The organism is Sphingopyxis sp. (genome assembly GCF_034380315.1).
In the GTDB taxonomy this organism is placed as follows: Bacteria; Pseudomonadota; Alphaproteobacteria; order Sphingomonadales; family Sphingomonadaceae; genus Sphingopyxis.
In genome coordinates, this window is the sequence record NZ_JAXMPB010000001.1 from 276,940 (window position 1) to 333,633 (window position 56,694).

Sequence of the window (56,694 nt, forward strand, 5' to 3'; positions counted from 1 at the left end):
TGGCGACGCCCACATAATATTCAACCCTATGGTTGAACTTGATTCGCAAACACTCGACTGCATCTTTCACGCTCTGGGCGACACGACGCGGCGCGCAATGCTCCGCGATCTGGCGCAAGGCGAACGCACGGTAAGCGAACTTGCCGAACCCTTCGCCATGTCGCTGGCTGCCGCTTCGAAACATATCCGGGTTCTGGAAGCCGCGGGCCTGGTGCGCCGCGACATACGGGGTCGCACCCATCATTGCAGCCTCGACCCGACCCCTCTGGCGACCGCCGACCAATGGCTTGGCATCTATCGCCGCTTCTGGACCGGCCGCCTCGATGCGCTGGAGGCTGCGCTGCGCGCAGAAGCTCCACCCCCGCCCCCCAAGAAGCCCCTCCCTGGGAAAGAAGGAGAATGACAATGACCGACATGATGACCGATGCCGAATATGGCGTCGTTGCCGAACCCGCGACACTGACGATCAGCCGGCTGCTCCCCGGACCGATCGATCGCCTCTGGACCTATTTGATTGACAGCGACTTGCGCCGCAAATGGCTGGCGGCAGGCGCGATGGAACAGCAAGCCGGCGCTCCGGTCGAACTCGTCTGGCGCAACGATGAGCTAATGAACGATGCAGGCACGCGCCCCGACGGCTTCGCCGAGGAGGACCGCATGACCTGCTGCGTGACCGAAATCGACGCGCCTCGGCAACTGGGCATCAGCTGGGGCAGCACCGGCGGTGTGACCTTTACGCTGGAGGAGCGCGGTGCGGAGGTCCTATTGACCGTCACGCACCACCGCGTCGCGGATCGATCAACGCTGCTCGACGTCAGCGCCGGGTGGCATGCACATCTCGACCTGCTCGTATCGCACCTACGCGGAACACGCCCGGCGCCCTATTGGGACGAATGGTCGAGACTGCGGGGCATTTACGACAAACGGCTGCCGGCCTGACCGTCAAACCGGCGGACAAGGAAAGGGTCGCGACAGCGGCTCTTTTCAAGCCGCCCATTCGGCAACGTCGGGCTCCTCGCCGATCAGGGCGAGACCGTGCGCGATCGAGGTGAGTTCGCCGCCCACGGCTATGCGGTCCGAGCCAAAGCGGGTTTCGAAAAGGGCGCGGATCGCAGGAATCAGCGACGATCCACCGGTCAGGAAAACGCGATCGATGTCGCGCGCCGCGATACCCGTCTTCGCCAGCGCGCCATCCATCGCCTTTTCGATGCGGGCGAGATCGTCGGCAATCCATCCTTCGAAATCGCGGCGGTGCACCGTTGCCGCGATCTCAACCCCGCCACCTTCGAAACGGAACTCGGCTTCGTCATCCGCAGACAGGGCCCGCTTGGCCCTTCCGACCGCGTCATAGAGCGGAAAGCCTTGTTCATGTTCGATCAGCGCGATCATCCGGCCGATCGATTCCGGTTCGACCGCATCGCGCTGAAGACGGCGCAGTTCGTCGATCGTACGGCGGTTGCGCATCATAGCGAGGCGCGACCAGTCACCGAAATCGGAGAAATAGCCGCCTGGGATCTCCAATATCTTGTCGAACGATCGATAGTGCCCGCCCTTGCCGAGCAGCGGCAGCACAAGCTTGTCCATGATCCTTTGGTCGAAACGATCGCCGGCGATCGCTACACCCGACGATGCCAGCGGGACACAGCGACGCGGCGTCCCAGGCGCCATGATCCGGACGATCGAAAAGTCGGTTGTACCGCCGCCGAAATCGGCGACCAAAATGGTCGCAGGTTCTGTCAAACGCGATGCATAGCTGTGCGCCGCACCTAGCGGTTCATGGACATAATAGATTTCGACCCCGAAGCGGTCGAACATCATGTCATAGCGTTGCCGCGCCAGCTCCGGATCGGCCCGAGCACCCGCATATTCGACGGGACGACCAATGACGACGCGGCGCGGCGGCGCATCGAGGCGCCCGCCCGCGTGCGCGACCAGACGCTGCAGGAACAGGCGTCCCATATCCTCGAAACGAAAGGGCTTGCCCCAGATCATCGCGCGTTCGAACAGCGGGCTCGCCGCTACGCTCTTGAACGACTGGACGAAACGGCTGTCGAGCGGCGACTGGAGATATTCGGCAATGGCCCAAGGACCAGCCTCATGCGCTATGCCCTGCCAAGCGCGCTCCTCTTCCCAGAAGCATAGCGCCGACCGGAACACGGGGCCGGTGGCCTCTTTGCCAACGAAAGACACCAGGTCGGACCCGCCACGCCCATCAGCAAGCGCCGCAACCGTATTGGTCGTCCCGAAATCGAGGCCGAGCGCAGGGGCGGCCGAAAGGCTGGTCATCATCTGATCCTGTACAAAATGGGAAAAGGGGCGCGAAAGGGCGGCGCCTATTGCATGGCGGCCACGCAAGGGCAAGTCGGCGAGGTCGGGCGTCCTCCAATCGCGCGATTGGAAAACATCGCGACTGCCGCTAGCAATGAGCAATGAGCGATACGCCCGATGCCCCGCCCGCCGTTAACACCGCGATTCCCACCCGGCTGCTCCGTTATCTTCCCTTCCTTACCGCCGCGCATTTTCTGATCGGTCTGCCGGCGCTGATCGCATCGCTAGCGCTCGCATATTTCGCTTTCGTCCAGGCCGACGCGACCCGCAAGATGCAGACCGGCGGAGTGATGCCCTTCGTCACCTTTGGTACCAGCAATGTCGGCGACAAGGGCGAAGCGCATATTTCGCTGTCGCTGACCAATAATGGCGTCGGTCCGGCCATATTGGGACCAGTGGAAATCTGGTACGAGGGACAGAATATCGCGGGACCCGGCGAATTGCTCAACACCTGTTGCGACGCCGGGGATGCCAACCGCCTCGCCTTTTCCACCTCTCCCTCGACCGGGATCGCAGTGCGGCCAGGCGAAGAAGTGCGTTTCCTGGGCCTACCCCGTACCCCGGAAAATGAGGCGGTTTGGCAAGCCTTCAACCGCGAGCGCTGGAAGCTGAAGCTACGCGCCTGCTATTGCTCCATCTATCAGGATTGCTGGATTACCGAGGGGATGCAGGCCATCCCCAAGCCAGTCGCCGCCTGCCCTGCCAACTGGAAACGCTACAGCGAAGACGCCGCACGCCGACTGGGCGGATGAAGGCCCGTCCCCACGAAAAAAGGGGCCGCAAACGCGGCCCCCTTCCCTATTCAAACCCGAAGGTTTTAGTCCTTCAGAAAGTCGGGCACATGGCCCTGGTCTTCCGGTCCTTCGTTGCGTTCGCGGCGCGGGCCACGGCCTTCGCCATCGCGGCGCGGACCGCGATCGCGGCCGCCACGGCCACGGTCGCCGCCGTCACGGCGCGGACCGCGATCCCCACGGTCACCACGCTCGCGCGGTTCGCGCGGCGGGCGGGTGTCTTCGAGTTCCTCGCCAGTTTCCTGATCGACGACGCGCATCGACAGGCGAACCTTGCCGCGCGGATCGATCTCGAGAACCTTGACCTTCACTTCCTGGCCTTCGGCGAGGACGTCGGCGACCTTTTCGACGCGCTCATTCTTGATTTCGCTGACGTGGACGAGACCGTCCTTGCCGCCCATGAAATTCACGAACGCCCCGAAATCGACGAGGTTGACGACCTTGCCGTCATAGATCTTGCCGACTTCGGCTTCCTCGACGATGCCCGCGATCCATTTGCGCGCGGCCTCGATCTGCTCGAGATCGCTCGACGAGATCTTGATCAGGCCTTCGTCGTCGATGTCGACCTTGGCGCCGGTGGTTGCGACGATCTCGCGGATCACCTTGCCGCCGGTACCGATGACGTCGCGAATCTTCGCCTTGTCGATCTGCATCGTTTCGATGCGCGGCGCGTGCGCCGACAGCTCGGTGCGGGCTTCGCCCAGCGCCTTCGCCATTTCGCCGAGGATATGCGCGCGGCCTTCCTTGGCCTGGTTCAGAGCGGCTTCGAAGATTTCGCGCGTGATGCCCGCAATCTTGATGTCCATCTGCATCGTGGTGATGCCTTCGGACGTGCCCGCAACCTTGAAGTCCATGTCGCCGAGATGATCTTCGTCACCCAGGATATCCGACAGAATCGCATAATCCTGACCTTCAAGGATCAGGCCCATGGCGATACCCGAAACCGGGCGCTTGATCGGCACACCGGCATCCATCATCGACAGCGAACCGCCACACACCGACGCCATCGACGACGAACCGTTCGATTCGGTGATGTCGCTGGTCAGACGGATCGTATAGGGGAATTCATCCTTGGTCGGCAGCACAGGATGCAGCGCACGCCACGCCAGCTTGCCATGGCCAACCTCGCGGCGGCCCGGCGCGCCGAAGCGGCCGACTTCACCGACCGAATAGGGCGGGAAGTTATAGTGCAGCATGAAATGCTGGTACGACAGGCCGTTGAGGCCGTCGATCATCTGCTCCGCATCCTTGGTGCCAAGGGTACAGGTCGCGATCGTCTGCGTCTCGCCGCGGGTGAACAGCGCCGAACCATGCGCGCGCGGCAGGAAATGGGTTTCGGCAACGATCGGACGGATCTGCGTCGTCGTACGGCCGTCGATGCGCTTGCCGTCCTTCAGGATAGCGCCGCGAACGATTTCGGCTTCCAGCTTCTTGGTGAGCTTGATGCCCGCCATCACGGCCTGCGGATCAAGGCCTTCCCCGACGAACATTTCCTTCGCCTTTGCGCGCGCTTCGTTCAAAGCGTTCGAGCGAGCCGACTTGTCGGTCAGCTTGTAGGCGGCGGCGATGTCCTTGCCGACCAGCTTCTTGATCTTGTCCTTGAGCGCGGCATTGTCGTCCGACCCGGCCATCTCCCACGGGTCCTTGGCAGCCTGTTCGGCCAGGGCGATGATCGCCTTGATCACTTCCTTGCACGCATCGTGCGCGAACAGGACGGCGCCGAGCATAACCTCTTCCGACAGCTCATTGGCTTCGGATTCGACCATCATCACCGCATCATAAGTGGCGGCGACGACCAGATCGAGGTCGCCTTCGGCAACCTGTTCGTCGGTCGGGTTGAGGATATATTCGCCGTTCACATAACCGACGCGCGCGGCGCCGATCGGACCCATGAAGGGCACGCCCGAAATGGTGAGCGCGGCCGAGGCAGCGACCATCGCGAGAATGTCGGGCTCATTATGGCCGTCATAGCTCAGCACCTGAGCAATGGCGTTGATCTCGTTGTAGAAACCTTCGGGGAACAGCGGCCGGATCGGGCGGTCGATCAGGCGGGAAACCAGCGTTTCCTTTTCCGTCGCGCCGCGTTCGCGCTTGAAGAAGCCGCCCGGGATGCGCCCGGCCGCCGAATATTTTTCCTGATAGTGGACGGTGAGCGGGAAAAAGTCCTGCCCATCCTTCACCGACTTGGCGGCCGTCACGGCGCAAAGCACAACCGTTTCGCCGAGCGTCGCCATCACGGCACCATCGGCCTGGCGGGCAACCTTACCCGTTTCGAGCGTCAGCGTTTCACCGCCCCACTCGATCGATACTTTTTTCACGTCAAACATGTGTTTTCCTTCGCCCGCCGGGCCCTATGCCGGGCGGGGCCTCTGTCCGGGCAATCCGGCCCGGGCGGTGCGGGGCGTCTGTCTGCCCCAAATGGCGAACCCGCCGGATGCGGGAAGCCCCTTCGGCTTTCCCCGGCAAAAGCCGGGAGCCGTGTTCATGGCGCGGCCGAGAACCGCGCCGGGTCCCGGCCTTCGCCAGGAAACACAAAATGAAAGCGGCCCCGAATCCGGAGCCGCCCTCGCATTCTTATTTGCGAAGACCCAGCTTCGCGATGAGGTCCTGATAGCGGCCCTCATCCTTCTTTTTCAGATAGTCGAGCAGGCTGCGGCGCTTGTTGACCATCATCAGCAGACCACGGCGGCTATGATTGTCCTTGTGGTGCGACTTAAAATGTTCGGTCAACGTGTTGATGCGGTCGGTCAGGATCGCGACCTGAACTTCCGGCGAACCCGTATCGCCCTTTTCGCGCGCATGTTCCTGGATGAGCTCGGCTTTGCGCTCGGCGGTAATCGACATATTTTTCTTCCTTCGACATCGCAGCTTAAAGATTGAAGCCTCGCACCACCTTCAGCGTTCCCACCAAAGCCTCCACCAGTGCGACGGGTCGCAATTCGCTATCCCGTCCCCAATAGAGCCCGTCGTGCGTGCTAACCCCGGTCCAGACGCGACCCTGACGGATCGCCCCCACCGCTTCCGGGGAAAGGTCCAGAGCCGGGATGTCGACCAGCCCTGCCTCGAGCGGCAGAATGAAATCTGATTGCGCGGCCCCTTGGCCGAAAGCGTTCAATTTGTCCAGCGAAATCGCCTGAGAGAGGTCGAACGGCCCCGCCTTGGTGCGCCGAAGCATGGTGACATGCCCGACACTTCCGACGGCGCGCGCAATATCGCGGGCAAGGCTGCGGATATAGGTGCCCTTGGACACATGGGCGGTGAGGGTAATCGATGCGAGCCCCCCTCCATCGATGGACGGAGCGCTCGCGGTGCTCCGCGATTCCGATCCATCGGCGCCCGCTTTCAGCGAATGGATCGTTACCCCCCGCGCCTTCATCGCGACATCCTCGCCCTTGCGAGCAAGGTCATAGGCACGCTGGCCGTCGATCTTGATCGCCGAATAGGCCGGCGGCACCTGCTCGATATCGCCAGTAAAGTCCAGCAGCACCGCCTCCACCGCCGCTCGAGTCGGACGCACATCGCTGGTCGCCACCACCTCTCCCTCGGCATCGAGGCCCGCGGTCTCTGCACCGAAAGCGATGGTGAAATCATAGACCTTGCTGGCGTCAAGCATCCGTCCGCACAGCTTGGTTGCCTCGCCCAGCGCGATCGGCAGCACCCCCGTCGCAAGCGGGTCGAGCGTCCCGCCATGGCCGACCTTGACCTTGCCCAGCCCCGCTTCACGGCAGACGCGCTTGACCGCGCCGACCGCCTGCGTCGAGCCGAGACCCAAAGGTTTGTCGAGAATGATCCAGCCGTTCATGCGCGCCCGCTAGGCCGCAGCGGCAGTGCTTGTCAATTTTACGGCAGGGTCTCAGGCACCTTGCTGCCGCTCCGTTCCCCTTTCCGCACTTTCTTCGACGGAGGCCCTTCGGAGGTGACGAAGGAATGAAGCGGGCAGCGTTCGCCGCGCACGATGATCGTCGAAAAACGGTCGAGCCGGGCGGTGCCGCGCGTTTCGACGCCGATTGCATGAGCGAAGTCGATATCGCGGCAGCTTCCCAGGAAGCTACCATAATACCAGTTGCCGCGGCGATCCTGAATCCACAGGCCACGATCACGATCGGCCCGCCAATTGCGGATCGAACTATCGCCGGGAAAGACGATGCTCGCCTCCTCCCCCAGCGTACGCGCCGCCGCATCTTCCTGCGCGGCAGTATCCGCATCGGGGGCATGGGCCGCCACCCCGGCAGAGGGGAGAAGAGCGGCGGCAAGCGCAAGAAACAAAATCCGTGGCATGTCGAGTCCTTCGGCCGTGACCCTGCCCTTGTCCGGCCAGTAACAGCGGAAGTCTGAACCGCAGCTGAGCCTAGCGCACGGACCAGTCCTCCGGCAGCAGCGACCACAATCCGGTATCACGGACATAGCCGGTCCAAGTAATCCGTTCGGCGCGCAGAACTCCATCCCGCTGCGCCCCGAGCTTGGTCACGGCCGCTTGCGACCGCGCATTGCGCTCGTCGATACGAAACTCGATACGACGAATGCCAACCGCAAAGGCATGGTCGATCATCAGCCGCTTGACCCGGCCATTGAAGCCGGCACCTCGCAGATCGGGGTGGATATAGCTGTTGCCGATCTCGACCGTTTGCGCCGACATGTCCGGCCGCAGCCAAGCCGTCATCCCGACCAGCCGTTCGCCGTTGAAAATCGCATAGGGACGGCGCCCGCCCCCGCCGATCAACGCATCGAAACTGGCGTCAAAATGCCCCGGTCCGAAGCTTGATGAATAGATGGTCCAGATGTCGGTATCGGCGGCGCAGACAATGCGCAACGCCGCGCGATGCCCCTCCTCCAGCCTGACGAGGCGAAGGTCGCCGTCGAAGAGTTCGGCATACAGGCGGTCAAGCATCGGCGGCTTCCTTCCGGGCGAACGCGGCTTCGCGCCGCTTCGTCATGAAGTGGCGGCGACACATGGCGACATAGCGGTCGTTGCCGCCGATTTCCGTCTGCGCCCCTTCGACCACCGCGCGGCCATGTTCGTCGACGCGCAGGTTCATCGTTGCTTTCCGCCCGCATTCACACACCGCCTTTAGCTCGATCAAGGCGTCGGCAAGCCCGAGCAGGGCGGCCGATCCTGGAAACAGATTCGCCGCAAAATCGGTGCGCAGACCATAGCAGAGCACCGGTATATCGGCCTCGTCAGCAAGCCGCGCCAGTTGGAGAACCTGATCGCGCGACAAAAACTGCGCCTCGTCAACCAGCACGCACGCCAGCGAACGCTCCGCATTTTCAGCCATCACCGCCGCCCAAATATCGCTTTCCGGCTCGAATTTATGGGCGTTGGCCATCAGCCCGATCCGGCTCGTCACCTGCCCGACCCCATAACGATCGTCGAACGCCGCCGTCCAAAGCATTGTCTCCATGCCGCGCTCGCGATAGTTGAAGTCCGCCTGCAGCAGCGTCGTCGATTTGCCGGCGTTCATGCTGGCATAATAGAAATAGAGCTTGGCCATTCACTGGCTATAGTCCGACCGTCAGGGACGACAAGACGCTCCAACAAGGGATTTTGCATGACCAGTTCGACCACCACCGACGCCGTGCCGGCGCAGAAAGGCGTACTCGGATGGATCGAGCGGGTCGGCAATCGACTGCCTGATCCAGTCGTCCTGTTCCTGTGGCTGGTCGGCGGCCTGGTCGTCCTGTCGGCAATCGCTTCGGCGGCGGGCTGGTCGGCGCTGCATCCGACCGAAATCGACCCCGAGACCGGGCGACAAAAGGTGATCGCGGCGACGAGCCTGCTGAGCGCCGACAATATCGCCAAGCTGTGGGTCGATATGCCCACGACCTTCACTCATTTCCATCCGCTCGGCTATGTCCTTGTCGTCATGCTGGGCGCGGGGGTTGCGGAACGCACCGGCCTGTTCGGCACCGCGATGCGCGCCAGCGTCCGCGGCGCATCGCCGCGCATGCTGACCCCGCTGGTCGCGCTGGTCGCGATGATGGGCAATCTAGCGGCCGACGCTGCCTATGTCGTCCTGATCCCGCTGGCTGCCGTCATTTATCATGCCGCCGGTCGCCACCCGGTCGCGGGAATCGCGGCGGCCTTTGCTGGCGTTTCAGGGGGGTTTTCGGCAAATCTTCTTCCCGGCCAGCTCGACGCGTTGCTGTTCGGCATCACCGAGGCCGCCGTCGAAACCGTGTTCGGGGACTGGCAGGCGAATATTGCCGGAAACTGGTATTTCATCGCAACGATGCTCTTCATCTTTCTGCCCGTCATCTGGTATGTCACCGACCGCATCATCGAACCCCGCCTCGGCGCTTATGTCCCCGCAGGGGCGGCAGCTGGTGGCGACGCCGGTGAACGGGACAGGCCACTGACCAACGCCGAAGCCAAGGGATTGCGCCATGCAGGCCTGGCCGTGTTGTTCGTCGTCGGCCTCTGGCTGCTCTTCACCTTTGGCCCCGGCACGCCGCTCATCGACGAAGCCGCGCCGCCCGAAGCGCGCCTGTCTCCCTTTTACCGTTCGCTCGTAGCGGGCTTTTTCTTGCTCTTCCTGCTCGCCGGCTGGGCATATGGCCGCGCGACCGGCGTGGTCGGTAACCACCGCGACCTCGTCAAGATGATGAGCGAGTCGATGGGCGATATGGCCTATTATCTGGTCCTCGCCTTTGCCGCGGCGCATTTTGTCGCGATGTTCGCCTGGTCGAACCTCGGCCTGATCCTGGCCGTTCATGGCGCCGACGGATTGCGTGCAATGGACCTGCCCGCGCCGCTGCTGCTCGCCGCCATCGTGCTGCTCACCGCCGCGCTCAACCTGTTCGTCGGTTCGGCGAGTGCAAAATGGGCGCTGCTCGCCCCCGTGATGGTGCCGATGCTGATGCTACTCGGCATCAGCGCCGAAATGACGACCGCCGCCTATCGCGTCGGCGACGGTGCGACCAATATCGTCACCCCGCTGATGGTCTATTTCCCGCTGATCCTGATCTTCTGCCAGCGCTGGCAACCCAATTTCGGACTCGGCAGCCTGGCCGCGACAATGCTGCCATACTCGGTCGGTCTGCTGATCAGCGGCGTCGCCCTCGTCGCGCTGTGGGTCGGGCTTGATCTGCCGCTTGGCCCAGGCGCGAGCGTCCATATCCCAATCCCGTCGGCAGTCACGCCCTGACCGAACGCTGCCACCTGCCCTCAGTCCGCGCCGAGCAAGGCTCGAAATCGCGCGGGCTGAGGCAGCAGATCAGCTAACTTATAACCGTCGAGGTGCGCCAGAAACGCAGCCAGGGCGCCGCCAAGCACGCCCTGTAACCCGCACCCTCCGCGCACCGGACAGGTCGACGTCGCGGGGTCCATGCATTCGACCAACCCACCCAGATTTTCAAACTGGCGCACGACCGCACCGACGCCAATCTCCTCAGGCGGACGCACCAGGGTCAGCCCGCCGCCGCGCCCGCGCTGCGCACTGATGTGGCCAAGCGCTTGCAACCGCTGCGCCACCTTGGCCAGATGGTTCCGCGAAATCCCATATTGCCCGGCAATTTCATCGACCGACATCTGTCGACCGGTGGCGGCAAGCGCCATCAGGATGCGCAGGGCATAATCGCTGTGAAGGCTCAATCGCATAAAATAGGTATATTGAATATTGCTTTTTCGCGCAACGTCCTTAAAGAGGTATATGAAATACCATAAAAGAGCTTACAATGACCACGACCTCCACCCACCCTCATGCCCATGCCGCACGCGAAAAGCGGCGCACCGAAGCTAGCGCGATCGGCATCGACGAGGCATTCATCGCGACCTTTGTCGATGATTTTTATACCGCGATTCGCGCCGACGCGCTCCTTGGCCCGATATTTGCCGCGCATATCGACGACTGGCCCGCACATCTCGCGCAGATGAACCGGTTCTGGCAGTCGATCCTGCTCAGCGCGGGCAATTTCACCGGCAACCCGATGGTCAAGCATTTGGCGATCCCGTCACTGAACGAAGCCCATTTCGTTCATTGGCTGCGGCTCTTCTATGCCACGCTGGCGCGGCTGGCCCCCACCCCTGAAGCCGCACAGTTGGTGGGAGAAAAAGCACGAATGATCGCCGACAGCCTGCTGAGCGCGATCTGGGTTCACCGTGATCATACACCCGACCGCAAAGGGGAGTTACCCCATGTCCAAGATCTGTCCTGACCCGAGCCTGGAACACGCCCACCTGCCGGCCGCAATGCGACCCAACGACCCTTATGAGGTCAGCGGCATTCAGACCGGTTTTCAACTACCGCGCTGGATCTGGCGCACCATGTTCACTTGTTACGCACTGTTCTTCATCGGCATCGGCGCGGCAACAGGGCGCGACACGGCGACAATCTTCATGATCCTGATCTCTATCCTCTACACGTTGATGTACTTTACAACCGCCGCGCTCCTCCACCGCCAAAAAGGCATCGAGCGCCCATCGCCGCTCGTCCAGTCAGGAGGCTTCCTCGACACGTGGACCGGGCCCATGGACAGCGCGACCGTCGCCGCGCAGATTCTGGCGGTTCCGGCTGGCTTCGCCTTTCTCGGAATCATTTTCTTTGTCATTCGAGCCAGCACAGGATTTTGACCGTGACCGTTCCAACGATTGCCGAGCGTGGACCGCATTTGCCGTCCAGCGCCTGTATTTATCGCACGATCGGGCCGTTCAGCGCCGACAGCATCCCCGCTGGTTTGCTGCGCCGTCACGACATCAAGCCCGGGGTTTGGGGTTTGTTGTCGGTGACGGCGGGAAGCGTTCGTTTTTGCTGGGATGACGCGGAAGGGGGTATGCGGCAGTTGGTCGTGGGCGACGTGATGCTGGTGCCGCCGCAGGTCCCGCACCACCTGGAACGGACGGGCGCCGTGACGATCAGCATCGCCTTTTGTACACCATCGTCACCGTCGCAGGGGGCCTGACACGCAGAGCAGCCTGACTCGGCCCCGCCCCCTGCCATGCTGCGCCGGTCCGAAGGATAGCGGCGACCGTTCAGCGAAGTGCTGAAGCTGACTCCCTTTGGCCAGTACGGCCCTATCCTGCCAGCATCCCAGTCGACGGCATGGCGATGAACATCACTCAGGTATCGAATTTCAAGAATATCGATTTTGGCATCACCGCTTGCCGCCGCAGCGTACCGCGCGCGCAGCGAATGATCGACTATTTGGAGGAAGCGCTGGTCGAACTGGAAGCCGCTGCGGGGATCAAGGCGCCCAAATCCGACGCCTGAACCACTCGCATCCAGCAAAGTCGAGAGGTCCGTCGACTTGGTGCCAATTTCGGCGTACCCCGATTTCGCTCAGCACAAAGGAAAGTTAAGAGCCGCTGTGGTCCTCGGGAGTAGCCAAATCGCGCGCCACCTTGGGATCGCGGAGCAGTTTTTCGATATGGCCCGCCTCGTCGAAGCTTTCGTCCGCGAGGAACTTCAGCTTCGCCGCATATTTCATCCGCACCTTCGACGCGACGGTTTTCTGAAGATAGGCGGTGTTGGTGCGCAGTGCCTTGATCACCGCATCCTCGTCCTTGCCGAGCAGCGGCTTTACGAACACGGTGGCATGGCGCAGGTCGGGTGACATGCGCACTTCGGTAATGCTGACCGGATGCGTCGCGAGAACATCGTCATGCACGTCGCCGCGCGCGAGGATTTCGGACAGCACATGGCGCACCTGTTCACCCACGCGCAGCACGCGGACCGAGGGGCCTTGGGGTTGTTCCTTGTGTCGCATAGCCTTTCCCCCTCCCGCTAGCGGGAGGGGTCAGGGGTGGGCCTGACCTGATACATATTTGCCAGGGGCCCACCCCCCGACCCCTTTCCGCCTGCGGAAAGGGGAGTAGGTTACAGCGTACGTTCGCGTTCCTCGACCTCAAAGACCTCAAGGTGATCGCCCGGCTTGATGTCATTGGTATCGGCCAGCACCACACCGCATTCCAGGCCCGCGCGCACCTCGGCGACATCGTCCTTGAAGCGGCGCAGCGACGCGATCGTCGTTGCCGAGACGATAACGTCGGCGCGCGTAAGGCGTGCGTGCAGCCCCTTGCGGATCGATCCTTCGAGCACCAGCAGGCCGGCCGCCTTGTCGCGCTTGCCAGCCGGGAAGACTTCCTTGACCTCGGCGCGACCAACAACGGTTTCGACACGTTCCGGCCCCAGTTCGCCCGCCATCTCCTTCGCGACTTCCGCGGTCAGGTGATAGATGACATCATAATACATGAAGCGCACTTTTTCGCGGTTCGCGATTTCGCGCGCCTTGGCGTTCGGGCGGACATTGAAGCCGATGATCGGCGCCTTGGTCGAGGCGGCAAGCGTGACGTCGCTTTCGGTAATCGCACCAGCTCCAGAATGGAGGACGCGGACGCGAATCTCGTCGGTCGACAATTTGTTCAGCGCATTGACGATCGCCTCGACGCTGCCCTGCACGTCGCCCTTGATGACCACCGGATATTCGATGACATTGGCCTTGTCGGCGAGCGCCGAGAACATGCCTTCGAGGCTGACCGGCGCCTGCGCCGTCCGCTTCTTGAGCGCCTGTTCCTGGCGATAGGCGGCGACTTCGCGGGCGCGCGCCTCATTCTCCACGACGGTCAGCGTATCGCCAGCCATCGGCACCCCGCCAAGGCCGAGCACCTCAACCGGCATCGACGGCGTCGCTTCCTTGATCTGCTTGCCCTGGTCATTGACCAGCGCGCGGACACGGCCGCTTTCGGCGCCGCAGACAAAGATATCGCCAACCTTCAGCGTGCCGCGGCGAACGAGGATGGTTGCCACCGGCCCACGGCCCTTGTCGAGCTTGGCCTCGACCACCGTACCTTCGGCGGCGCGGTCGGGGTTGGCCTTGAGCTCCATGATTTCGGCCTGCAGCGCGATCGCGTCGAGCAGCTTGTCGAGACCGGTCTTCTTCAGCGCCGACACTTCGACATTCTGCACCTCACCGCCCATTTCCTCGACGATGATTTCATGCTCGAGCAAACGTTCACGCACGCGCTGCGGATTGGCGCCTTCCTTGTCGACCTTGTTGATCGCGACGATGATCGGCACACCCGCCGCCTTGGCATGGTTGATCGATTCGATCGTCTGCGGCTTCAACCCGTCGTCTGCGGCCACCACCAAGATGGCAATGTCGGTGACATTGGCACCGCGGGCGCGCATTTCGGTAAAGGCTTCGTGGCCAGGCGTGTCGAGGAACGTCACCAGCGCCCCGTCGGCAGTCTTCACCTGATAGGCCCCAATATGCTGGGTAATGCCGCCCGCCTCGCCTGCCTGGACATTGGCGCCGCGCAGGGCATCGAGCAGGCTGGTCTTGCCGTGATCGACATGGCCCATGATCGTGACCACCGGCGCACGCGGCTTGAGCAACGCGGCGTCGTCGATATCCTCGTCATGGCGAATATCGATATCGCCTTCGCTGACGCGCTTGATCTCGTGCCCGAATTCGGTGACGAGCAATTCAGCGGTGTCCTGGTCGATCGTCTGGTTGACGGTGACCATCATGCCCATCTTGAACAGCGCCTTCACCAGGTCGGCACCCTTTTCCGCCATGCGGTTCGCCAGTTCCTGCACCGTGATGGTATCGGGAACGACAACTTCGCGGACCTGCTTTTCGCGCGGGCCCGACGAGACCATATGCGAACGCTTTTCCTTTTCGCGGGCGCGCTTGAGCGCCGCGAGGCTGCGCGCCCGGGCGCCTTCATCCTCGTTCAGCGCGCGCGTGACCGTCAACTTGCCTGACTGGCGGCGGTTGTCGCCGCCACGGTTCGCCTTGGGTTCCGGGCGCTTGGGTTCCGGGCGCTTCGGCGGCTCGACCGGGGTAAAGCGGCGCGGCGCCGGCGCGGCCGTCGTCGTTGTCGCACGCGGAGCGGCAGCTTCACCCTTGGGTTCGGCGGCGGCTGGAGCGGCAGCGGCGGGTGACTCCGCGGGCTTTTCAGCCTCCACCGGTGCGGCCGGGGCAGGTGCCGGCGCTTCTGCGGCCTTGTTCTTTTCCTCTCGCGCCTCGGCAGCGCGAGCCTTTTCCTCTTCGATCGCCTTGACGCGTTCCGCCTCTTCACGGCGGCGGGCGTCTTCGAGCGCGGAAAGACGTGCCTCCTCGGCCTCGCGCAGCAGCTGTGCCTGGCGTTCCTGACGCGACATCAGGCTGTCAGCCTCGCTCGCTCGCGGGGCGGGTTTCGGAGCGGGCGCAGCCGGCTTCGGAGCGGGAGCCGGGACGGGCGCGGGTGCAGCCTCTTCGACTTCGGGCGCAGGAGCGGCTTCGCCGGGGCGTCCGATGACGCGGCGACGCTTCACCTCGACCACCACCGTATTACGGCGGCCATGGCTGAACTGCTGCTGCACCTGCCCGGCCTCGACCGTCCGCTTCAGCCCGAGGGGCTTGCGGCTGAGGGTCGGCTTGTCCTGTTCGTCACTCATCGAAAACCATCATTCCTTCAAAACGCGTCGGTTCGGGCGGAACCCGAAGGCGTCGCCCCTGCTCCCGCTTCGCGGGAATCCGTGTCAGGGCCGCGGTTGGACGCGTCCCTAAACCATCCGGTAAAAAACTGCCAGCGGGAGAGATGTGCCAGCACCCGGTCAGCGGCACGAGCGTCGGTTACGCCCAGATGCACCGCATTTTCACGCCCCAATGCCATAGATAGGGCCTGTCGGTCCACTGGCAAGACCACGCCTTCGCGGCCGGAGCCTTCTTCCGCCTCGCCGACCCGCCACGCCTGTGCCAGCTTGCGCCGCCCGTCAGGGCCTGCGTCGCGTGCATGGAGCAACAATCGCACCCGGCCGCGACGTGCCGCCTCCTCGATCCGGTCGCTGCCCGAAATCAGTGCGCCCGCGCGCGCTTCCAGCCCCAACCGGTCGAGCGTCGCGCGTTCCAGCTGCGCCTCGATCCGCGCGCCCAGGTCGTCGGGAATCGTGAAACCATTCTCGTGCAGCGCCCGCGCCAGCCCGCCCTTGAGCTTGCCCTTCGCCTGCGCCGCCTCCAACTCCGCGCGCGGCACGCCGATCCAGGCACCGCGGCCGGGCGCTTTGCCATGGATATCGGGCGCGATCACGCCGTCGGGCCCGAGCGCCAGACGCACGAGCCCCACGGCCGGCGCCACTTCGCCGGTCACGACACAGCGCCGTTCGGGCGCGTGCTGCCCGCGCTGCCCCGCGCGGTCGCTATCGCCTAGCTGATCATTGCGCGGGGTCCGCATCGGCGGCCTCCCCGGTTTGCGGCTCTGCCGCGGGTGCGGCTTCGGGCTCGTCCTCGAACCAGTGGGCACGTGCAGCCATGATGATCTCGTTGCCCTGCTCGTCCGAGAGGCCATATTCGCCCAGCACACCGCCCTTGTCTTCGGCGCGGTCGCTGCGACCGCCACGACGGTTGTCGCTGCGTTTCTTGGCGATCAGTTCGTCGGTCGCGAGGTCAGCCAGATCGTCAAGCGTCTTGATTCCGGCCTTGCCAAGCACCACCAGCATGGCTTCGGTGAGGTGCGGCATTTCGGCCAGCGCATCTTCGACACCCAGCGCGCGGCGTTCGCTGCGCGCGGCTTCCTCGCGGCGCTCGAGCGCTTCGCCAGCGCGGCTCTGCAGCTCTTCAGCGAGTTCCTCGTCGAAACCTTCGATGCCCGCCAGTTCCTCCAGCGGAACATAGGCGACCTCTTCGAGCTCGCCAAAGCCTTCGGCGACCAACAGTTGGGCCAGCGTTTCATCGACGTCGAGTTCCTCCTGGAACATCGTCGAACGTTCGACGAACTCGCGCTGACGCTTTTCGCTCGCATCGGCTTCGGTCATGATGTCGATCTGCTTGCCGGTCAGCTGGCTGGCAAGGCGGACATTCTGACCGCGGCGGCCGATAGCAAGGCTGAGCTGGTCGTCGGGAACGACAACCTCGATACGGCTGTCATCCTCGTCGATGACGACGCGCTGCACCGTCGCGGGCTGCAGCGCGTTGACGACGAAGGTTGCGGTATCTTCCGACCAGGGAATGATATCGATCTTTTCACCCTGCATTTCCTGAACGACCGCCTGGACACGGCTGCCCTTCATGCCAACGCAGGCGCCGACCGGATCGATCGAACCATCATAGCTGATGACGCCGATCTTCGCGCGCGAACCCGGATCGCGGGCAGCCGCCTTGATCTCGATGATGCCATCATAGATTTCAGGCACTTCTTGCGCGAACAACTTTTTCATGAACTCGGGATGGGCGCGGCTCAGGAAAATCTGCGGCCCGCGGTTCTCGCGGCGCACCGACAGGATCAGCGCCCGAACGCGATCACCGACGCGCATCAGTTCACGCGGAATCTGCTGGTCGCGGCGGATCACACCTTCGGCGCGGCCCAGATTGACGACGATGTGGCCAAACTCGACCGACTTGACGACGCCGGTGATGATTTCGTTGCCGCGGTCCTTGAACTCTTCATACTGGCGCTCGCGGTCGGCCTCGCGCACCTTTTGAAAGATCACCTGCTTCGCCGATTGGGCGTCGATGCGGCCAAGGTCGACGGCGGGCAGCGGATCGACGATGAAATCGCCGATCTTCGCATCCTTCTGCAACTTCTGGCCCTGCGCCAGATCGACCTGCTTGAAGTAATCATCGACCTGTTCGACGACTTCGACGACGCGCCACAGGCGAAGGTCGCCGGTCTGCGGGTCGAGTTTTGCGCGAATGTCGTTTTCGGCGCCATAGCGGGCTCGCGCTGCGCGCTGGATCGCTTCCTCGATCGCCTCGATGACGATCGCCTTGTCGATCATCTTTTCGCTGGCGACGCTGTTGGCGATCGCGAGCAATTCGGCTTTGTTGGCAGAAATGGCTGTGGCCATCAGTCCTGTCCTTCTTCTTCCATTTCATCCGCGCCTTCGGCCGAAAGCGGGACGGTTGCGGCAATCAATTTGTCGGTGAGCACCAGCTTGGCCGTATCGATCGAATCGAACGGCAGCTTATGCTCCACCCCTTCCTTGTCGGCGATGGTAACGACGTCGCCGTCGATCCCGATCAGCTCGCCGTTGAAACGCTGGCGCCCGTCGCGCTTTTCCTTAAGCGCGATCTTGACCTCATGCCCCGCCCAATCGGCAAAGTCGGCAGGCCGCGTGAGCGGCCGGTCGATACCCGGCGACGACACTTCCAGGCGATAGGCGCCCTCGATCGGATCCTCGCCCGCCTCCTCAAGCGCGTCGAGTCGGTCAGAAATACGGCGCGACAATTCGGCGCAATCCTCGATCACCAACTGGCGGGTATCGGGTCGCTCAGCCATCACCTGCAACGTCGGATCGCTTTCGCCTCCGAAAAAGGCGACGCGCACCAGCGAAAGGCCCATCGCCTCGGCTTCGGGCACAATGATCGCATTGAGGGCGTCGAAATCGACCAAATCAAATTCCCAATAATGCAGACCGGAAAACCATGCGCTTTCGGCCGCCGCGGCCCGCGGCCCCGACGTCCTATCTGGCTTACCATGTCTAGGAGTGATCGCGCATATAGGCCGAACCGAAGGTGTGGGCAAGGGCCAAGTCACGGCAGCCCCGCTTTACCGGTGCAGGTAACGAAGGCTATGCCCCGAAGGCAAGCCAAGGAGATGCCGATATGACCTCCCCTACCAGTTTCATGGGCCAATGCCTGTGCGGTCAAGTGAAGGTCCACATCGCCCCGCCCGAACCGCATGTCGAGGCGTGCCATTGCGGCATGTGCCGCAGATGGGGCGGTGGCGGCGCGGCCCTATCAGTCCCGATGACGCCCGACGCCGCATTCGAGGGCGCGGAGCATATCGTCCGATATGCATCGTCCGAATGGGCCGAACGTGCCTTTTGCGGAACGTGCGGGACCCATCTTTTCTATTATTACAAACCCATGGCCAGCTATTCACTAAGCGCTGGCCTGTTCGAGGGCGCGGCAGATTTCACCTTGTCGGGCGAAATCTATATCGATGAAAAGCCAGAATATTATACATTTTCAGGCGAACGCGAACGCCTGACCGGCGCGCAGGTGATGGAGAAATTCGGTATCGGAAACGCATAGGGGCGAACAAAAGGCTGCCCTCCACCCGCCCCCGGCCCACCGCAACAATTTGTTGGCGTTTCAGGCATAAGGTACCCCGACCCAATCGGCGCGAGCGATTCGCGGCGGCGGGCCCGAAAGACAATGCGCGCATGAAACCCGAACTCGCCCTGACCGCCCGCTCCACGTGGCAGGACCCCACGCCGAAGCGCCCGGCGGGGCCGGGACGCAATTTTTGGATCGGGCTCGGGGCAGCAGTTGCCGTCGCCTGCGCCGCGTTGCTCGCTTCAAGCGGACAATTGCGCGCACCGCGCTTCCTGGGCCCCTATAGCGTCACCGTTCCGCTGTCTTTCAAGCCGTATGACCCCGCCCGTTGGGCGATCATGAACGCCGATGACTATGATGCGGCGCTGAAACTCGACCCGACCCTTCCCGACCCGCGAAGCGTGGATTTTTCCGACGCCACCGCCCTGCCCCCGACCGATCCGGCAGCGCTCCGCGATGAAGCCTTCGTCGGGCCACCTGCCAAAAGCTATGCCTTTCGGGGCGCGACGGCGCTCGATCGCGAGCGCGCCCATTACTGCCTGACCGCCGCCATCTATTACGAAGCGGCATCGGAAACCGACGACGGGATGCGCGGCGTGGCGCAGACGGTGCTGAACCGCGTTCGCCATCCGAGCTTTCCCAACAGCGTGTGCGGCGTGGTGTTCCAGGGATCACAGCGCGCCGGGGTCTGTCAGTTCACCTTTGCCTGCGATGGCGCGATGGCCCGCGCGCCCAGCCGGGCCACATGGCTGCGCGCGAGCCGCGTCGCCTCGGCAGCGCTGGGCGGACAGGTGTTTTCCGGTGTCGGGCTGGCAACCCATTATCACACCACCGCCATCTGGCCGCGCTGGGGCAAGAGCCTGGTGATGACCAACATTGTTGGCGCACATATCTTTCATCGCTGGCGCGGCCGCTGGGGAATGCCCGACGCCTTTCGCGCGCCCTATCTAGGGCGCGAACCCGTACCGGGCCCCTATCTGCCGATCGCCGACCAGCTGACCGCACGCGCCGGTACGGCAGCCCCGACCGCATTGCTTCCCGATGGCAGTGGTAGCGTGATCGCCCCGCTTCCCGACACATCGCCAGCGCCCACGCCTCAAGCCATGGCGCAGTCCGAACGACCAACCGGTCCCGTAACGCCCCCTGCACGCACGCCTGCGCCACCGTCAGCGTACGCCGATCCTCGCCTGAACCAGTCCGGCCAGATCCGGGAGGAATATAAAGGCAGCGGGGAGTGGATTCAGCCGCGCTAGGGGCATAGATTGTACGCCTCACCGACTGGGGAGGCCGTGATGGGACATGTGAAGGGAATTGGCGGTCTGTTTTTTCGGGCGCATGACCCGACAGCCCTGGCCGACTGGTATCGCAATCGGCTGGGGGTTGGCGGCGGATGCAGCGCCGACGACAGCACACCCCCCAATCAATGGGTCTGGAATGTCACGGCGGGTCCGCTCGTTTTCGCTCCGTTCAAAGCGGACACCGACTATTTCGCTGCCGACCGCCAGTTCATGATCAACCTGCGGGTTGACGATCTGGACGCCGTTCTTGCGCCATTCCGCGAAGCGGGGGAGTCGGTGATCACCAAGGCCGAATGGGACGACCCAGCCGTCGGCCGTTTCGCGCGGGTGCACGACCCAGAAGGCAATCCGATCGAACTTTGGGAACCGCCTGCGGCTTAGCCCCTGTCCGCCCGCCCAACCAGCAAAGCGAGCCTGGCACCGTCACCAATTGGAGACTGGCGATTACCGCCCTTGGCTGCGCCAGCGCTTGACGACGCGTTCCAGAATTTCGGCCTCGCCGCCAGTTTCGCGCCACAGTTTCGAAAAGAGAGGATCGCCCGACGCCGGACGCTTGTCCTCTTCGAGCGTGTCAAGATAGACACGGATCGGTATCGAAACCCCTTCGCCGCAGATGATGCACTCGCGGTTGCGCAGCGCCGGGATCGAATCGATGAAGCCGCGTGCGCCTTCGGGCATTGCCGCCTTGACGAAATGCTGATCGCGTTCGTTGTTAAGGCGCATCGAAATGATCGTGCCGCACTGCGACAGCACGCCTTCGGCCAGGTCGGACGGGCGCTGGGTTATCAGGCCCAGCGAAACGCCATATTTGCGGCCCTCCTTGGCGATACGCTCGAGGATCTTGCGAACCGCCTGTCCCTGTCCCACGTCCTTTGCGGGAATATAGCGGTGCGCCTCTTCGCACACGAGCAGGATGGGGCGTTGCGGTTCGCCGCGCGACCAGATCGCATAGTCGAACGTCAGGCGCGACAGCACGGCGACGACGACCCCCGTGATATCCGAGGGAACGCCTGACACGTCGATAATCGAGATCGGTCGGCCATCGGAAGGCAGGCGGAAAATCTTTCCAAGGAAACTGGTCATCGTGTCGGCAACCAGCATGCCTGAAAACATGAAATTGTAGCGCGGGTCGGCGCGCATTTCCTCTATCTTGCCCTTGATCCGCATGAACGGCGCTGAAGATGTCGCCTTGTCCAGCTTTCCCATTTCATTCTGCAGAATGTTGAGCAGGTCGGACAGCAGATAGGGGATCGGCGAATCGACGGTAATCTTGCTCATGCCTTCGGCCAGGCGATTCTTCTGGCGCGCCTGCAGCAGACATTTGGCGAGGACGTCACAGTCGCTCTGCCTATCGCGTCCCTCGCTGGTAACGAAAACCTCGCAATGCTCCTCGAAATTCATCAACCAATAAGGCATCGCCAGATTGTCGACGTCGAACAGGGCTCCGGTTCCCTTGAAGGCCGCCGAATATTCACCGTGCGGGTCGATCATCACGACATGGCCTTGCGGTGCTAGTTCGCAGATCTTGTGAAGGATCAACGCGGCGCTGGTCGACTTACCAGTACCCGTCGATCCGAGCAGCGCGAAATGCTTGCCCAGCATCGCATCGATATAGAGCGAACCGCGGATATCCTTGGTGGGATAGACGGTGCCGATTTCGACATGAGCCCGCTCATCCGCGGCATAGATTTGCTTGAGGTCGGGGCTGGTGGCCGCATAGACTTGGCTGCCGGGCACCGGGAAGCGCGTGACGCCGCGGCGAAAATTATGAATGCGACCGGTGATCTTTTCCTCGTCACCCTCGCCCAGAAAATCGATTGACGCGACGATCAGGCCTTCTCCGCGCTCGTGAAGTTGCTGATCACGGATGCTGCCAAGCAGCCAGACATTGCCAACACGCACCTTGACCTGCGCCCCGACCTGCCCCGCCATGGCAACCGCCGGGTCGCTCGATCCGGACAGGGCCGAAATCGCCGCCGCGTCGAGCAGCAGACGCGATGTCGACCCCGAAATTTCAATCACTTCGCCGATCAAAAGATCGTCGCGATGATGGTTTACGGCCGCTATCACCGGCGCGGCGGTGCCCCCGCCTGCAAGCCGCACATGCTGTGCCGCCGTGGAATCCCCGGTGCCAAAACCACCGCCATGCATGTCCATAAAACGCCCCGCCTGATGTTGGTCCCCGATGGGCTATCGCATGGGAGGGTAAACAAAGCGCTTATGATGCGCGCGTATACAGATCAGCGGCGGCGGAAGATCGCCGATGCGCCGTAGCCCAGTAACAGCGACAGCAGGACTGCGCTGAGGCCATAAAGAAAGCCGTGACGTTCGGCCGCCAGAGCCACGAAACGCTCGAATCCGGCCTTGCGGATCTGGACATCGCGCGACGCGACGGCCAACACCCGCCCCCGACTGATCAAATAGGTTTCGGCGCGATACGTACCCACCGGGACGCGCGCCGGAACGGGAATGCGAGCGCGATAGAGCACCCCTTCGGTGATCTCGACAGCCGACGGATTGGCATAGAAAAGCCCCATGCGCGTATAGAGATCGATCAGTCCCGCCTCGAAACGCGCCAGCGTCTTTGCCTCTGAAAAGCCGGTCGGCGACATCGACAGATTGTTGAGCCCCAGTTCGAATATCGCGGCCGTACGTTCATCGACCAGCTTGTCGATCGGACGCGAGGAACCGATGGCGTAGAACCCCGGCGAGGTGCGCAGGCGGATGCTGTCGGCATTGACCCATATGCCCGCGACACGGCGCTTTTCGCGAAGCACGATCGGCCGGACCGGACCTTTCAGCACCACCACGATGTCCGCGCGATCGTCGGGCAGACGTTGACCGGGGTAAAGGATCGCGCCGAACAACAACAATTCTTCGCCGGTGAAGCTGTACTGAATGTCGATTGCCCGGCTGGATACGTCGGGCACCAATCGCGGATCGGCGGCATGCGCGTGACCCAGCGGCACCAGCAAAGCAGCCAGACAAAGGATCAAGGCGCGCACCCGGATCATTGCACCGTATAGATCTCGTCGGGGCGAATGAAGAGGCCGACCGCCATCTGCAACGCCACGAGCAACACGATCCCGGCCAGCGCCAGCCGCAAATATTCGGGGCGCGCCTTTTGCGCGAAACGCGCTCCCACCTGCGCCCCGACCGTGCTGCCGATCAGGAGCAGGCCCGCCAGCACGATATCGACCGCACCGGTCGTCATCGCATGCACCATCGTCGTCGCGATCGTCACGAACAGGATCTGGAACAACGACGTGCCGACAACCACTTGCGTGCCCATGCCGAGCAGATAGAGCATCGCCGGAACCATGATAAAGCCGCCGCCCACGCCGAGCAGCATGGTGAGCACACCGACGATCATGCCAAGGATCAACGGCGCAAGCGGAGAGATGTAAAGTCCGGAGCGATAGAATCGCCAGCGCAGCGGCAGATTGGCGACCATCGGATGGTGACGCCGTTTGCGTGCGGGCGCTGGCAAGCCGACTTTTGCCGCAGCCGACGGATTGGCATAGAAAAGCCCCATGCGCGTATAGAGATCGATCAGTCCCGCCTCGAAACGCGCCAGCGTCTTTGCCTCTGAAAAGCCGGTCGGCGACATCGACAGATTGTTGAGCCCCAGTTCGAATATCGCGGCCGTACGTTCATCGACCAGCTTGTCGATCGGACGCGAGGAACCGATGGCGTAGAACCCCGGCGAGGTGCGCAGGCGGATGCTGTCGGCATTGACCCATATGCCCGCGACACGGCGCTTTTCGCGAAGCACGATCGGCCGGACCGGACCTTTCAGCACCACCACGATGTCCGCGCGATCGTCGGGCAGACGTTGACCGGGGTAAAGGATCGCGCCGAACAACAACAATTCTTCGCCGGTGAAGCTGTACTGAATGTCGATTGCCCGGCTGGATACGTCGGGCACCAATCGCGGATCGGCGGCATGCGCGTGACCCAGCGGCACCAGCAAAGCAGCCAGACAAAGGATCAAGGCGCGCACCCGGATCATTGCACCGTATAGATCTCGTCGGGGCGAATGAAGAGGCCGACCGCCATCTGCAACGCCACGAGCAACACGATCCCGGCCAGCGCCAGCCGCAAATATTCGGGGCGCGCCTTTTGCGCGAAACGCGCTCCCACCTGCGCCCCGACCGTGCTGCCGATCAGGAGCAGGCCCGCCAGCACGATATCGACCGCACCGGTCGTCATCGCATGCACCATCGTCGTCGCGATCGTCACGAACAGGATCTGGAACAACGACGTGCCGACAACCACTTGCGTGCCCATGCCGAGCAGATAGAGCATCGCCGGAACCATGATAAAGCCGCCGCCCACGCCGAGCAGCATGGTGAGCACACCGACGATCATGCCAAGGATCAACGGCGCAAGCGGAGAGATGTAAAGTCCGGAGCGATAGAATCGCCAGCGCAGCGGCAGATTGGCGACCATCGGATGGTGACGCCGTTTGCGTGCGGGCGCTGGCAAGCCGACTTTTGCCGCGCGAAACGCGCCCCAGGCTTCACGACCCATGATCGTCCCCACCGACCCCAGCAGCGCAACGTACAGAATGGCGATCACCGTATCGATCTGCCCCCAGGCGGTCAGCAATTCGAAAAGGCCAGCGCCGATCAATGATCCGACGAAACCGCCCGCGACCAGCACCGCCCCCATGCGAAGATCGACGCCGTCCCGGTCGAGATGCGCCAGCACGCCCGACACACTTGCGCCTGTCACCTGCGTTGCCGCGGATGCCGCCGCAACCGTCGGCGGAATACCGTAGAATATCAGCAGCGGCGTGGTCAGGAAGCCACCACCCACGCCAAACATGCCCGACAGGAAACCGACCCCACCGCCGAGCAGGACGATGACCAGTGCATTGACCGACAGATTGGCGACAGGAAGGTAGAGGTCCATGGAATCCGAATGACACGAGCGGCCCCGTTGCGGAACCGGATATACCAACCCTAGCCCATTTTTCGCGAGCGGGGAAACGGCTGTTCCGGGCTGAAATCCGAATTTGCGAAGAGTGGGTTCAAAAATCCGAGGCCAGCGTCAGGGCCAAGCCGCTTTCCGGTTGAGCATCGCCCGCGACCCGTTGACGCCAATCGAGCGCGATCCGGCTGCCTTTGCCAATATCGGGAAGACGCAGCGTCACGCGGGGACCGACATCGACCCTTGCGGCGCCTGGCTGTACCGACCCGGCAACCAAAGCGCCGACCCGGACATTGTCGTCAGATCCGATCTTGAGAGCGCGGTCGATCACGACCAAACCGTCCGCGAAGCCGTCGCGCCTCCGGGTTCCGACCACACCTGTCTGCCCATAAGCCTCCAATCGGAATTGAGCCGGGAGCGCGACATCGCCGACACCCCCGACCACCATCACCGCCAACGCCGTCCGTCCTTCGCGCCCGACAGCAAAGCGCTGCTCAACCGCAACGTCGATCGGCCACCGCGCGACGGGTGCGAAAGCCAACCCCAGCGCGCCCTCACTTTGCTGCGGCCGATCCAGCGCGGCGGTCGCCCGGCCGAAGGCGCGCAAGCGACCCGTCCGGCCGAACCCGAAAGCAACGCGCGCACCAGCCTGGCTGGCGCCAAGCTGGCTCGCAGCAGCGATGCCGGCTGGGCCAACGCGCGGCCGATTGCGCAGATAGCCCCAGCCAGCGAGCGACCAACCAGCCATTTGGCGCCGCGTCCAATAGGGGCCGGTTCCGCCGGGTTGCATGCCGGGAGACAGAACGGGCGCAAAAGGCCGCCCGCCGAGCGGCTCCGCCAAGGAACCCGGCGCCGAACCGGACAGCTCCGGAGGTGGCAGCACGCGAGCCGTCAAGGGAACGGCGTCGCCACCCGCGACGGGTCGAGACGCGACCGGACCGAAGGGACGCGCGGCATTCGCCTTTGTTATCAAGGCGGCCGTTCGAGGCCCCGCCCGACCGGGCAGGATAATCAGCGGCGCCAGCGTGGATGACAGCCGGTCCATCGCGGGCAACGTCCGCGCGGGCGCTGGCTCGCGCGGCGCAGACGGATCGTGCAACGAAGGGGAAACGGGCGTCCAACCATCCACCATGCGTAGCAGGGCCCAGCCCGCCAAACATAATAAGAGAAAGCGCAGGGCCGGAGCATCGCCACGCGATGGCAGCGCTGGAAGCGCCTTTTTCATGGCAAGCGCCCCCGTGCAGGGGCGGGCTGTGGTCGCTGCATGTTTTCGTCGTGCGCGGTCTTGTCCCACACAACTTTGCCTGACCGCCACATGCGCCAGTAAGTTGAGAGCGCACGCCGCGCAGCAAGGATCGCAATGACATTGGCGATGAACGCTCGAGGCAGTGCGAACAGCGCTTCCCGGATTCCGTACCAGCGCGCGGTAAAATGCCCCCGCATACCCAGTCGCCAGATCAATAGCGCGGCCGATGCCGTCAACAGCATGTCCACCGTTCCGCGGTGATCGGGCGCGGGCCACCCCAGCGCACGCTGTCCAATCCAATCGAGCCCGGCGAATATCAGGGCCGCATAAGCCGCGAGGACGATCAATGCAGCCAATGGCGCCCGCCGGTCACGCCACAGCATCCAGCGATTGAGCCAGCGCCGCGCCCAGCCTTGCCCCGGTGCCGTCATGTCGGACGCCAGCCAGCCAAGATGCGCCCAACCTGCAAGCGCGATGCCAGCAATCCAACGGGCCTTTTGCCGCACCGCAGCTTCGAGCGTCACCGGAAACGGACCGCGCGACACGATACGTTCGCCCCGCGCATCGCGGCAATCGGCGAAACAGGCACGAAGGCCATATGCGCCGATCAGCAGGCCAACCTCGTAATCCTCTGTCAGGCTGTCAGCACGAAAGGGGCTCCCGCCGCGTTCGATCGCCAACAGCGCCAGTGCACCACGCCCCAACGCGCAACCAACCCCGGCCGAAGGGATCGGCACACCGAGCTCGGATCGTAGTCCCAATTCCTTTCCATGCGTTTCGGCAAATTCATCGGCATAATGGCCGCCCACCCATCGCCCGGCCCGATCGACGAAAGGCACGACAGGAATCTGGACCATCGCATGGTCGACCAGAAGACGGCGATAGAGATCCAATTCCCCCGGATGGACATGATCCTCGACATCATGAAGCACGACCGCCGCGAACCGCATGCCATCCGACCGCTCGTCCGCCCCCATCGCGGCCCACAATCGATTAAGATTGTCGCCCTTTGTTGTCGGGCCATCGCGCTCGCCCACCACCAGCCGCAATCGGTGATCGGCCGAAACCAACCCGGACACCGATCGCAATGTTCCCAGATCGTTGGGATAGCATCCGATATAGATTCGGAAATCATGCCCATCCCATGCCGCAAGCGTCCGCCGCAGCATCGCGGGCAGCGCGCGGCGCTCATCCCACGCCGGGACGAAAAGGGCGATCCGACCGTTCAGGCGCGGCCCTTCTCCGAGCGGCGCAAGAGGTGGCCGCTGCCGCGCGCGCCGGACAAACCAGAGGACGTCGAAAGATAGATCGTCGATGCCGATCAGCAAGATACCGACCGAGGCAAAAAGCATCAGCTCATAGCCGACGCCTTGAACCAGCCATTGCGCCCACGCAATCCAGAAATCCATGCGCCAGCCCCATCCCCACATGGCGTTGACCTCAATTGCGCAAGGCGTAGTAACGCTTTCCGGTTTGTAAAGGGTGACGGGGCGGGGTCCGCACGCTACTAGAGGCGGCATACCGTTCAGAACAGAAAAAGGCCGCTGACCAAAATGCCCCAGAATGCTTCGTCCCGCTCCGCTTTGCGCGATTTTCTAGAAAGCGAAAGCGCGGGTGGGATGCTGCTGATTTTCGCGGCCATTCTGGCGATGATCGTCGCCAATTCCTCGTTCTACGACAGTTACAGCCATTTCATCCATGCCGAGACCGGCCCGGTTCTGACCGACAAGCTGGGCCCGATGACCGTCCATCTGTGGATCAATGATGGATTGATGGCGATTTTCTTCCTGCTCGTCGGCCTGGAAATCAAGCGCGAGTTCGTTGACGGACGCCTCGCCAGTTGGGACCGGCGGCGACTGCCCATGATCGCCGCTGCCGCCGGCATGGCCGTTCCCGCCGCGCTCTATATGTCCTTCGCGGGCGGCACCCCCGGCCTGTCGCAAGGTTGGGCGATCCCGGCGGCGACCGACATCGCCTTTGCGATGGGCGTACTCGCGCTGCTGGGCAAGCGCGCACCGACATCGCTGAAACTGTTTCTGGTGACGGTCGCCATCGTCGACGACATGGGCGCGGTGGCGATCATTGCCCTTTTCTATACGGCAAAGATCAACGTCATGGCGCTTGCCGCCGCCGCCCTTGTCCTGGGTATCATGTTCGCGTGCAGCCGCATGGGCGTCAAGAACCTGGTCGTCTATATGCTGATGTTCGTCGTCCTGTGGTATGCCACGCTCCTGTCGGGCGTTCATGCAACCATCGCCGGCGTCCTGGCGGCAATGACCATTCCATTCGAACGGACGCCGGGCACCCCCGACAGCGCCACCTCGCCGCTCCACCGCCTGGAGCACGCTCTGCATCCCTGGGTTGCGTTTGCCATTGTACCGCTGTTCGGTTTCGCCAACGCCGGGGTGAATTTGGGCGGGCTGACCACTGAACAGATTTTCGCGCCTTTGCCGCTGGGCATCGCCGCCGGTTTGTTCTTCGGCAAGCAGATCGGCATCTTCGGCAGCGTATGGCTCAGCGTCAAGCTGGGCATCGCAGGGAAGCTGCGCGGTGCAACCTGGCTGCAAATCTATGGCGTCGCGATGCTGTGCGGTATCGGCTTCACGATGAGTCTGTTTATCGGTGGCCTGGCGTTCCCCGGCAATGAACTGCTGGTCGAAGAAGCGAAGATCGGCATTTTGATGGGCTCGCTGGTCGCCGCACTCGGCGGCTATGCTGTGCTGCGTTTCGCTCCGCCGCATCGCGACCATGCAAGGATCGAAGCACAGTCGGATGCCGAGATCAGCGGCGATGGGGACGTGAGCGACACATCCGAAGCGCGAAACGCCCCCGCCGCATGACCTCGCGTACTACCGCCCCTCTCTCGTTCACCCTGCTGGCGGCGGCGCTGGCGGGCTGCGCCACCCCCATGGCCCAGCCGGCGCCGGAGAATGTTGTCGGAGTCCCCACGGTCGATGTTCGGCGTACGCCGATGACGGCTGCCCTCGACACCGTTGCCGATTCCTATCTGCGGTTGACGCTGGAAACCGGAACGCATGAGGCCGGTTATGTCGACGCTTATTATGGTCCCGCCGTATTGATGGAGGCCGCAAAGGCTGCGCCGCGCGACAAGGGAGCCTTGATCACAGAAGCGCGCGCGCTGATGTCGCAGCTTGACAAGCTGACACCGAGGCTGACCGACCCGATGGAAAAACGGCGCACAGCCTTTCTGCGCGCTCAGCTGAGAGCCGCCGAAACACGACTGCTGATGATGCAGGGGACCCGCTTTCCCTTCATCGAAGAAGCCCAGCGGCTGTTTGGCGTCCGGCCTGCATTGAAGCCGCTCACGAGCTATGATGCCGCGCTGGCAAAGATTGAGGCGCTGGTGCCCGGCGATGGCCCGCTGGCCGAGCGTGTCGAAACCTTTCTCGACGGCTTCACCATTCCCAAGGATCGGCTGCAACCGGTGTTCGACGCCGCCATTGCGCGGTGCCGGGGCCGCAGCGCGGCCCATATAGCGATGCCGGATGGGGAGAGTTTTCGGCTTGAGTTCGTCACCGGCAAAAGCTGGAGCGGATATAATTATTATCAGGGCCGGTATCACAGCCTGATTCAGGTCAATACCGACCTGCCGATCCGGCTGTCACGAGCGCTCGATCTCGGCTGTCATGAGGGTTATCCTGGGCACCATCTTTTCAACATGAAGCTGGAGGAGCAACTGGTCGAACAGCGGGGATGGCAGGAGTTCAGTGTCTATCCCCTGTACAGCCCACAAAGCCTGATCGCCGAAGGGTCGGCCAATTACGGTATCACCCTCTCGTTCCCAGGTGCCGCAAAGGCGGACACCGAACGCGACATATTGATGCCGATCGCCGGCATGTCGCCCCCCAGCGACGATCGCTACTGGCAGTTGCTCGACGCAACCAAGGCGCTTTCGGGCGCGCGGCTTACCATTGCGCAGCAATATCTGGATGGCGAAATCGACCGTGCAACCGCCGTCACCCTGACCCAGAAATATCAGCTCGTTTCGGCCAAACGCGCCGAACAGTCGGTCAGCTTTACCGATCAATATCGCAGCTATGTGATCAACTATGGCCTCGGCGAAGCAATGGTTCGCGCCCATGTCGAGCGCGGCAATCCCGATCGCGACGAAATGTGGCGTCGTATGGCGCATATCGTGAGCGAACCAACGCTTCCATCGGACCTGAAGGTCCGGTGAAACAGGCGCTACCCCTTCTTTGGCTGGGACAAGCGGGATCGCCCCGCCGCCCTCCGGCCGGCGTGGCACCGCGCGGCTGAACGCTCTGGCGCGCGCCTCTGCGCGCGTCTCCGTTCCTATCCGTGCATCCATGCCAAAGAAGGGCCACGCCCATGCTTATCGAAAAAGACGAACTTCATCGCCGTATCGAAACCCCCGCCATGAAGGATTATGGCGTCTATCTGGCCGTCGACCGGCTGCTCGAGTGTCAAAAACCCTTGGCTGCGCTTTGCGCCCCAGACGAACTGCAATTCCAGATCGTCCACCAGGTCGAAGAATTGTGGATGAAGCTGATGGCCTTCACGCTCGTCGAAATCGACGGACATATGGCAGCGGGCGAGACAATGCGCGTGTTGACCCTGTTCGACCGCGTCAACCGCACCATGCGCCTGATGACCGATCAATTGTCGTTGCTCGAAACGATGAGCCCTTTCGACTATCAATCGATCCGGCTTCAGCTCGGCAACGGGTCGGGACAGGAAAGCCCCGGTTTTCAATTACTGCTGACACTGCCCCAGCCTTTGTGGGCGCGGTACAAGGCGAGCTACCTCGACCCGACGGGACGCAGCGTCGCGGATATCTACGATACCGGCTATGTCCATGACGAAGCCTATATGGTCGCCGAGGCACTGATCGAGTTTGACGAACTGTTCCAGATCTTTCGCGCTCATCACATCTATCTGATCCATCGGTCGATCGGCATGGGCTCGAAGTCGCTAAAAGGTCGTCCGGTCGAACTGCTCAATGCTGGCGCAAGGCACCGCTTCTTCCCGGAACTGTGGGACATTCGCGCCGAGATGACCGACCGCTGGGGCGCAGAATATGGCGTAAAGCGCGACAGCATCAGCGAGGGCGCGTCCACCGCCGGCCACGGCAGCGGACTATGAACGGCGCCATCCTTCCCACCTCCGTCGCCGAGGGTTTTCATCGACCACCGGGCGTATCCTATCTCAAGAGTCACAGTGTCGGCTGTTTGCCGCGCAGCGCCGAAACCATGCTGCATGACCGGCTGTTCGCACCATGGGCCGAGATGGGCGAAGCATGGCCCAACTGGATCGAGGCGATCGATAGCTGGCGCGGCGCACTGGGCAAGCTGATCGGCGTCGAAGCCCGCGACCTTTGCCCCGCGGCCAATGTCAGCGCTGGCTTGTCGCGCTATCTGTCGGCACTGGGACAGGCAACCGACCGCCGAACGATCCTGATCGCGCCAAGCGCCTTTCCAACCATTGGCTATGTCGCGGGCGGACTCGAGGCAGCGGGGTGGACGACGCGCTATCTGGCCGATGACGCCGATGCGCGCGATCCTGCCATATGGGCCGCGGCGCTGGACGAGAATGTCGCGCTGGTCATTGCGATGCACGTCAGTTCCAACAGCGGCGCCCGCGCCGACATCGCGGGAATCGCCAAGGTGGCGAGATCGGCGGGCGCGCGCTGCATCGCCGATTGCGCTCAGTCGGTGGGCATTGTGCCCGTCACACCCGCCGTCTGGGATGTCGATGCGGTGATTGGTACCAGCGTCAAATGGCTATGCGGCGGTCCCGGCGCCGCGTGGCTGTGGGTCGCACCTCATGACCGTACCGTGCTGATGCCCATGGAACGCGGCTGGTGGAGTCACGACAATCCGTTCGAAATGGACATTCGCGATTTCCGCTATGCCTCCGATGCGCGCCGCTGGTGGGGCGGCACCCCCGATGTCGCGCCCTTCATCCTGTCGACCGCAGGGATCGAAGCGATCGCGGCGATCGGTATCGAGGCGATTGGAGCGCACAATCGTGCGCTTCAGGCAGCCTTGCGCGGCGCCCTCGAAGAGCGCACGCCGCAATGGCGCTGGCCGACCGGCGCCATCGGCGGGACGCTGTGCATCGATACAGGGACTGACCAACCGCATGTTGCGGCAAAGCTCGATACGCATGGTATCAGAGCCGATTTTCGCCGCACGATCCTCCGCCTGTCGTTCCATGCCTATAATGACCTGGGCGACGTGGAACGCACCGCAGCGGCACTTGCCTGACCCGGATGTTTCCTCCGGCGACAGCCGGAGGAAACAGTCCCATCGAAACAGAGTGCGCTATTCCGCAGCGATCGCCAATTCGGCGCGCTGGGGGCCGCGGATGACCCCGCCAGGGGTTGCGCCCTGCATCTCGCCTTCGCGGAATGTGATCTGGCCCGACTTCACTGTCGCCACATAGCCCTCGGCCTTTTGCAGCAACCGCTTTCCGCCTGCCGGCAGATCAAAGGCCAACCACGGCTTGCCCAGTTTCAGCCGCTCCATATCGATGATATTGAGGTCGGCGAGATAGCCGGGCGCGATCAGTCCCCGATCCTCCAGCCCATAAAGAAGCGCAGTATCGCGGCACTGACGCTTGACCGCATGTTCGAGCGCGATGCGATGTCCCTCGCGGTCGCGCACCCAATGCTGGAGCATGAAGGTCGGCGAAGCGGCGTCGCAGATCGTCCCGCAATGCGCACCCCCGTCGGACAGGCTGTTCACCGTGTCGCCCGCCGCTTGCAGATCCTCCAGAAAGTTGAGATTGCCGTCACGATAGTTGAGGATCGGGAAATAGATGAAACCCTTGCCTTCATCCTTCATCATAAGGTCGTAGGCATATTCGGCGGGTGAAATCCCGGCAGCCGCAGCACGCGCCATGATGCTTTCATCCATTCGCGGCTCATAGTTAAAATCGGCGTCCATTTCGAACTGGACCGGCCAACCGAGCGCGACGATCTTCAGAAAATCGATGATGTCGCTTTCAGGGAATACATTGTCCTCCTCCACCATTCGCGCCTTGAACGCCGGGTCCTTCAACCGTTCATATTGCGCGTCCCAGGACAGCCGCTCTATCTCTGCCCATGCCGGCTTGAAACGAAAGGGATGAACGGTGCCGCGCCAGGCCATGATCACCCCGTTTCCGCGCAATGCGATCTGCGCGACGATGTTTGCGCCAGTCGCATTCTGCCGCCGCATCTCGGCAATCTGTTCCTCGAGCGGCAATTCCTTGGCGATCGACTGAAGTGCGGCAAAGGTTACGGGCAAGCCGGTTTCGCGACTGAGATCGCCCATCCACGCAAACTCATTCCACTCGCGCTTCAGGTCACTCGCCATTTCGAACACGCCATAGCCGACCCGCCCCATTGCGCGGCCGATCGCGATCAATTCTTCTGCGGTCGCGGTGGTGCCCGGAACCAGTTCGCCATCGATCGATTTGTGCAGCACCGTGCGGCTGGTCGAAAAACCGAGCGCGCCGGCGCGCACCCCTTCCTCGACCAGGCGCGACATTTCGGCGATATCCTCGTCCGTCGGCACCGCGCCCGGCCGCTCGCGGTCACCCAATACATAGGCACGCACCGCGCCGTGGGGAACATGGCACGCCACATCGACGGTACGCGGCAGCTTTTCCAGCGCATCCATATATTCGGGGAAAGTCTCCCAATCCCAACGCATCCCTTCGGCAAGGGCAGTGCCCGGAATATCCTCCACCCCTTCCATCAGGCTGATCAACCATTCGTGCCGATCGGGGCGAGCCGGCGCAAAACCGACACCGCAATTGCCCATCACCACCGTCGTGACCCCGTGCCATGAAGACGGCGCCATTTCGGCGTCCCAGGTGGCCTGACCGTCATAATGGGTGTGGACGTCGACAAAGCCGGGGGTCACGATCTTGCCAACGGCGTCGATTTCCTCGCGGCCTGCGCCCACGTTGTCACCGATCGCGACGATGCGATCGCCATCGATCGCGACGTCGGCGGTCCGCGGCTTTCCGCCCGAACCGTCGACCACCATTCCGCCGCGAATCACCAGATCATGCATCTCCGCTCTCCCGTCATTTTGGTTTCACCTCGAAACCTATCATGGATTGGCGAGAAACCAAGGGCGATTGACCCCGCCGCTTTTCGGGCGCAGGACGACCCCATGACGAACGACGATGACGATTATGTCTATGACGAGGCGAGCGGCGAATGGCTGCCAGCGGCGGATGCGCGCGCGCGGGCCGAAGCTGCGGAAGCTGGCCCGCCGGTACGCGATGCCGTGGGAAATCTATTGGCCGACGGCGACTCCGTTGTGTTGATCAAGGATCTGACGGTAAAGGGCGCGGGACAGACACTGAAGGTCGGAACGGTCATCAAGTCGATCCGACTGACCGGCGACGCCCAGGAAATCGACTGCCGCCACGAAGGCATAAAGGGCCTGGTGCTCCGCGCGGAATTCGTCCGGAAACGCTGAAGCGTGGCGGTGTGACGGACGCTTTTTCCTACAGGGTGAAACGCACCCGGTTCACATAATAGGACATGATGGGTTTTCCCGTCGCGTCGAGCGCTGGCTTGAACTGTGCTTTTGCCATGATCCCTCGGCAGACCGCATCATCAAATGCCTGTGGCCGCGTCGATTGCTGAATATGGCAACTTTTCGGTTTGCCGATTTCATCGACGATCAATCGAAAATGGACGAGCGCCTGTCGACCTCTGATCAACATTGCCACGGGGTAGTCACTGGATGACAACCATTTACCGACCTTGGTAGCCGGAACCGCGCGGCGCGAGAGCGATTGATGGGCATCGACATCAATACCCCAGCCACGCAGCAGATCGCTGGTGCAATCGGCCAGGGCTTTCATCGGCGCCCCCATCGGACCGGTATCCAAACGCACGATCTGCTTTCCAGGAATCCGGATATCGACGAATGTGACGGCATTGTTGCTTGCCAGGTCGGAACCAAACGGTTCCGGCTCGCCGGCATCCTCGTCCCCGTCCTCGACGCGTTCTTCCGCCTCGGTCGGTCCGGAAACATGAAGCCGTCCTGTGACGATCATTGCAGGATCGCCATTCTGCATCCGGCCGACCTCGAACTCCCGCTTTTGTCCGCCGCCATCGCTACCGAAACGAAAAATGACCGTCCGGACATCCCCCCGAATGGCGATCGGTTGACCCACCAGCGTCGGCGCAACCTGCCGGCCGGGGCGAAAACGATCGAGAATCAGGTCGACACGTTTGTTGTCCGCGCCGAACGAACGCGCCAACCGACAGCTATCGTCCGCATAATTGACAACCCATTTGGACGACGGCGCGAGATGAAGCGGCTCTCTTGCGATGGCGGGCACAACGACGGATGCGGAGCCAGCGAGGCCGAGGCCGAGGCCGATCAATCGATACATCTCTTCCCCCTGCAACGGGGGGCAAGTCTATCGAATCCTTTGCAAATCACAACCCTCGCGGATTCGCAGGACCGGCGGCCGCTATTGGCCTGTTTCTCTTCCCTCGTCAGCGCTCTCTTCCGCCGCCGTCAACGCGCCGTTTTCAAGCAGCCAGCGAGGGTGGTCATGCTGTACGGTCGCGATGATGCGGTCGATCGCGGCCGCGACCTGTTCGCCCTCCGCCTCGCGATCGCGACGAATCACCACTCGCCGCGCCTGCGCATCGACCAGCACATGCTCGCGTGGAACGAGCCCGCCCACCGTCAGTCCAGCCAGCACCTTGCGGCTTTCGTCATCGCGCTCCTCCAGCGTCGCCACGCGGCGGATCAACTGTTCCTCGAACTGGACCGCCGCGTTCGTCTGCTGACGCAGTTGCACGATGTTGACGCGGATCGTCCGGCGCAGCTTCGCGCGCACCGCTTGCGCAAGTTCCGCGTTCAATCGAGACGCATATTGATCGACGATCACCACGCCATCGACGGCGACCTGTTCGCCCTCCATCCGTACGTTGAGACTGTCGACGCGATCATCCTTGTCGAGCAGATTGTCGAGTTCAGACTGGACCGTACTGCGTGCGCCGATCTCTCGCACGATGCCATTGAGCGAGAGCCCAAGCGGAATCGCCAGAATGCCAAGCGTCGCCAGAATGCCTGCCGCCTGCATTGCCGTATGCTGCGGCGTCAACGACGGTCCGAAATGATTGAGCCGCGCCACGACGGTTGCAGCAAAGGCGATGGCCAGAGTGTTGGTCAGGAACAGCAATGCCGCGCCGAGCGCAAAATCGAAGCGACCTGTCGCAATGCCAAAGCCGATCGTCGAAAGCGGTGGGACGAGCGCGGTTGCGATCGCGACCCCGACCATCACCCCTGACAATTTACGCATGATCGCGTAAACGCCCGCGATGCCGCCGACGACCGCAACCCCGAGGTCGAGCAACGTCGGCTGCGTCCGAGCGCGGATTTCAGGGGTGACGTCCTTGATCGGCGATACCCAGATGATCAGCATCGCGACGAGGATGGCGACCGCCATTCCAGCCGCCATCGTGATCAACGAGCGTTTGATGAGATTGGTTTCGAGCGTAGCGAGCCCAAACCCAACGCCCATGATCGGGCCAAGCAACGGCGACACCAACATGGCACCGATGACCACGGCGGTCGAACTCTGCAGCAGCCCCAGCGTGGCAATCGCTGCCGACAGGGTGATCAGCAACAGGAATTTCTGGTTGAGCCGCGCGTCGCGTGCAACGCTGGCCAGAACGAGGGCGCGGCCGTGGACTTCTTCTTCACCCACACCCGCGCTGTCGTCGTCGTCGATTTCCCGCCCCGGCCCCGGTCTTGCCGATCGGCGACCACCGGCATTGAACGGCGCGTCGCCCAGTCCGGGCACTCCGGGATGGTGGCCGGCCATCGGCAGTCGCGTTAAATCTTGCCGGTCAGCTCGGGCACGGCGCTGAACAGGTCAGCAACGAGGCCGAGGTCGGCGACCTGGAAGATCGGGGCATCTTCATCCTTGTTGATCGCAACGATCGTCTTGGAATCCTTCATGCCCGCAAGATGCTGGATCGCGCCCGAAATGCCAATTGCAAAATAGACTTCCGGCGCGACGATCTTTCCGGTCTGACCGACCTGATAGTCATTCGGCACATAGCCTGCATCGACTGCGGCGCGGCTGGCGCCGAGCGCTGCACCGAGCTTGTCGGCAAGCGGGGTGATGACCTCTTCATATTTTTCGCTCGAACCCAGCGCACGACCGCCCGACACGATGATCTTCGCGCTGGTCAATTCGGGCCGCTCCGACTTCGCGATCTCTGCGCCGACGAAGCTCGAAAGGCCGGCATCGCCGCCCGCCGACACGGCTTCGATCGCACCCGACCCACCGCTGGCCGCCGCTTTTTCAAAGGCCGTGCCGCGAACGGTCAGAACCAGCTTGGTATCCGACGATTCAACGGTCGCGATTGCGTTGCCGGCGTAGATCGGCCGGGTGAAGCTCTTCGGTCCTTCAACCGAAAGAATGTCCGAAATCTGCATGACGTCGAGCAGCGCGGCGACGCGCGGAGCGACATTCTTGCCGGTCGTGGTCGCCGGCGCGACGAAGGCGTCGTGATTCGCCATCAACTCGGCAACGAGCGGGGCGATGTTTTCGGCGAGCGCATGGGCGAAAGCAGCGTTGTCCGCGACATGCACCTTTTGCACGCCCGCGATCTCAACCGCCGCCTTGGCGACCCCATCAACGCCCTCACCCGCGACGAGCAGGTGAACTTCGCCGAGCTTCGATGCGGCAGTCACTGCGGCGAGAGTGGCGTCCTTGACCGACGAACCGTCATGTTCGACCCAAACCAGAGTTTTCATAAACTTATCCCTTCATCCCTTCTCTTCCGCTGCGGCGGTTCCGAGAAGCGTTGCCTGGTCGTGTCGCGATTGCCCGACACGAATGGGGGTAGATTTAGCTGTGGACGCCCATCGCCTTCAGCTTGGCGACCAATTCGTCGACGTCGGCGACCTTGATACCTGCCTGGCGGACCGGCGGCTCCGATACCTTGACGGTCTTGACGCGCGGGCTCGTATCGACGCCGAAGTCGGCGGGCGACTTGGTATCGAGCGGCTTCGACTTTGCCTTCATGATGTTCGGCAGCGACGCATAGCGCGGCTCGTTGAGACGCAGGTCGGTCGTGACGATGGCGGGAAGCTTCAACTTCACCGTTTCAAGACCGCCATCGACCTCACGGGTGACGCTGACATGATCGCCCTCAACCGTGACTGCACTGGCGAAAGTGCCCTGCGCCCAGCCGGTGAGCGCAGCGAGCATTTGTCCGGTCTGGTTATTGTCGCCGTCGATTGCCTGCTTGCCCAGGATCACCAGGCCCGGCGTTTCAGCGTCGGCGACAGCTTTCAGTATCTTGGCAATTGCCAGCGGCTCGACCTCATCATCGGTCTGAACCAGGATCGCGCGATCAGCACCCATAGCAAGCGCGGTGCGCAGCGTTTCCTGTGCCTTGGCCGGGCCGACACTGATCGCGACGATTTCGGTCGCGGCGCCCTTTTCCTTCAGCCGGATCGCTTCCTCGACCGCAATCTCGTCGAACGGGTTCATCGACATTTTGACGTTCGCCAGGTCGACGCCCGTGCCGTCGGCCTTCACCCGCGGCTTCACATTGTAATCGAGCACCCGCTTCACGGGAACGAGGATTTTCATGGGCTAAAAGCTCCTCTCAGCAAATTGTGCACCGCGCCATAATTGGCGTTTACGTAAACGTCAACCTGTGACCTGAGGCCCTCCCGCCGCGGGGCGGAAGGGCCGTCAATGTCAGGCCGCTTTCGCGACCTCTGCCACAATCTTCTTGGCCGCGTCACCAAGATCATTCGCCGGAACGATAGCAAGGCCGCTGCTGGCCAGGATTTCCTTGCCCTGCTCCACATTCGTGCCTTCGAGGCGCACCACGAGCGGAACCGACAGATTCACTTCCTTCGCCGCAGCAACGATGCCTTCGGCGATGATGTCGCACTTCATGATTCCGCCAAAGATGTTGACAAGGATACCCTGCACCGCGGGGTCCTTCAGGATGATCTTGAACGCTGCGGTGACCTTTTCCTTCGAAGCGCCGCCACCGACGTCCAGGAAGTTCGCCGGGAAGGCCCCGTGCAGCTTGATGATGTCCATCGTCGCCATCGCAAGGCCGGCGCCGTTGACCATGCAGCCGATATTGCCGTCGAGCTTGATATAGGCGAGGTCATATTCCGACGCCTCCACCTCGGCGGGGTCTTCCTCGGTCAGGTCGCGCAGTTCAGCGAGATCCTTGTGACGGAACATCGCGTTCGAATCGAAGCCAACCTTGGCGTCGAGAACATAGAGCTTGTCGCCCTCATCGGTCGGGCAGATGGCAAGCGGATTGATCTCGATCTGCGAGGCATCGGTGCCGAGGAAGGCAGCGTAGAGGCCGTCGAGGATCTTGGCCGCCTGCTTGGCGAGATCGCCCGACAGTTCGAGCGCCTTGGCCACCGCACGGCCGTGGTGCGGCTGCAAACCCGTCGCCGGATCGATGGTGATGGTGTGGATCTTTTCGGGCGTCGAATGCGCGACTTCCTCAATATCCATGCCCCCTTCGGTCGAGGCAACAACGGCGATACGGCTGGTCGCCCGGTCGACGAGCAGCGCGAGATAGAATTCCTTGCCGATATCGACACCATCGGTGATGTAGAGGCGGTTGACCTGCTTGCCGGCTTCGCCGGTCTGGATCGTCACCAGCGTGTTGCCGAGCATGTCCTTGGCATGCGCCTCGACTTCCTCGAGGCTCTTCGCCAGACGGACGCCACCCTTCGCATCGGGGCCGAGTTCCTTGAACTTGCCCTTGCCACGGCCGCCTGCGTGGATCTGCGCCTTCACGACATAAAGCGGCCCGGGAAGCTGCTTTGCCGCTGCCACGGCCTCTTCGACGCTCATCGCGGCAATGCCCTTGGGCACGGCGACGCCGTATTTCGCGAGCAATTCCTTTGCCTGATATTCGTGAATGTTCATCGGTCAGCCGGGCCTTTCGACTCTAGGAGCGGGAGATAATCGGCGCCGCATAAGCACAAAGCCGCAGCGATTGCCACCCCCGCAAGTGCCGCCTTTTCCGATGCGAAGCCCGCCGGGACGACCGGCAAAGGGTCAGTCGAAAGAACAGACGGCGGCAGAACTGACTGTCACCGTCAATATTTCCGGGTCCTTAAGTGCCCGCACCTTGTGGAGAAACTGCTTGAGCGTCAGATCGTCGGCTCGCTCGTCCTTCAGGCTGGCGAGCGAGCCCAACCGCCGCAACTGCAAAAGCGACAGACGATCGACCATGCGGTCTGCCATGCACGCGGCGATCGGCTTGGACAGCCCCGCATTCACGAGCCCGGTGCGCAGTCGCGTTTCCGGGGTAGCGCAGGACGTGAGTGCCAGCGCCAGCACCGCAACCACCGAAGAAAAGGCAGCCCGTTTCATCGCCGTCATCTTCCGTGAAATTCGGCGACGGCGCCCGACACCGCCTGCATCAGAGACATGCGCGCCGGAACGGAAGCCGTCGTATCGCCCAACAAAACGACAATGGCATAACGGGTGCCATCAGGTGCCGTGGCAATGCCGATGTCATTATACCCCGCCGTCATCCCCTTGAAATCCTGTCCGGTCCCTGTCTTGTGACCAAACTTCCAGTCGGCGGGCAACCCCCCACGCAAGCGGCGCGGTCCGCTTCTGGTCCGGCTCATCACCCCGAGCAGATATTCGGTCGATTGCGGCGACAGCAAACTCCCCCGTGCGAGCCGGGTCAGCGCCGCGGCAATGGCCGCCGGGCTCGCGCCATCCACCGGATCGGCCAGATAGCGATCCATCGCCGCCTTGCGCGTTGCCTCCGGCAATGCGGCACGCGCCTGTTGGAACGACCGGCCCACCGAAAAGGCCTGCTGCCAAGCGAGCCCTGCGGTCCCGCTCTGCAGCAGGCGCTCGCCTGGTCCGAAACGAATGGCGCCCAGGTCCTTGCTGCGGATGAAACGGCGCACCGCTTCCGGTCCCCCGACGGTACGAAGCAAGCTGTCGTTCGCGGTATTGTCGCTGTGAGTGATCGCAGTTTCAACGAGGTCGCGCACGCTCATCGTCACGGCCCCTTCGGCACGAACGCGCGCGGCGAGCGGCTGGTGAAACAGAGTAAGATCGTCGGGACCGATCCGGACCTTCTGATCCATGCTGATCCGTCCCTGGTCGACAGCATCGAGCACCGCCATCGTCACCCACAGCTTCGAGACGCTCTGTTGCGGAAACAGGTCGGCGCCGCGCTGGGCGAAGGCCCATTCGCCGTCGATGCGCTGGACCGCAATACCGGTCTTTCCTGGAAAACTGCGCCACAATTGGCCGATCCGATCCTCAAGCCCCGGAGGCGCGCGACGAAATCCGGGATCGGCCGGGGGACGCGGCGCCTGAGCCGCAGCGACCGGTCGTGCCGGCGGCCCGATCGGAACCGTCACCGCACCATGCGCGGTACGCGGCGCCTCGCGTGGCGGCGGCACGATGGCCGCGCTGCTGACGCACCCCCCCAAAACGACTGCACTCATCGCCGCCGCGAACAGCGGCTTCGCCGAAACTTCAACCTTCATCCAAACCCCGTACAAGCGACCCATAATCATTATCCCCGCCTTTTCGGCGGTCATAATGGTCCTGCATGGGCCGGCCGCTTGCCAGCAATTTGCGATGAAAGAGTCCCGAACCGCGACAAGCGGCGGAACCAAGCGGGTTCAAGGGGCCGGCGTGGTTCGCACCAGCGTCGGATAGAGGCGCCTAAGCGCCGCAAGCTTGGGCGCATCCCACCGCCGGATATAGGCATTGTCGGGATTGCGGCGCATGAAGTCCTGATGCCCCGCCTCTGCACGATAAAAGGCCTTGTAGGATTCGACCGGAACGACGAGGGGCCGGGAAAAATGCCCACCCTTCGCGATTTGAGCCAGATAAGCAGTCGCAACCTGACGCTGAACGGTATCCATCGGGACGATCGCCGCCCGATATTGTGCGCCCACATCCGGACCCTGGCGATTTCGAAGTGTCGGATCGGCGACCACCGAAAAAAGCACACGAAGCAATGTGCCATAGCTGACTTTTGCAGGGTCATACACGATGCGCACCGCTTCAGCGTGACCGGATGTGCCGTCGTGAGTCAATTCGTATCGAGCCGTGGCCGCGCTACCGCCATGATAACCCGATTCGACCGAGATCACGCCTTTCACGTGGCTGAAAACGCCCTCGACACCCCAGAAGCAACCACCCGCTAGAACCGCTACCTTACGCTTTTCCTTGACGACCGGATCGACTGCTGCCGCGGGAAGACGGACGATATTCCCGGCCTGGGCTGGGGCACATTGCGCCAGCATCGCACCCGCGACGAATGCCGCCAGCGTACGCGAAACAGCGCCGCGACGGACGGCCGTCAGAGCGATAGCGCCAGCGCCGGCTGCTGGAACATCACAAACAGTCCACCGATCACAAAGCCAGCGAGCATGGCCGGAAACCAGTCGGAGCGGAGCATGGCAAGCATGGGGAGCCTCATTCTTGTTCATATATCTGGTTCGTGGGCGACAGCGCCCCGGTTACACCGACGATATGGCGCGCCCCGTCCGACCGTGCAGTGATAGCCATCACCTTAGCCGTCGCGGCTTACCATATGGTGAACCGTACGCTTAATTGCCGTTCATCAAACAGATGGGGGCGCCACCCCGGCGCACAAGATATGCCGGGGATAGAAAAGCTTCGGTCGTAACCAGGCGGCCTTTAGCTGAGCGCTGCGCACGCCCGCTGGATGCGCACGCAAGCCTCCTTCAGGACCGCCTCCGACGTCGCATAGGACACACGAAACGCCGGAGAAAGCCCGAAGGCCCCGCCATGCACGGCGGCCACGCGCGCGGAATCGAGGAAATAGTCGATCAGCACCTCGTCATTCTCGATGACCTGACCCGCCGGTGTCTTCTTGCCGATGCAACCGCTGGCGTCGGGGTAAACATAAAAGGCACCGTCGGGCACGGGGCAATTGAGCCCCGGCGCATCGTTCAGCATCGCGACGACCATATCGCGGCGCTTGCGGAATGCCGCGTTGCGCTCTTCCAGAAACTGTTGCGGTCCGCCGAGCGCGGCGACTGCGGCGGCCTGGGCCACCGAGCAGGGATTGGACGTCGACTGCGACTGCAATTTGCCCATCGCCTTGATCAGCCAGGCCGGACCACCGGCGTAGCCGATGCGCCACCCCGTCATCGCATACGCCTTTGAACAACCATTCACGGTCAGAATGCGATCGATGAGATCGGGGCAACGCTGCGCCAGCGTCGAAAAGGCGAAATCGGCGTACCAGACATGCTCATACATATCATCGCACATCACCATGACGTGCGGGTGACGACGGACGACCTCGCCGATTGCGTCGAGCTCTTCGGGTGAATAGGCGGCACCCGAGGGGTTCGAGGGCGAATTGAAGATGATCCAACGTGTCTTGGCCGTGATCGCAGCATCGAGCTGCGCCGGGGTGATCTTGTAATTCTGGGCTGCGGACGCCTCGACGACGACCGGGACGCCACCGCAGAAAGCGACAATGTCGGGATAGCTGACCCAATAGGGTGCAGGAATGATGACCTCGTCGCCGGCATCGACCGTTGCAACCAGCGCGTTGAACAAAGTGTGCTTGCCGCCGACATTGACTGTGATCTGGTCAAGCCCGAAATCAAGACCGTTATCGCGGCGGAACTTGCCGCGGATCGCTTCCTTCAGCGCGACGGTGCCGTCGACCAGCGTATATTTCGTCTGGCCGCCACGGATCGCCTCGATAGCGGCTTCCTTGACGAAATCAGGGGTGTCGAAATCGGGCTCGCCTGCGCTGAGCCCGATCACATCGACGCCTTCGGCTTTCAGCTTGGCCACGCGCGCGGTCATCGCGAGGGTAGCGGACGGCTGGATACGATCGAGAGCGGCGGAGATATGCGGCTTCAGCGACATGATAAGGTCTTCCTTGCTATGCGCAGGCGTGCGGCGAAATGACAGGAAATTGCGCGCGGCCGCGCCTAAAGCCTCTGCCAGCAATGCGCAAGCGCAGGCGAGATAATTTACCTATGCGACGGCAGCGTCGGACAACCGCGCTGGGACAAGCCCGCGCAATGAATTGCCGATAAAGAAGCCATCGACCAGATCGGCGATACGCAGGTGCGATTCAACCGCGCGCCCCTTGTCGATCAACTCGGCCCGTAGCACCCCGGGCAGAAGCCCCAACGCCAGCGGCGGCGTCAGAAGCACGCCATCGCGCTCGACGAAGACATTGCTCCAACTGCCTTCGGTGACAAATCCAGGTTCATCGACGAACACGACTTCCGCCGTACCGCTTTCACGTCGCGCGGCATCATAGGCGCCGCGCAGGCTCGTCTTGTGCGACAGGCGGAAATCGCCCGCCAACATTGGGGCCGCACGGACTGCCACTGGAACCGGCAGTTCGGCAAGACGCGGCAGCGGTGTCACCTCGACCGCCAGCGCGCCCGAGGCGGCAAGCCGCATCCGCACCCGCGCCGCGCTGCGCAGCCGGAAAGTCGCCGACTGCAGGCTGTTGCGCGCATCGTGCCGGTCGAAGACAAAGCCCAGCGCCTCGGCGCTGGTCTTCATCCGGGCAAGATGCCCCTCCAGTCGCTGGACCCCTTCGACGGGGTCGAAAAGCATCGTTTCCAGAAGGTCGAAACCCTCAGCCGCTGCGTTCACAAATTCCCCCTTGGCGAGACATTCGCGCCATTCATCCCCCGGCACGCTGTCGGACACGATTCCCGATCCTAGTCCCAGCGTGGCGCAATGCGGCTGGTCGCGCAAGCCGCTCGAGGGAGGAAAGACAAGGGTTCGGATCGCGACATTGAAGGCAGCATCGCCGCCCGGTTCCAGAAAACCGATCGAACCCGTGTAGAGGCCCCGCGGATCATTTTCCAGTTCGTCGATGATTTCCATCGCACGAATCTTCGGCGCCCCGGTGATCGATCCGCAAGGAAAGGCGGCGCGCAGCACGTCAACCGCCCCCTTGTCGGCAGCCAGTTGCGCGGTCACATCGGACACCAGTTGATGAATGGTCGGATAGGTTTCGACGCGAAACAGTTCAGGCACCGAAACCGTGCCCGGTTCCGCGACCCGCGACAGGTCATTCCGGATCAGGTCGACAATCATCAGATTTTCGGCGCGCTGCTTCGGATCGTCGGCGAGCGTCCGTGCCGCTATTGCGTCAGCGTCCGCGCTCGCCCGCCGTGTTGCGGTTCCTTTCATCGGCCGCGCCATCACCTGCCCGTCGCGCACCGCGAAAAACAATTCGGGCGACAGCGATGCAATCGCCTGCGCGCCGGTCCAGATGAAGCCGCCATAACCCGCGCGGGCCGTCTGTCGCAGCCGCGCATAGACGGCCAGCGGATCACCGAGCACCGGCACGTCGGCGCGAAAGGTCAGATTGGCCTGATAAATATCTCCGGCGCGAATATATGAAAGCGCGGCTTCGACCGCCGTCTCAAAATCGGTGCGTGCGACGCGCGGCGCGGGAGAACCTATCCACGCCGAGCCCGGATCGGGAAGCAAGGCAGGGACCGCATCGGCATCGACCCGCTCGACCCGTTCGAACAAGCCGAACCAGGCCAACGGGGCTCCATCGTCGCCCGCTTCGTCGACAGGGCCGCGCCACGCCGCAGCCTGCCCCTTCCCGGCCTCATAGGCCAGATAGCCAGCAACAAAGAGCCCACGCGTCCGCGCGGCATCCAGCGCATCGAGCAGCGCGGGCATCTGAGCAGCATTTCGCACATCGAGTATCTCGACCGGATCGACAAACAGGCGCGCAGGCGCAGCCTGCGCCACCCGCGCATCGTCAAGCAGAACGAAGGGCGGCGAGGTTTTCCACGTGTTCAAAACGGGATTGGGCATGGGCGCGAAGAGATCAGGCGATAGGAAGACTGTGACGACACCGCGCCATCGGTCAACGCTCGCGACGCATCCGGATCGCTCGCTCGCCTTCGATTTTCCCCAAGAAGCTGCCCAGCGCGGCTTTTCGAATCACAATTTTTTTCCCGCCGCTTGGGTCACGGAACAGTTGAATATCATCAATTTGGTACCAAACCGAACCGTCAGCGAAGGAGAAGCGATATCTTCCATTTGCGCCCATACTCGCCGATTTGATGGTCGTTTCGATACTCTCAATGTCCTCCGTATCTCCGATCAAGCCATCAATATTGGGGAGCACGAATCCGAAAAGTCCGCGGCGCGTTTTCTTCGCGGTCGCCTTGTCCGTAAAGCTGATCTCCCGATTAGCCTCCGCTACGGCTAGCGCTTCTACTTTCCGGTCGAAACACTCCAGGCGCTGAGCGGAATCCGCGATATCGCGGCAAACATATAATTCCCTAATTTGCGAAGGCGTTACGGCTTTCTCTTTGTCTTTGGCGGTGGCAGGCACGAACGCTGCGCCGCAAAGAACCGCAAATGTAAGCATGATCCGCTGCGAGAGTTGCTGCATGACAAGCCCTTTTTCGAAAATATTTTCCCGTTGCGTGCCTAGCGCCCTGCCACTCCACCCGCAAGCACCGGTGGATTGCGCCCAGCGCTTATTTACCTTAGTGTCAAAATGCTTTTTGCAGCAAAAGGACTGATTGTTCTGATGGATAGCTTATTCTCCTGGTCCACCGACTACCACCATCCGACGATTTGGGATCAGGAGTTTGCGCCTCTGTCGTTACCCGACATGCTGGCCGCGAGCGTTGCGCGGCGCGGCGATGCACCGATGCTAGACTTCATGGGGCGGCGGTTCGGATATGAAGAGGTTGCACGCGCAGCGGCGCGGGTCGCGCATGGGCTGCAGCAACGCGGGATCGGCAAGGGTTGCCGCGTCGGCCTATTCCTGCCCAACGTGCCCCATTATGTTGCAGCCTATTATGGCGCGCTGGCCGCCGGTGCCACCGTGGTCAACTTCTCACCGCTCTATACGGTCGCGGAGCTTGAGCAGCAGGTGGAGGATTCGGGCACCGACACACTCTTCACGATCAGCGCGAAAGCGTTGCTGCCTACCGCGCTCAAGGTTCTGGATGGCTCAAGTCTGCGCCAGCTCGTCGTCGGCTCGGTCGCAGGGGGTCTGCCCGTATCCAAGGCGCTATTGTACCGATTGTTCAAGCGGAACGAGGTTGCGGCGCTGCCTGACGATTCCCGCATCGTCCGTTTTTCAAAACTCATCGATAATGACGGACGCCCGGCCCCGGTGGCCATCGATCCCGAACGCGACATCGCCCTGATCCAATATACCGGTGGAACGACCGGGACACCAAAGGGTGCGATGCTGACGCACCAGAATCTGACGGCCAATGCGCGGCAGGTGAATGCGATCGACCCCGATCACGACGCCGATGACCGCATCCTCGGCGTCCTGCCCTTCTTCCATGTTTTTGCCAACACTTGCGTTCTGAACCGCACGGTGCTGAACGGCGGCGCCATCACCATGCTTCCGCGCTTCGACGCCGCTCAGGCTCTGGCCGCGATTACCCGCACCCGCACGACGGCCTTGCCCGGCGTTCCGACGATGTACCAGGCCCTGCTCGATCATCCAGATATTCGAAAGACCGACTTTTCCAGCCTGCGCGTCTGTATTTCCGGGGGCGCTCCCATGCCGGCCGAGCTGCGCGAAAAATTCGTCGCCGCGACCGGCGCTGCGCTGGTCGAAGGCTATGGCCTCACCGAGAGCTCGGGCGTCGTTTCGACCAACCCATATGATGGACCGGTGAAGGCAGGCACCATCGGCCAGCCCCTCCCGGCCACTCATATCCGGCTGCTCGACAAGGAGGACCCGTCAAAGGATGCACCAAAAGCCGAGCCCGGCGAACTCGCGGTCAGGGGGCCGCAGATCATGCAAGGCTATTGGAACCGGCCGGAAGCGGACCAGGACAGCTTCACGGTCGATGGCTGGCTACGCACCGGCGACGTCGCGACGGTGGACGCCGACGGCTATATTCGGATCGTCGATCGGCTGAAGGACATGATCGCGGTCGGCGGCTTCAAAGTCTATCCCAGCGTAATCGAAGCACGCCTGTATGAGCATCCGGCGATCAAGGAAGCCATCGTGCTCGGGGTTCCCGACGCCTATCGCGGCGAAAGCCCCAAAGCCTTCGTGACGCTGGAGGACGGCGCCAATCTGACCGGCGATGCGCTCGCTGCCTGGCTCAACCCCCAACTCGGCAAGCATGAGCGGGTGAGCGCGGTCGAAATACGCGGCGAACTCCCCAAGACGATGATCGGCAAACTCGACCGCAAGGCGCTCCGGGCGGAGCAGGGCTGACCCCGCTCCGCTGCGGTACGGCTCAGCCGATCCGGGTCCATATCTTGGTCCGGCAGAAAAAGGCGACACAGCCCTTCAGCTCAAGCCTTCCGCCAGGCAGCAGTCTCAACTGCCCGTGCTTCGCTCCGTCACCCGTCTCCGGATCATAGACAGGTCCGCCCTTCCACTCATGCGGACCGCCGGAAAAACCCTTGAGCACGATGAGCCCCTTGAGTTTGCGCCCGCGAAGCGCCGGGTTCGCGTTGCGCACGTCACGCAGATCCGGGTTTGCCCGCAACCGCGCCGCATCGACCACCCGGCCGCACAGCGCCGAACCACAGCGATAGATTTCAACCCGGCCCCCTTCGCTGCCGGTTGCCCAGATTCCGGTAATTTCTGCGGCCATGCCGGGCATCGCGATCCACGCGGCAACGGCGGTGACCGCCATCCGCCCAAGCCCCCTCATGCCGCTTGTCCTGCTTCGAGCTGGGCCAGCGAGGTGACAATCAGCGCGCGATCATCGATTTCCCATGGATGAAAGCCAGGTCTCATATAGGTAAACGCACCGCGCAGCAGCATGCGCATCGTTCCAGGCCGGCCATAAAGATAGCGGAGCAGACTGCGCCACGTTGCGAAATCATTCAGGCCATCCTGCCGCAGAAGATCGGCGGTGTTACGGAAAATGACATAGTGGAAACGCACTGTCGTCACGCACATCACCAACGAACGCTTCAGCCAGCGTCGCATCGGCGTCATGTGCCGCGTCGCATGCAGAAAGGTATCGAAGGCCACGGCCTTATGCTCTACTTCCTCGATCGCATGCCATTGCCACATCCGCCGCGCCTCGGGCGCCGCGCCACCAAGATGTTCGGGATTGGCGAGGGCGTCGTGTGCCAGCGTAGCTGTATAATGTTCGAGCGCACAGGTCGCGGCGAGTTGTTGCAAAGGTGAGCGTCGCTTGACCCAGCCAATGGTTCGCCGCGCCCGATCTTCGAGCGGGGCGATGTCATAGCCTGCATCCTGTGCCTGCCGGTTGAACACCACATGCTCGCGCGTGTGCATCGATTCCTGATAGAGGAAATCATCAATTTGTCCGCGCAGCGGCTGGGCCGTGTCGTCGCGATAGTAACGAACGGCCGTCATGAAGAACCTTTCCCCCACAGGGAAGGTCGACGACAGCGCGTTGAAAAAGGCGGTGCGCCCCGGATCTCCGCTGTGCCACCAGCGCGCAGGCGGGTCTTCACGGCCGAATTTCAGATCGCGCTTTTCAATGTGGAGGTCCGCGGGGGTTCGACTTGGTGACGACATGATCCTTAACTCCCATCATTTTCTTACATTAACATCAATGTATATAAATGATGGAGGTGAGACAGGCAAGCCTCGCCTTGGAGGCCCGAATTTCGCGGATTTCCTTCAATCAAAACACGGAAAAGGGCCTATGCCCACACCTTCACCCTCCCCACCCCAGACCTTGGGCCACGAGATTCCCCGGCCGCTGGCGCCCGCGGCCTGCGCCCGGATCGCGGCCTGATGCAGGGACAAAGCAGCCCATTATGAAAATCCCGCGCTTTGCGCTAAAGCTCAGGGAAGACAGCGTCGGGGGGCGACGACTGTGAGGGTAGAATATATGTACAAGCAAGCGCGACCGCATCAAAAGCGTCGCAAGCGGCCCGGCGCCGAAGTCCGGGAAGAAGGATTGGCAGCCGCCCGGAAACTGTTGCTCGAAGGCGGGCCGGGCGCCGTAACATTGGCCAATATCGGCGACCGCATCGGCATGTCACATGCCAACATCCTTCATCATTTCGGTTCGGCCGCCGCGCTGCAATCCGCTCTGATGGGGTCGATGATCAACGACCTGACGAACGCGCTCGACGATGTGGTCAACCTGCTCAAAACCGATGCGGCGGCGCCGCGCACCGTCGCGGACATGGTATTCGACGCCTTCGACAAGGGCGGCGCCGGCCCACTGGCGGCTTGGATCGTCCTGTCGGGCGACGTTCGCCAACTCGAGCCGGTACGGGACGCCGTCAGCGCGCTGGTCGCCGCGATTGTCGATCAGGCACGCGACGATGGCGCGCCCGAACGCGTCCGCCTCGCCGTGTTGCTGATGGCGGTATCAGCCTTTGGCGATGCGGTGATCGGGCCGCATTTGCGCGACATGCTGGACCAGAAGGACGAGGCAATGCGCGAGTTGATTGCGCGCATCCTGCCCCTATTCCTGCTGCCTAGCGGAATCCCGCCCGCCGTGCCGCCGGGCGCAGCCTGAACGCCGGCATGCGGAGGCAGCGTCCATCGCTTCGATTCGTGGGCGTCAAAGCGGCTTTCCGCGAGCGTGATGTTGTAACCTGCCTCATGATATGCCATATCAAGGTTATATTCACGCCAATGGAGAATCGGGTGACGCTGCTCGCCAAACAGACCCCTGCCCTGTCGCGCCTCAGCGCGCTGGTTCGGGCTGCGCGCGATTCGCGTCCGTTGACGGCACTCGATGGCGATCAATTGGCGATGGGCCTATCGGGCCTGTGCCTTGTACATTGCCTGGCCAGCACCATCCTTTTCGCCTCGATCGCTTCGGTCGGCGGCGTGCTCCTCAACCCCATCTTCCACGAAATTGGCCTGATCGTCGCGATCGGCTTTGCGCTTGTCACGCTTGTCGCGGGGGTGCTCAGCCACGGCTACATGATGCCTTTCGGCGTCGGCTGCTTCGGGCTTGGAATGATGGCCGGCGCCTTGTCGCGCCCACATGATGGCAGCGAGATACTGGCGACAATGGTCGGCGTTGCCGTCGTGGCACTGGGTCACGACCTTAACCGCCGGGCTCGCGGCGCCTGACGCCATTCCGCGCCGCGGCTTGCGGGCGGCGAGCAAACGTCCTACATCATGGCCGGGTATATGATCCGTGCGGAAAAAGCGCCGCGCAAAGGAAAAGCCATGGGCAAACATGACCATCCGCATGTCGAGGCGACGGGAGCCTCGCTCGCCAATGCAGCCCAAGCCGCGCTCGAAAAGGGCGGAGAGGCCTGGACCGACATGCGCGCGCAAATTTTCGACGCCGTGGCCGAGATCGGCAAACCCGCGAGCGCTTATGAAATTGCGGACATTGTCTCGCAAAAGCGGGGCAAGCGGGTGGCACCGAACAGCGTATATCGCATCCTGGATTTGTTCGTGGCGAACAATCTGGTTCGCCGGGTCGAAAGCGCCAACGCCTTTGTGGCGAACAGCCATCCCGGCTGTCTGCACGACTGCATCTTCCTGATCTGCGACAATTGCGGCAGCGCCGTTCATGTCGATGACGACAAGCTGGCCGGGGGCGTTCGCGCCGCGGCCGAGGCCACCGGCTTTGCCGCCGTGCGACCCGTAATCGAAGTCCGGGGAAAATGCACCGACTGCCAATAAGGCGCGGCATCGGACACGCCTGAAGCATCGATTGCCCCAGCCCTCTTTTCGTTGGCCGCCGCCGGGTCTAGGGAAACCCGCGAATCCGAACCACGGGCAAAGGGCTGCACATGAACACCGTCATCATCCGCGAAGACGATCTGGTCGAAACCATCGCCGACGCGCTTCAATATATCAGCTATTTCCACCCGATGGATTATATCCGCGCGCTCGGCGCCGCCTATGAGCGCGAGGTGTCGCCAGCTGCCAAGGATGCGATGGCGCAGATCCTGTCGAACAGCCGCATGTGCGCCGAAGGGCACCGCCCGATCTGTCAGGATACCGGCATCGTCACCGTCTTCATCAAATGGGGCATGGATTGCCGCCTCGACTCACCGCGCAGCCTGCAGCAGGTCGTCGATGAGGGCGTGCGCCGAGCCTATCTCCACCCCGAAAACAAGCTGCGTGCCTCGATCCTCGCCGACCCGGCGTTCAGCCGCGTCAATACAAAGGACAACACGCCATCGGTCCTGAACGTCGAGATGGTGCCGGGCAACAAGGTGGTGATCGATGTCGCGGCCAAGGGCGGCGGCAGCGAGAACAAGTCGAAGTTCAAGATGATGAATCCGTCGGATTCGATCGTCGACTGGGTCCTCGAAATGGTCCCGCAGATGGGGGCGGGCTGGTGCCCCCCCGGCATGCTCGGCATCGGCATCGGCGGCACGGCGGAAAAGGCGATGCTGCTTGCAAAGCAGTCGCTGATGGACCCGATCGATATGACCGAACTGCTTGCGCGCGGACCGTCGAGCCCGACCGAGGAACTGCGCATCGAGCTTTATGAAAAGGTCAACGCGCTCGGCATCGGCGCACAGGGCCTCGGCGGCCTAGCCACCGTGCTTGACGTCAAGATCGCCGACTGGCCGACGCATGCCGCGTCGAAGCCCGTCGCGATGATCCCCAATTGCGCTGCGACGCGCCACGCGCATGTGACGCTCGACGGCAGCGGCCCCGCCTATCTCGAAAAGCCAGTGCTCGCCGATTATCCGCAGATCGACTGGAAGCCAGATCAGGCGGCGATCCGCGTCGATCTCGACAATCTGACCCCCGAGGTCGTCGCGAGTTGGAAACAGGGCGACCGCCTGCTGCTCAACGGCAAGATGCTCACCGGACGCGACGCCGCACACAAGCGCATCGCCGACATGCTCGCCAAGGGAGAGGAACTGCCCGTCGAGTTCAAGGGCCGCGTCATCTATTATGTCGGACCGGTCGATCCGGTCGGCGAAGAAATCGTCGGCCCTGCGGGTCCGACGACCGCGACGCGCATGGACAAGTTCATGGACATGATGCTCGATCAGGGCCTGCTCGCCTGTGTCGGCAAGGCCGAACGCGGCCCCGCCGCAACGAACGCAATCGCCAAGCACAAGAGCGCCTATCTGATGGCGGTCGGCGGCGCGGCCTATCTCGTCGCACGCGCGATCAAGGGCAGCAAGGTGGTCGGCTTTGCCGACCTCGGCATGGAAGCGATTTACGAGTTTGAGGTTCAGGACTTCCCCGTCACCGTCGCAGTCGACAGCGAAGGTCAGAATGTCCATGTCAACGCGCCCGCGCTTTGGCAAAAGCGGATCAAGGACGAAGGGTTGCTGGCGAAGGCTTGATGTGAGCTTCGCTGACAGTATCTTGCCCGGTCTTGCCTTGCACCACCAATAGCCCAACGCTCCCCGCCAGATGGGCAGCACAGGCGACGCAGCGATTCTGCGACGTGAACCCAGTGCCCTGACGGGGCAGCCCCCGTCCCATCCTTCCCCTTGCCAGACAGCAATTGCAAGACGATGAAGGTCGCGTGATATCCGCGGCGGACGAAGCCGGGCATAGCGGGAGAGGGCATTTGCCAATCAAGAAATCATCATTGTTGGCGGTCATGGCAGGTGGAGCACTGCTGGCGACGGCACCCCCTGCACAGGCCAACGACGATCTGGAGGCCATGCTGTCGGGCCAGTCAGTGCTGAAGGGCAAGAAGCTGAAGCGGGCGATCGAGAAGGCCGACGCACATCCCCTGGGCAGCGAACAGAATCCGGTGCGCGCAGAGCAGCCACAGGGGCAGCGCGCCTATCTCGCCGCGCTGCGCTGCGCCGATGGCGGCCAGCCCATGTTCCAGCGCCGCGGCAGTATGGGGATCGGCGTTTTCGGCAACATCGTCGATGCCTACGAGCTGCAGTGCGAGGGCGACGAACCGGCGGCCACCGTCGTCTATATGGATATGTATCATCGAGGGTTCGTCGAAACGCGTCCGCTGCCAGGCTTCACCATCGCGGAGCGGTAACGTCTCTTGCCTTCGCGGGGCGTTCGGCCATCATGGTCCGACAGCAATGAGGAGGGGCCGCCATGGATTTTCGGAGTTTCGACGCCTTCAACCGCCGCGACCTGATTCGCGGTGCTGCGATGCTCGGAGCGGGGGCGATGGCAATGCGTCCCTTGCCTTCGCTGGCAGCAAACAGCCAGAGCGCGGCGATCCGCAAGGCAGCCGAAGCAGGCAAGGACGCATCGATCAAGCGACTTCGCGACTGGATCGCCCTGCCCTCGATCGCCGCCGAGAATCGCAACATGGCCGAAGGTGCAGCCCATATGGCCGAACTGGCGCGCGACGCCGGCTTTGCCAATGTCGAGATTGTACCCACCGACGGCCACCCCGGCGTCTTCGGCACGATCGACGTCGGCGCGCCGCGCACACTCGGCATCTATTTCATGTATGACGTAAAGCAATTCGATCCGGCCGAATGGTCGTCGCCACCGCTGGAAGGACGCATGGTCGATCGCCCCGGCTTCGGACAGGCGATGATGGGCCGCGGCGCAGTGAACCAGAAGGGGCCCGAGGCGACGTTTCTTGCTGCGCTGCACGCTATCCGCGCCGCTGGCGGCAAGCCGCCTGTCAACATCGTCCTGGTGTGCGAAGGCGAGGAGGAGATCGGATCGCCACATTTCCGCCAGATCGCGACGCGCCCCAACATCCTCTCCGCACTCAGAAAATGCGAAGGCATTTTCATCCCGGCCGGCTGGCAGGACAAGAATGGGAATGTCTCCGTCAATCTGGGATCGAAAGGCGTGATCGAGCTGGAACTGATCGCCAGTGGCGAGAAATGGGGACGCGGCCCCAAGGCCGATGTCCATTCAAGTCTGAAGGCCATGGTCGATTCCCCCGCCTGGCGCCTGGTCTCGGCACTCAACACGCTGGTAACACCCGATGGCAACACCCCCGCAATCGAAGGTTGGTTCGACAATGTCCGCCCCCTGTCGGATCGTGAAAAGGCGCTGATCCGCGAAGCGGCCAAGCATCTCAACGAAGCGCAGCAGAAACAATTGCTGGGGGTCAGTCACTGGATCGACGATCTGCCCTATGAGGACGCGCTGATCCGTCTGGCGCAGGAACCGACGGTCAATATCGAAGGACTCGTCGCCGGCTATACCGGCCCCGGCGGCAAGACCATCCTTCCCGGACGGGCTGTCGCGAAACTCGATCTGCGTCTCGTTCCCGATCAAACCCGCGCCGAGGCGGAGCATAAACTACGCACGCATCTCGACAAACATGGCTTTTCAGACGTCGAAATGAACGTCAGCGGTGGGTATGATCCTACCGAAACGGATGAGAACAGCCGCCTGATACGCACCGAGCTGGCGACCTATCGCCGGCTGGGCGTGCAGGCGAACCTCAATGCCCGGCTGGCGGGTTCTTGGCCGGGAGCAACCTTTACCGCGCCGCCAGTATCGATTCCGGCGGGCCATTTCGGCATCGGTCATGGCGCGGGTGCGCATGCGCCCGATGAATATTATCTGATCGAATCGACCAATCCGAAGGTCGCCGGACTGGTCGATTCGACGATGGGCTACGCCGAGTTCCTCTATACTTTGGCGGCAATCCGATGAGCGGCGATCTCAACGGCGTCGCGCACGTCATTCTGACCGCGGGCGATTTTGCGCGATCGACGGCTTTCTGGCGCGACATGATCCGCTATCTGGAGCTGAAGGTCGTGCTCGACAGCGACGCCATGCTGTATGGCGTAGGCGGGCGAACCGCGATCGGCATCCGCACCGGCAGCCCGGAAAATACGGGCAAGCGTTTCGATCAGGGCGCGCCTGGGTTGCACCACGCCTGTTTCCGGATGCGCGATCGCGCCGCAATCGACCGTCTATTCGGCTTTTTGAAGGAGCGCAGCGACATAGTCCTCGTCCACGGCCCGCAGGAGGAGCCTTGGGCGCCCGGCTATTATTCGATCCTTTTCGAAGATCCTGACGGGATCCGGATCGAATTCAACCATGTTCCGGGCAGCGGTTTGCTCGCCGAAGGGCAGCAGATCGGCGGCGCCGACGCTTTCGATTAGCGCCGACAGCTCCGCCCTCATCTGGCATCTAGAAACCGTAAACCAGCGTAAAGCGGGTCAGCGTATCCAGATTGTCGACCCCCGCGGGCGGGCTGGTGTCATAATCGGCCGAATAGGATACCCGCGCCGACAGCGCTCCGGTCAGCTTGGCATT

At 62.7% G+C, this 56,694-nt stretch carries 58 protein-coding genes (1 of these 58 only partly in view); 24 read left to right on the forward strand and 34 right to left on the reverse strand.

The genetic code is table 11. The features are described 5' to 3' along the window. Positions 1-28 precede the first annotated feature (28 nt). Both U0S50_RS01460 and U0S50_RS01465 read left to right on the forward strand, forming a co-directional pair. Positions 29-403, forward strand: a complete 375-nt coding sequence (locus U0S50_RS01460; RefSeq protein ID WP_322306971.1) for a metalloregulator ArsR/SmtB family transcription factor — start codon at positions 29-31, stop codon at positions 401-403. Positions 404-405: 2 nt separating this feature from the next. After that, a complete protein-coding gene (locus U0S50_RS01465; protein ID WP_322306972.1) occupies positions 406-939 on the forward strand; it encodes an SRPBCC family protein in 534 nt (177 codons plus the stop codon). Positions 940-984: 45 nt separating this feature from the next. Here the strand turns inward: U0S50_RS01465 and U0S50_RS01470 are convergent, their stop codons facing one another. After that, positions 985-2,286, reverse strand: coding sequence for an Hsp70 family protein (locus U0S50_RS01470; protein WP_322306973.1), 1,302 nt, complete (start codon positions 2,284-2,286; stop codon positions 985-987). A 143-nt stretch (positions 2,287-2,429) separates the two neighbouring features. On the opposite strand from U0S50_RS01470, the gene U0S50_RS01475 reads away from it, so the two are divergent. Then, complete coding sequence (locus U0S50_RS01475) at positions 2,430-3,080, forward strand: hypothetical protein (protein WP_322306974.1); 651 nt, start codon at positions 2,430-2,432, stop codon at positions 3,078-3,080. Between the two features lie 65 nt (positions 3,081-3,145). Here the strand turns inward: U0S50_RS01475 and pnp are convergent, their stop codons facing one another. The 6 genes from pnp to U0S50_RS01505 all read right to left on the reverse strand — a co-directional run bounded on the left by pnp (position 3,146) and on the right by U0S50_RS01505 (position 8,611). Beyond that, positions 3,146-5,446: a polyribonucleotide nucleotidyltransferase gene (gene pnp, locus U0S50_RS01480; RefSeq protein ID WP_322306975.1), complete on the reverse strand. Its 2,301-nt coding sequence runs from the start codon at positions 5,444-5,446 to the stop codon at positions 3,146-3,148. Positions 5,447-5,693: 247 nt separating this feature from the next. After that, a complete protein-coding gene (gene rpsO, locus U0S50_RS01485; protein ID WP_322306976.1) occupies positions 5,694-5,963 on the reverse strand; it encodes a 30S ribosomal protein S15 in 270 nt (89 codons plus the stop codon). 25 nt (positions 5,964-5,988) lie between these two features. Continuing rightward, positions 5,989-6,921, reverse strand: a complete 933-nt coding sequence (gene truB / locus U0S50_RS01490; protein WP_322306977.1) for a tRNA pseudouridine(55) synthase TruB — start codon at positions 6,919-6,921, stop codon at positions 5,989-5,991. A 38-nt stretch (positions 6,922-6,959) separates the two neighbouring features. Continuing rightward, entirely contained in the window at positions 6,960-7,397 is a 438-nt protein-coding gene (locus tag U0S50_RS01495; protein WP_322306978.1) for a DUF6491 family protein, read from the reverse strand. 70 nt (positions 7,398-7,467) lie between these two features. Then, positions 7,468-8,007, reverse strand: a complete 540-nt coding sequence (locus U0S50_RS01500; RefSeq protein ID WP_322306979.1) for a GNAT family protein — start codon at positions 8,005-8,007, stop codon at positions 7,468-7,470. Next, positions 8,000-8,611, reverse strand: a complete 612-nt coding sequence (locus tag U0S50_RS01505) for a thymidine kinase (RefSeq protein ID WP_322306980.1) — start codon at positions 8,609-8,611, stop codon at positions 8,000-8,002. The genes U0S50_RS01500 and U0S50_RS01505 overlap by 8 nt, the downstream gene beginning before the upstream one ends. 57 nt (positions 8,612-8,668) lie before the next feature. On the opposite strand from U0S50_RS01505, the gene U0S50_RS01510 reads away from it, so the two are divergent. Further along, the gene (locus tag U0S50_RS01510; protein ID WP_322306981.1) at positions 8,669-10,264 is read left to right on the forward strand and encodes an AbgT family transporter; all 1,596 of its coding nucleotides are present in this window, start codon (positions 8,669-8,671) and stop codon (positions 10,262-10,264) included. Between the two features lie 20 nt (positions 10,265-10,284). Here U0S50_RS01510 and U0S50_RS01515 read toward each other — a convergent pair whose 3' ends face one another. Next, on the reverse strand, positions 10,285-10,716 hold the full coding sequence (locus U0S50_RS01515) for an Rrf2 family transcriptional regulator (protein ID WP_322306982.1): 432 nt from the start codon (positions 10,714-10,716) through the stop codon (positions 10,285-10,287). A gap of 77 nt (positions 10,717-10,793) precedes the next feature. Here U0S50_RS01515 and U0S50_RS01520 point away from each other — a divergent pair, with 77 nt between their 5' ends. Genes U0S50_RS01520 through U0S50_RS01535 form a run of 4 tightly spaced genes read left to right on the forward strand, consistent with a single transcriptional unit; the run spans position 10,794 to position 12,325 of the window. Then, the gene (locus U0S50_RS01520; RefSeq protein ID WP_322306983.1) at positions 10,794-11,273 is read left to right on the forward strand and encodes a group III truncated hemoglobin; all 480 of its coding nucleotides are present in this window, start codon (positions 10,794-10,796) and stop codon (positions 11,271-11,273) included. Continuing rightward, on the forward strand, positions 11,254-11,688 hold the full coding sequence (locus U0S50_RS01525) for a hypothetical protein (protein ID WP_322306984.1): 435 nt from the start codon (positions 11,254-11,256) through the stop codon (positions 11,686-11,688). The genes U0S50_RS01520 and U0S50_RS01525 overlap by 20 nt, the downstream gene beginning before the upstream one ends. Positions 11,689-11,690: 2 nt before the next feature. Beyond that, positions 11,691-12,017: a DUF1971 domain-containing protein gene (locus U0S50_RS01530; RefSeq protein ID WP_322306985.1), complete on the forward strand. Its 327-nt coding sequence runs from the start codon at positions 11,691-11,693 to the stop codon at positions 12,015-12,017. Positions 12,018-12,073: 56 nt separating this feature from the next. Further along, on the forward strand, positions 12,074-12,325 hold the full coding sequence (locus U0S50_RS01535; RefSeq protein WP_322307275.1) for a WS/DGAT domain-containing protein: 252 nt from the start codon (positions 12,074-12,076) through the stop codon (positions 12,323-12,325). An 85-nt stretch (positions 12,326-12,410) separates the two neighbouring features. On the opposite strand, the gene rbfA is transcribed toward U0S50_RS01535, so the two are convergent. The 5 genes from rbfA to rimP form a co-directional block, all read right to left on the reverse strand. Next, positions 12,411-12,821 (reverse strand): 30S ribosome-binding factor RbfA, encoded by a 411-nt coding sequence (gene rbfA, locus U0S50_RS01540; protein ID WP_322306986.1) that lies wholly within the window; start codon positions 12,819-12,821, stop codon positions 12,411-12,413. Between the two features lie 110 nt (positions 12,822-12,931). After that, on the reverse strand, positions 12,932-15,496 hold the full coding sequence (gene infB, locus U0S50_RS01545) for a translation initiation factor IF-2 (RefSeq protein WP_322306987.1): 2,565 nt from the start codon (positions 15,494-15,496) through the stop codon (positions 12,932-12,934). A gap of 17 nt (positions 15,497-15,513) precedes the next feature. Further along, entirely contained in the window at positions 15,514-16,272 is a 759-nt protein-coding gene (locus U0S50_RS01550; protein WP_322306988.1) for a DUF448 domain-containing protein, read from the reverse strand. Next, positions 16,253-17,884, reverse strand: coding sequence for a transcription termination factor NusA (gene nusA, locus U0S50_RS01555; protein ID WP_322306989.1), 1,632 nt, complete (start codon positions 17,882-17,884; stop codon positions 16,253-16,255). Before nusA ends, U0S50_RS01550 begins: the two co-directional genes overlap by 20 nt. Further along, on the reverse strand, positions 17,884-18,429 hold the full coding sequence (gene rimP, locus U0S50_RS01560; RefSeq protein WP_322306990.1) for a ribosome maturation protein RimP: 546 nt from the start codon (positions 18,427-18,429) through the stop codon (positions 17,884-17,886). The genes nusA and rimP overlap by 1 nt, the downstream gene beginning before the upstream one ends. A 212-nt stretch (positions 18,430-18,641) precedes the next feature. On the opposite strand from rimP, the gene U0S50_RS01565 reads away from it, so the two are divergent. From U0S50_RS01565 to U0S50_RS01575, 3 genes are all read left to right on the forward strand, one after another. Beyond that, positions 18,642-19,073 carry a GFA family protein gene (locus tag U0S50_RS01565; protein WP_322306991.1) on the forward strand — a complete coding sequence of 144 codons (432 nt, stop codon included), beginning with the start codon at positions 18,642-18,644 and terminating at the stop codon, positions 19,071-19,073. Positions 19,074-19,204: 131 nt separating this feature from the next. Then, on the forward strand, positions 19,205-20,350 hold the full coding sequence (locus tag U0S50_RS01570; RefSeq protein ID WP_322306992.1) for a cell wall hydrolase: 1,146 nt from the start codon (positions 19,205-19,207) through the stop codon (positions 20,348-20,350). A gap of 39 nt (positions 20,351-20,389) precedes the next feature. Then, complete coding sequence (locus tag U0S50_RS01575) at positions 20,390-20,776, forward strand: VOC family protein (RefSeq protein ID WP_322306993.1); 387 nt, start codon at positions 20,390-20,392, stop codon at positions 20,774-20,776. Between the two features lie 63 nt (positions 20,777-20,839). Here U0S50_RS01575 and U0S50_RS01580 read toward each other — a convergent pair whose 3' ends face one another. From U0S50_RS01580 to U0S50_RS01605, 6 genes are all read right to left on the reverse strand, one after another. Beyond that, positions 20,840-22,552: an ATP-binding protein gene (locus U0S50_RS01580; protein ID WP_322306994.1), complete on the reverse strand. Its 1,713-nt coding sequence runs from the start codon at positions 22,550-22,552 to the stop codon at positions 20,840-20,842. 83 nt (positions 22,553-22,635) lie between these two features. After that, positions 22,636-23,409, reverse strand: coding sequence for a TIGR02186 family protein (locus tag U0S50_RS01585; RefSeq protein ID WP_322306995.1), 774 nt, complete (start codon positions 23,407-23,409; stop codon positions 22,636-22,638). Beyond that, positions 23,406-24,398 (reverse strand): TIGR02186 family protein, encoded by a 993-nt coding sequence (locus U0S50_RS01590; RefSeq protein ID WP_322306996.1) that lies wholly within the window; start codon positions 24,396-24,398, stop codon positions 23,406-23,408. Before U0S50_RS01590 ends, U0S50_RS01585 begins: the two co-directional genes overlap by 4 nt. A 5-nt stretch (positions 24,399-24,403) precedes the next feature. Then, complete coding sequence (locus U0S50_RS01595) at positions 24,404-25,312, reverse strand: sulfite exporter TauE/SafE family protein (RefSeq protein WP_322306997.1); 909 nt, start codon at positions 25,310-25,312, stop codon at positions 24,404-24,406. A gap of 118 nt (positions 25,313-25,430) precedes the next feature. Continuing rightward, positions 25,431-26,078, reverse strand: coding sequence for a hypothetical protein (locus tag U0S50_RS01600; RefSeq protein ID WP_322306998.1), 648 nt, complete (start codon positions 26,076-26,078; stop codon positions 25,431-25,433). Between the two features lie 473 nt (positions 26,079-26,551). After that, positions 26,552-27,985, reverse strand: coding sequence for a glycosyl transferase family protein (locus tag U0S50_RS01605; RefSeq protein WP_322306999.1), 1,434 nt, complete (start codon positions 27,983-27,985; stop codon positions 26,552-26,554). A gap of 144 nt (positions 27,986-28,129) precedes the next feature. Here U0S50_RS01605 and nhaA point away from each other — a divergent pair, with 144 nt between their 5' ends. The 4 genes from nhaA (at position 28,130) to U0S50_RS01625 (ending at position 32,824) form a co-directional block, all read left to right on the forward strand. Then, positions 28,130-29,416 (forward strand): Na+/H+ antiporter NhaA, encoded by a 1,287-nt coding sequence (gene nhaA, locus U0S50_RS01610; protein WP_322307000.1) that lies wholly within the window; start codon positions 28,130-28,132, stop codon positions 29,414-29,416. Further along, on the forward strand, positions 29,413-30,774 hold the full coding sequence (locus tag U0S50_RS01615) for a hypothetical protein (protein WP_322307001.1): 1,362 nt from the start codon (positions 29,413-29,415) through the stop codon (positions 30,772-30,774). Before nhaA ends, U0S50_RS01615 begins: the two co-directional genes overlap by 4 nt. Positions 30,775-30,926: 152 nt before the next feature. Further along, positions 30,927-31,700, forward strand: coding sequence for a tryptophan 2,3-dioxygenase family protein (locus U0S50_RS01620; RefSeq protein ID WP_322307002.1), 774 nt, complete (start codon positions 30,927-30,929; stop codon positions 31,698-31,700). Further along, positions 31,697-32,824: an aminotransferase class V-fold PLP-dependent enzyme gene (locus U0S50_RS01625; protein WP_322307003.1), complete on the forward strand. Its 1,128-nt coding sequence runs from the start codon at positions 31,697-31,699 to the stop codon at positions 32,822-32,824. The genes U0S50_RS01620 and U0S50_RS01625 overlap by 4 nt, the downstream gene beginning before the upstream one ends. Positions 32,825-32,881: 57 nt before the next feature. Here the strand turns inward: U0S50_RS01625 and U0S50_RS01630 are convergent, their stop codons facing one another. Further along, complete coding sequence (locus tag U0S50_RS01630; protein ID WP_322307004.1) at positions 32,882-34,621, reverse strand: D-aminoacylase; 1,740 nt, start codon at positions 34,619-34,621, stop codon at positions 32,882-32,884. A 102-nt stretch (positions 34,622-34,723) separates the two neighbouring features. Here U0S50_RS01630 and U0S50_RS01635 point away from each other — a divergent pair, with 102 nt between their 5' ends. Next, positions 34,724-35,035, forward strand: coding sequence for an alkylphosphonate utilization protein (locus U0S50_RS01635; protein ID WP_322307005.1), 312 nt, complete (start codon positions 34,724-34,726; stop codon positions 35,033-35,035). A gap of 28 nt (positions 35,036-35,063) precedes the next feature. Here the strand turns inward: U0S50_RS01635 and U0S50_RS01640 are convergent, their stop codons facing one another. From U0S50_RS01640 to U0S50_RS01690, 11 genes are all read right to left on the reverse strand, one after another. Beyond that, entirely contained in the window at positions 35,064-35,963 is a 900-nt protein-coding gene (locus U0S50_RS01640; RefSeq protein ID WP_322307006.1) for an energy transducer TonB, read from the reverse strand. An 81-nt stretch (positions 35,964-36,044) separates the two neighbouring features. Next, positions 36,045-37,409, reverse strand: a complete 1,365-nt coding sequence (locus tag U0S50_RS01645; RefSeq protein WP_322307007.1) for a DUF389 domain-containing protein — start codon at positions 37,407-37,409, stop codon at positions 36,045-36,047. A gap of 11 nt (positions 37,410-37,420) precedes the next feature. Then, a complete protein-coding gene (locus tag U0S50_RS01650; protein ID WP_322307008.1) occupies positions 37,421-38,350 on the reverse strand; it encodes an electron transfer flavoprotein subunit alpha/FixB family protein in 930 nt (309 codons plus the stop codon). Positions 38,351-38,444: 94 nt separating this feature from the next. Next, on the reverse strand, positions 38,445-39,194 hold the full coding sequence (locus U0S50_RS01655; protein ID WP_322307009.1) for an electron transfer flavoprotein subunit beta/FixA family protein: 750 nt from the start codon (positions 39,192-39,194) through the stop codon (positions 38,445-38,447). A 111-nt stretch (positions 39,195-39,305) separates the two neighbouring features. Next, entirely contained in the window at positions 39,306-40,514 is a 1,209-nt protein-coding gene (gene sucC / locus U0S50_RS01660) for an ADP-forming succinate--CoA ligase subunit beta (RefSeq protein ID WP_322307010.1), read from the reverse strand. Between the two features lie 132 nt (positions 40,515-40,646). Next, the gene (locus U0S50_RS01665) at positions 40,647-40,964 is read right to left on the reverse strand and encodes a hypothetical protein (RefSeq protein ID WP_416194937.1); all 318 of its coding nucleotides are present in this window, start codon (positions 40,962-40,964) and stop codon (positions 40,647-40,649) included. Between the two features lie 5 nt (positions 40,965-40,969). After that, positions 40,970-42,109: a class A beta-lactamase gene (bla, locus tag U0S50_RS01670; protein ID WP_322307012.1), complete on the reverse strand. Its 1,140-nt coding sequence runs from the start codon at positions 42,107-42,109 to the stop codon at positions 40,970-40,972. 138 nt (positions 42,110-42,247) lie between these two features. Continuing rightward, on the reverse strand, positions 42,248-42,877 hold the full coding sequence (gene msrA / locus U0S50_RS01675) for a peptide-methionine (S)-S-oxide reductase MsrA (protein WP_322307276.1): 630 nt from the start codon (positions 42,875-42,877) through the stop codon (positions 42,248-42,250). Between the two features lie 397 nt (positions 42,878-43,274). Then, entirely contained in the window at positions 43,275-44,486 is a 1,212-nt protein-coding gene (locus tag U0S50_RS01680) for a pyridoxal phosphate-dependent aminotransferase (protein ID WP_322307013.1), read from the reverse strand. A 111-nt stretch (positions 44,487-44,597) separates the two neighbouring features. Then, positions 44,598-46,421 carry an aminodeoxychorismate synthase component I gene (gene pabB / locus U0S50_RS01685; protein ID WP_322307014.1) on the reverse strand — a complete coding sequence of 608 codons (1,824 nt, stop codon included), beginning with the start codon at positions 46,419-46,421 and terminating at the stop codon, positions 44,598-44,600. A 52-nt stretch (positions 46,422-46,473) separates the two neighbouring features. Next, entirely contained in the window at positions 46,474-47,007 is a 534-nt protein-coding gene (locus U0S50_RS01690; protein WP_322307015.1) for a hypothetical protein, read from the reverse strand. A 141-nt stretch (positions 47,008-47,148) separates the two neighbouring features. Here U0S50_RS01690 and U0S50_RS01695 point away from each other — a divergent pair, with 141 nt between their 5' ends. Beyond that, complete coding sequence (locus tag U0S50_RS01695; RefSeq protein WP_322307016.1) at positions 47,149-48,813, forward strand: AMP-binding protein; 1,665 nt, start codon at positions 47,149-47,151, stop codon at positions 48,811-48,813. 22 nt (positions 48,814-48,835) lie between these two features. Here the strand turns inward: U0S50_RS01695 and U0S50_RS01700 are convergent, their stop codons facing one another. Beyond that, entirely contained in the window at positions 48,836-49,240 is a 405-nt protein-coding gene (locus U0S50_RS01700) for a DUF2147 domain-containing protein (protein WP_322307017.1), read from the reverse strand. Positions 49,241-49,254: 14 nt separating this feature from the next. Further along, positions 49,255-50,100, reverse strand: a complete 846-nt coding sequence (locus U0S50_RS01705) for a metal-dependent hydrolase (RefSeq protein WP_322307018.1) — start codon at positions 50,098-50,100, stop codon at positions 49,255-49,257. A 388-nt stretch (positions 50,101-50,488) separates the two neighbouring features. Between U0S50_RS01705 and U0S50_RS01710 the strand changes: the two genes are divergently transcribed. The 7 genes from U0S50_RS01710 to U0S50_RS01740 all read left to right on the forward strand — a co-directional run bounded on the left by U0S50_RS01710 (position 50,489) and on the right by U0S50_RS01740 (position 56,540). Continuing rightward, positions 50,489-51,058, forward strand: a complete 570-nt coding sequence (locus U0S50_RS01710; RefSeq protein WP_322307019.1) for a helix-turn-helix domain-containing protein — start codon at positions 50,489-50,491, stop codon at positions 51,056-51,058. A gap of 131 nt (positions 51,059-51,189) precedes the next feature. Continuing rightward, positions 51,190-51,624, forward strand: coding sequence for a MerC domain-containing protein (locus U0S50_RS01715; RefSeq protein WP_322307020.1), 435 nt, complete (start codon positions 51,190-51,192; stop codon positions 51,622-51,624). Between the two features lie 99 nt (positions 51,625-51,723). Beyond that, entirely contained in the window at positions 51,724-52,188 is a 465-nt protein-coding gene (locus U0S50_RS01720) for a Fur family transcriptional regulator (RefSeq protein WP_322307021.1), read from the forward strand. A 110-nt stretch (positions 52,189-52,298) separates the two neighbouring features. Further along, positions 52,299-53,822, forward strand: coding sequence for a fumarate hydratase (locus U0S50_RS01725; RefSeq protein ID WP_322307022.1), 1,524 nt, complete (start codon positions 52,299-52,301; stop codon positions 53,820-53,822). A 230-nt stretch (positions 53,823-54,052) separates the two neighbouring features. Continuing rightward, positions 54,053-54,487, forward strand: a complete 435-nt coding sequence (locus U0S50_RS01730; RefSeq protein WP_322307023.1) for a hypothetical protein — start codon at positions 54,053-54,055, stop codon at positions 54,485-54,487. A 62-nt stretch (positions 54,488-54,549) separates the two neighbouring features. After that, positions 54,550-56,085 carry a M20/M25/M40 family metallo-hydrolase gene (locus U0S50_RS01735; RefSeq protein WP_322307024.1) on the forward strand — a complete coding sequence of 512 codons (1,536 nt, stop codon included), beginning with the start codon at positions 54,550-54,552 and terminating at the stop codon, positions 56,083-56,085. Next, entirely contained in the window at positions 56,082-56,540 is a 459-nt protein-coding gene (locus U0S50_RS01740; protein WP_322307025.1) for a VOC family protein, read from the forward strand. The genes U0S50_RS01735 and U0S50_RS01740 overlap by 4 nt, the downstream gene beginning before the upstream one ends. Positions 56,541-56,568: 28 nt before the next feature. On the opposite strand, the gene U0S50_RS01745 is transcribed toward U0S50_RS01740, so the two are convergent. Continuing rightward, on the reverse strand, positions 56,569-56,694 hold the 3' portion of the coding sequence (locus tag U0S50_RS01745; protein WP_322307026.1) for a DUF481 domain-containing protein. Its footprint extends 1,050 nt past the window's final position; 126 of the gene's 1,176 nt are visible here — the last part of the coding sequence; its start codon lies beyond the right edge, outside the window; it ends in the stop codon at positions 56,569-56,571.

Bases quoted from the DNA above. Each gene is read 5' to 3' on its own strand.
- U0S50_RS01495 (WP_322306978.1), bottom strand. From the start codon at position 7,397: ATGCCACGGATTTTGTTTCTTGCGCTTGCCGCCGCTCTTCTCCCCTCT.
- U0S50_RS01700 (WP_322307017.1), bottom strand. From the start codon at position 49,240: ATGGCGGTCACCGCCGTTGCCGCGTGGATCGCGATGCCCGGCATGGCC.
- U0S50_RS01585 (WP_322306995.1), bottom strand. From the start codon at position 23,409: ATGATCCGGGTGCGCGCCTTGATCCTTTGTCTGGCTGCTTTGCTGGTG.
- U0S50_RS01645 (WP_322307007.1), bottom strand. From the start codon at position 37,409: ATGGCCGGCCACCATCCCGGAGTGCCCGGACTGGGCGACGCGCCGTTC.
- U0S50_RS01505 (WP_322306980.1), bottom strand. From the start codon at position 8,611: ATGGCCAAGCTCTATTTCTATTATGCCAGCATGAACGCCGGCAAATCG.
- U0S50_RS01565 (WP_322306991.1), top strand. From the start codon at position 18,642: ATGACCTCCCCTACCAGTTTCATGGGCCAATGCCTGTGCGGTCAAGTG.
- U0S50_RS01550 (WP_322306988.1), bottom strand. From the start codon at position 16,272: ATGCGGACCCCGCGCAATGATCAGCTAGGCGATAGCGACCGCGCGGGG.
- pabB (WP_322307014.1), bottom strand. From the start codon at position 46,421: ATGCCCAATCCCGTTTTGAACACGTGGAAAACCTCGCCGCCCTTCGTT.
- U0S50_RS01620 (WP_322307002.1), top strand. From the start codon at position 30,927: ATGCTTATCGAAAAAGACGAACTTCATCGCCGTATCGAAACCCCCGCC.
- U0S50_RS01575 (WP_322306993.1), top strand. From the start codon at position 20,390: ATGGGACATGTGAAGGGAATTGGCGGTCTGTTTTTTCGGGCGCATGAC.
- U0S50_RS01655 (WP_322307009.1), bottom strand. From the start codon at position 39,194: ATGAAAATCCTCGTTCCCGTGAAGCGGGTGCTCGATTACAATGTGAAG.
- U0S50_RS01510 (WP_322306981.1), top strand. From the start codon at position 8,669: ATGACCAGTTCGACCACCACCGACGCCGTGCCGGCGCAGAAAGGCGTA.
- U0S50_RS01570 (WP_322306992.1), top strand. From the start codon at position 19,205: ATGAAACCCGAACTCGCCCTGACCGCCCGCTCCACGTGGCAGGACCCC.
- U0S50_RS01650 (WP_322307008.1), bottom strand. From the start codon at position 38,350: ATGAAAACTCTGGTTTGGGTCGAACATGACGGTTCGTCGGTCAAGGAC.
- U0S50_RS01460 (WP_322306971.1), top strand. From the start codon at position 29: ATGGTTGAACTTGATTCGCAAACACTCGACTGCATCTTTCACGCTCTG.
- U0S50_RS01525 (WP_322306984.1), top strand. From the start codon at position 11,254: ATGTCCAAGATCTGTCCTGACCCGAGCCTGGAACACGCCCACCTGCCG.
- U0S50_RS01465 (WP_322306972.1), top strand. From the start codon at position 406: ATGACCGACATGATGACCGATGCCGAATATGGCGTCGTTGCCGAACCC.
- msrA (WP_322307276.1), bottom strand. From the start codon at position 42,877: ATGCTGGCGCAATGTGCCCCAGCCCAGGCCGGGAATATCGTCCGTCTT.
- U0S50_RS01630 (WP_322307004.1), bottom strand. From the start codon at position 34,621: ATGCATGATCTGGTGATTCGCGGCGGAATGGTGGTCGACGGTTCGGGC.
- U0S50_RS01580 (WP_322306994.1), bottom strand. From the start codon at position 22,552: ATGGACATGCATGGCGGTGGTTTTGGCACCGGGGATTCCACGGCGGCA.
- U0S50_RS01720 (WP_322307021.1), top strand. From the start codon at position 51,724: ATGGGCAAACATGACCATCCGCATGTCGAGGCGACGGGAGCCTCGCTC.
- rbfA (WP_322306986.1), bottom strand. From the start codon at position 12,821: ATGCGACACAAGGAACAACCCCAAGGCCCCTCGGTCCGCGTGCTGCGC.
- U0S50_RS01635 (WP_322307005.1), top strand. From the start codon at position 34,724: ATGACGAACGACGATGACGATTATGTCTATGACGAGGCGAGCGGCGAA.
- nusA (WP_322306989.1), bottom strand. From the start codon at position 17,884: ATGGCCACAGCCATTTCTGCCAACAAAGCCGAATTGCTCGCGATCGCC.
- U0S50_RS01665 (WP_416194937.1), bottom strand. From the start codon at position 40,964: ATGAAACGGGCTGCCTTTTCTTCGGTGGTTGCGGTGCTGGCGCTGGCA.
- bla (WP_322307012.1), bottom strand. From the start codon at position 42,109: ATGAAGGTTGAAGTTTCGGCGAAGCCGCTGTTCGCGGCGGCGATGAGT.
- pnp (WP_322306975.1), bottom strand. From the start codon at position 5,446: ATGTTTGACGTGAAAAAAGTATCGATCGAGTGGGGCGGTGAAACGCTG.
- U0S50_RS01605 (WP_322306999.1), bottom strand. From the start codon at position 27,985: ATGGATTTCTGGATTGCGTGGGCGCAATGGCTGGTTCAAGGCGTCGGC.
- U0S50_RS01740 (WP_322307025.1), top strand. From the start codon at position 56,082: ATGAGCGGCGATCTCAACGGCGTCGCGCACGTCATTCTGACCGCGGGC.
- U0S50_RS01725 (WP_322307022.1), top strand. From the start codon at position 52,299: ATGAACACCGTCATCATCCGCGAAGACGATCTGGTCGAAACCATCGCC.
- U0S50_RS01595 (WP_322306997.1), bottom strand. From the start codon at position 25,312: ATGGACCTCTACCTTCCTGTCGCCAATCTGTCGGTCAATGCACTGGTC.
- U0S50_RS01520 (WP_322306983.1), top strand. From the start codon at position 10,794: ATGACCACGACCTCCACCCACCCTCATGCCCATGCCGCACGCGAAAAG.
- U0S50_RS01640 (WP_322307006.1), bottom strand. From the start codon at position 35,963: ATGTATCGATTGATCGGCCTCGGCCTCGGCCTCGCTGGCTCCGCATCC.
- U0S50_RS01680 (WP_322307013.1), bottom strand. From the start codon at position 44,486: ATGTCGCTGAAGCCGCATATCTCCGCCGCTCTCGATCGTATCCAGCCG.
- U0S50_RS01475 (WP_322306974.1), top strand. From the start codon at position 2,430: ATGAGCGATACGCCCGATGCCCCGCCCGCCGTTAACACCGCGATTCCC.
- U0S50_RS01470 (WP_322306973.1), bottom strand. From the start codon at position 2,286: ATGACCAGCCTTTCGGCCGCCCCTGCGCTCGGCCTCGATTTCGGGACG.
- U0S50_RS01615 (WP_322307001.1), top strand. From the start codon at position 29,413: ATGACCTCGCGTACTACCGCCCCTCTCTCGTTCACCCTGCTGGCGGCG.
- sucC (WP_322307010.1), bottom strand. From the start codon at position 40,514: ATGAACATTCACGAATATCAGGCAAAGGAATTGCTCGCGAAATACGGC.
- truB (WP_322306977.1), bottom strand. From the start codon at position 6,921: ATGAACGGCTGGATCATTCTCGACAAACCTTTGGGTCTCGGCTCGACG.
- U0S50_RS01500 (WP_322306979.1), bottom strand. From the start codon at position 8,007: ATGCTTGACCGCCTGTATGCCGAACTCTTCGACGGCGACCTTCGCCTC.
- rpsO (WP_322306976.1), bottom strand. From the start codon at position 5,963: ATGTCGATTACCGCCGAGCGCAAAGCCGAGCTCATCCAGGAACATGCG.
- U0S50_RS01600 (WP_322306998.1), bottom strand. From the start codon at position 26,078: ATGGCTGGTTGGTCGCTCGCTGGCTGGGGCTATCTGCGCAATCGGCCG.
- U0S50_RS01625 (WP_322307003.1), top strand. From the start codon at position 31,697: ATGAACGGCGCCATCCTTCCCACCTCCGTCGCCGAGGGTTTTCATCGA.
- nhaA (WP_322307000.1), top strand. From the start codon at position 28,130: ATGCCCCAGAATGCTTCGTCCCGCTCCGCTTTGCGCGATTTTCTAGAA.
- U0S50_RS01690 (WP_322307015.1), bottom strand. From the start codon at position 47,007: ATGCAGCAACTCTCGCAGCGGATCATGCTTACATTTGCGGTTCTTTGC.
- U0S50_RS01515 (WP_322306982.1), bottom strand. From the start codon at position 10,716: ATGCGATTGAGCCTTCACAGCGATTATGCCCTGCGCATCCTGATGGCG.
- U0S50_RS01735 (WP_322307024.1), top strand. From the start codon at position 54,550: ATGGATTTTCGGAGTTTCGACGCCTTCAACCGCCGCGACCTGATTCGC.
- U0S50_RS01705 (WP_322307018.1), bottom strand. From the start codon at position 50,100: ATGTCGTCACCAAGTCGAACCCCCGCGGACCTCCACATTGAAAAGCGC.
- infB (WP_322306987.1), bottom strand. From the start codon at position 15,496: ATGAGTGACGAACAGGACAAGCCGACCCTCAGCCGCAAGCCCCTCGGG.
- U0S50_RS01695 (WP_322307016.1), top strand. From the start codon at position 47,149: ATGGATAGCTTATTCTCCTGGTCCACCGACTACCACCATCCGACGATT.